This window comes from Corynebacterium sp. p3-SID1761 (genome assembly GCF_055862885.1).
Window position 1 is genome coordinate 1 of sequence record NZ_JBSQBJ010000010.1, and the last position, 57020, is coordinate 57020.

Below are 57020 nucleotides of genomic sequence, written 5' to 3' on the forward strand. Positions count from 1 at the left end.
CCTTACACGCAGCATCTTCCGCAAACGAAAAACACCCGGAGATTTTCCATCTCCGGGTGCTTTCATTCGGTAGCGGTGGAGGGACTCGATCCCTCGACCTCACGATTATGAGTCGTGCGCTCTAACCAGCTGAGCTACACCGCCATCATCGCCACTTTGATACGGACCGCCAACGGTCTGTGTCTAACGTCGCGTGACGGGGCGCATAAAATGACAGAGCCCCCTGACGGAATCGAACCGTCGACCTTTTCCTTACCATGGAAACGCTCTGCCGACTGAGCTAAGGGGGCATAACTTCGTTTGCATTGCAGTTTGTTTTAACCGCATCGCTTGAAGCCTGAGTTAGCTTAACCACCTAGCAGCGTTTTACACAAATCGGCAGCTCAGATAGAGATTTCAGACTCATTCACGACTACCTTTGCAAGCTTTCAGCCGATAGCTTGTTGTGCCCCGACGGCACATCACGCGCTAACTCCTCATTGCGTGCCGATAGTTTATTGCGCGCCAGTAGCTCGCGTCGCACGAACTTCTGTCACCCAACTCTTGCCCCAATTTCCGCCCTCGCCCCCAACTGTGGATATGCACCTCCATTTAGCGAGAAATGTCGCTAAATCGGGAATCTGTTACTGCATCTGGTTTTCATGTATGCATAACCCCAGCTCAGATGCTTCCATTTTTCGGTCACCAAAAATGTAGGTCTTCACTTTCCCGTTCTAGCGACATTCCCACTATCCCTGCCCCGTTGAGCCGGAAAAACCCACACTCACACAGCAAACCCCAGAACTCCAGATAGCAAAACCCGGTGGTCACTCCCCCGCACAGGGAAGCAACCACCGGGTAACTGTTGTGCCAGATGATGGATTCGAACCAACGAAGGCAGAGCCGGCGGATTTACAGTCCGCTCCCTTTGGCCGCTCGGGCAATCTGGCATGCACCATTCGGTGCGCTGGTAACTCTACTACGAACAGCCCCAACTTATGCAAATCGCCAGCTCAAGCAGTCCGCGCGGCCACCCCGCCAGCTACCCCAGGCGCTCCAAGGCAAAATCCATCAGCTGTCGCAGCGCATGGGTCACCTGGTTATCCGGCAGCTTGGCCAGCTCCTGCTCCCCGTACTGGCGGTAGCGCTGCACCACCTCAAACGACTTCTCGCGGCCTTCGGAGCCACGGATAAGCCCTAGCGCCTCGTCCACCAAGGCATCCTCTGTGACAGGTCCAGTGAGGATTTCGCGCAGCCGCGCCCCCGTGGTGTCTTCCTGCCTCATTGCGTAAAGGACCGGCAGGGTGAACACGCCCTCGCGCAAGTCTGTGCCGGGCACCTTTCCGGAGACTTCGGGATCAGCCCAGATGTCGATGATGTCATCGACGATCTGAAAGATCTGACCGACATTGCGGCCAAACTTAAACAGCGCCTCGCGGTGTTCGTCCGAAGCACCGCTGTGCAGCGCACCCAGCCAACCAGCAGAAGCAATGAGCACACCGGTCTTTTCCTGAATGACAGTCAGATAGTGCTCAATCTCATCCTCACCCTCGCTGGCGCCGATAGTCTCGCGCATCTGCCCGGTCACAAGCTCACGGAAGGTCTCCGCAAAGTGCTGCACTGTCTCGGTGCCCAGCTTCGCCATAATGTCGCTGGCAATAGCAAACAGGTAATCGCCCGCCAGGATGGCCACCGAGTTGTTCCACCGCTTGTTTGCGGACTCTGCACCACGCCGCTGATCAGACTCATCCATCACATCGTCGTGATACAGCGTCGCCAGGTGGGTCAGCTCCACTACCGCAGCCGCTTCGAGCACCTCTTGAGAGCTTGGATTCTTACCGTAATGGGCGGCAAGCAGCGCAAACATCACGCGGAAGCGCTTACCACCAGCGTCGAAAAGGTGGCTGATCTTGTCGGTAAGGAAGGACTCGCCAACCGACAGTCGATCCTTAAGCAGCTGCTCTACCTGCTGCATCGACTGGCCCAAGGCCTCGTTTAGTTGCGCGTCCCCGACGTCAGGGAGCACCGGTTTACGGGGTGTGGCACTTGGCATGTCCGTGGTCAGCCTCGACTTTTCCTCTTTAACGCCACATGCTGGTACAACCGTGTACTTCGCATGTGTTTTTTACATGTCTATCGACACTTTAGTCGATCGGCGGGACGGTGTTTAACCCACATGCATACTTCACGTCTCTTAATTCCGCTACCGTTTCCCCAGCACCGACGCGACCTCCGCCCCACCTCCGTGAAACAATGGTGGTCGATGAATTCCCCTTTCGTTGAAACCCCCACCAATGCGCCTGCCAAGGTCGACGCCGATCTCGTCGTCGTGGGCGCAGGACCAGCCGGTTCCGCAGCCGCATTCCACGCCGCCCGCGCAGGTCTGGATGTCGCATTGGTGGACATGGCTGATGTCCCCGGCACCGGCGCTTTATCCGCCGAGAATTCCCCCACCCAATCCACTGGGCGCGATAAGACCTGCGGCGATGGATTAACTCCCCGCGCCGTCGCCGCACTCGAATCAATGGGCGCAGCGGATCTCCTCGACGATGCGCCCCACATCCGCGGCCTTAAACTGCATGGTTTCGGCGGTTCCATTACTGCCCCGTGGCCCGTGGGCAGCTTTCCACTCCGCGGCTCGGCTATCCCCCGCTCACGCCTGGATGCCTCCCTAGCAAGGCTCGCCATCGCTGCGGGTGTGCGTTTTATCCAGGCCAAGGTGAGTGACGCCACCTGCGATCCAACCGCCCAGCAACTCATCGAGGTGACGGGCACCCGCACCGGTGCAGGCGTGCAGAGCAAGTCAAAAGCAAGCACACACCTGCGGCTGCGCGGGCGTTTCTTTGTGCTGTCCGAAGGCGTGCGAAGTGGCATCGCCCGGAAGCTCGGCGTGAAGTGGGATAAAGGTCTGGTCCATGGCATTGCCGCCCGCAGTTACGTCAACACGCCTTTCGGCGATGAGCCGTGGATTCACTCGCATCTGGAGCTCAACGATGCTGACGGCACCGCGCAGCCTGGCTACGGCTGGGTATTCCCGCTAGGCAATAGCGGTGATACCGGCCGGGCTAACCTCGGCTGTGGTGTGCTAGCCACCACTAAACGCCCGGCAAAGGTGAATACCAAGAAGCTGCTGCACGATTATGCCCAACAGGTTGGTGAGGATTGGGAAATCGACGGAGATCCGGAATCTATCACCTCTGCACTGCTGCCGATGGGCGGTGCCGTTAGCCGGGTGGCAGGGCCGAACTGGGCTGCAATTGGCGATACGGCGGCGCTGGTTAATCCGCTGAATGGTGAAGGCATCGACTATGCCTTGGAATCCGCGGAACTACTCGTCCGGTTGTTGGTGGAGGAATGGGGAAGGCCGGAGAAGTGGGCGTCCCGAATTAAGGGCAACAACGGCGCCGGCATCGAGCCAGAATGGACGGCCGAGCTCGAAAGACAGTATGGACAGGCATTCGGGTTGGCGCGGCGACTGGCGGTGGTTCTGACGATGCCGGGGCTAATGAGTGCACTCGGGCCGCTGGGTATGCGCGGGCCGCTGGCGAACCGCACGATGGGGGTGGCGACGCGCCTGATGGGGAATTTGGTCAGCCCGGAAGACCGCGATTTTGCTGCGCGGATCTGGAGAGGCGCGGGGCGCGTGGTGAACCTCGCGCCGATCGATAAGCCCTTCGCCGCGCGGGGCTAGTAGCGCAGGACTATCGGCGAATGGCGCTGTGGAGAGCGACAATTCCGCCTGTGAGGTTCTGCCAGCCGACTTCGTCCCAACCGCACACGCGGATCTCGGCGGCAAGTTCCTCCTGGCCGGGCCAGGCGCGGATCGACTCGGCAAGGTACTCGTAGGCATCAGCGTTAGAGCTGACGACCTTCGCGACCTTCGGAAGGGCGCGCATGAGGTATTCCTTGTAGACAGTTTTGAAGATGGGAATGACGGGGGTGGAGAACTCTGCCACGGCGAGCTTGCCGCCTGGCTTTGTCACGCGCGCCATTTCACGCAGGCCAGCGCGGAAGTCCACGATGTTTCGCAGACCGTAGTTAATCGTTACGGCATCGAAGGTCTCGTCTGCGAAAGGAAGGTTGGTGCCGTCGGCACACACCATTGGCACGTCGCGGTGGGAGCCCGCGGACAGCATGCCGAAGGAGAAGTCGCAGGCGATGCATGTCGCTCCCGTACGGGCGAACTCTTCGGTGGATACGCCCGTACCAGCAGCAAGGTCGAGCACCAGGTCGCCGGGCTTTAAGTCCAGGCGTTTGCGGGTGCGGCTACGCCAATAGCGATCCTGGCCGAAGCTCAACACCGTATTAGTGAGGTCGTATTTTTTACCCACTGCGTCGAACATCGACGCAACTTCCTGCGGTTTCTTTTCCAAACTTGCCCGAGACACGACACACATCTTAGCGTGCCTCGATGCATACTCCGATCGCACCCGGCTAAGGGGGGCGGGGCTATCCGCGGATTGGGGGTTGCGTTAGCGCACCACTGGTTCTGCGGAACCTTTCGCTTCGGCCACTAGGTCTGCTTCTACAGCCGCCTGCTCCGACTGGGATTCGACGGTGGTCTGACGTACCTCGCGTACACCGGTGAAGTCGCGCTGCGAATTGGTGCGGGGTGCGGCCTTGCCGCCCTGTGCAATGGCTTGACGATAGTAGCCGAGTAGCTGGTCACATAGGCTAGACCAGCTCTTGTTCTGCACACCTTCGAAGGCGTTGTCCCGGTAGGAATCCACTCCCCCAGCGAGGATGGTATCTACCGCGTCAACCAGCTCGGCCTCGAAGTTCTCCACGTTCAACAGGAAGCCGTTGTGGCCGGGCTTAATCAAATCGATCGGCCCCCCGGCTGCCGGGCCGATGGTTGCCACACGGGAAGCCTGCGCCTCCTGAATGGCCTGACAGAACGTCTCGAACTGGCCGGTATGTACGAAAATATCCAGGCTGGCAAATGCGTGGGCTAGATCCTCGCCGTAGAGTCCGCCGGTAAACACCGCGGTGGGCATCAGTGCTTTCAGGGAGTCCATCTCCGGGCCATCGCCAACAATGACGATCTGCACGTCGTCTCGCCCATTCAACGCTGCCATGCGCTCCACGGACTTCTCAGCAGCCAGGCGCCCCACGAAACCGACGATCTTCCGGCGGTTCTCCAGCTCCATCACGTCGGTTTCGCCCGCCTTTCCACCTCGCTTTTCTTCACCAGCCAGCAGCCACTCACGACGCAGCTCCGACGAGCGCTTCGAGGGGTGGAAGCGTTCCGTATCCACCCCGCGACCCCAATGAGCCACACCACGCACCTTGTTTTCTTCCAGCTCGCGCATCGTTACGGAGCTTGGCGCCAACGTCATTGCGCACATGTTGTGCATGACACGCACCCAGCGCCAAGCCATTTTGGACAGGAACTTCAATTTGTAGTTGTTGGCGAATCCCGCCACGTCAGTCTGGAAAATCGCCACGCAGGGAAGTTTGAGCGCCCGAGCCGCCACAGCACCCGCACCACCCAGTACGAAAGGGCTAGCCAGATGCACAACATCCGGCTGGAATTTCTTCAATTCGGTGTACACGCTCGGCATTGGCACGCCGATGGGCAGAGAGTTAATCCCCGGCACATCGACAGCAGGGACGCGCGCAATGCGGAACCCCTCATAAGTCGCAATTTCTTCTTGCCCGGCTTTCGCACCCGGTGCAATAACTAGCGCTTCGTGCCCATTGGCTCGCAGGTGCTCCAGCACGCGGAGTACGGAATTTACAACCCCATTAACATTGGGCAGAAAGCTCTCGGCAACAATCGCAACTCGCATACCCTTCAGCATCCCTTTTGTAGTTCACGCCCGCGTTTCGTCTGGGTAAAAACATTAACAAGTCTAGGGAAACAAAAGGTTACTTTCGCTACTCAAAGTTTATGTTTCTTTTCCCATCGCCGAATCAGCAGCATCAGAACAGCGCACACGGCAAGCCCCACAGTCATTGAAGACAACGCAGGAAGAAATGCCAACGTCCATCCTCGCCCCTGCACCTTGACGTTTTCTGGGTCACTGACCTGGTATTCCACGCGCACATTCTGGCCTTCAATAAGACCGGACGGGTATTTTAGCCCTTCCTCCGGCTGCCGAAAATTGCCCTCTGCATCACGGAAACGCACGGTCGTTCGCAGGGTTTGTACCGACACAACCTCCGCCGTCGCCTCCCCCTTATCCCGCGAGATCGCATAGTCATCAATCGCAGAGGTGACGATCATGCCACCGCAGACCAAAATCACTATTGCCGCAAGCCCGATCACCACCTGCTTGATTCGCCTTAAACGGCGCGCAATTCGAAATTGCTTCGGGGTGAGCTCGTGGTTTCTCAAGCGATTCATCAAGCGCCCGCAATTCTTTTTTCTATTTCTCGACGCCCACCTCTGCTCACCTTCACTTCCAGCACCGTGATCCCCTGTGCCCCGATCTCAGCATGCTCATCGATGGCCATTGCGAGTTCCTCTACGTTGGTCGCTAGCTTGTGCTCTACCCCAAAACCAGCGCAAAGCTCTGCAAAGTCCAAGTCCAACGGAGTACCGAAGACCCGTTCGAAAGCCGCGGTGCCATCAGCGAAGGTGCGCAAGTTCTCTGCCCCCGGCTCCAAGGTCTCGAATATCCCGCCGCCGCTATCGTTGGTCAACACGATCAGCAGGTTATCTGGGCGCGGTTCCAATGGTCCGATATTCAGCCCACCGAGATCATGGGCAAAAGTCAGATCCCCCATCACAGCGATCGTGCGCGGAGCGCGGATAGCCGTCGGGTCAGCATGAGCGTGAGCCATCGCGGCCCCCACTGCGGTGGAGATCGTCCCGTCGATCCCCGCTGCCCCACGATTAGCTATCGTCTGCACGCCATCAAAGGGCAGCCCGGCGCGGGAGGCATCTCGCACCGCTGTCGAAGCCCCTAGTACCAAGAGGTCACCGTCGCGCAGGGCGTCAGCAACAACGGCGACAGCGTGTACCGCAGTAAAGGGATCGTGCTCGGCGAGTGCGTCGCGCACCTGTCCAGCTCCCATGTCGCTAATGGCGCGCGCTACTTGAAGCCACGTTTCTGGTTGCTCGCCGTGCGGGCGGACAGAACTGCCGACTTCGTCCACATTGCCGAATACATCGGTCACGTTGCGGGTATCGCTGAGAGCAATAATGTGGATGTCTTTATTAGCTAGGAGCTTTGTGACGCCGCGGTGGAGAGTAGGCCGACCAATCACCACGATCTGTTCCGGGGTGGTGACCGCCGAATACTCGCCATCACCGACGACCTGGGTGCTAAACATGTCAACGGCCGCGCTATGAACAGGGAAGTCCGGGGCGGGGGCAATAGGCTCCGCAATGGTCGGCACGTCCGCCAATTCATCCATGATCGCTCGCGCCCAGGCGACATCGTTTACCGAACCGGCGATGACGAGAGTACGGCGTGAAAGATCAACCTCAACCTGCCCAAAGGGAAACGAGCGAACCCCCCAGGGTGCCGGTGTGTTACCGGTGACCGCGCTAGCCCATAGCGAAAGCTCGTCGAGAGTCGGTGGCACCAGCGGCTCCCGCAAAGGAACATCCAAATGCACGCCACCGCCGTCGATGGGGTCAACGGCGGCAGCGACTAACTGACAGGCCAGATCGCGTAGCTGCGTGGCAGCTCCGCCTGCTCGGGAAGTAGCGACATCGTCCGGTGCTTTGATGTCTTCCCCTTCCAGCGCCAGGTTTCCCGTATTCAGGGTGCACACGGAATGGGATCCGAAAATCTCCGCCTGATCGATGGTCTGATTTGCTCCAGACCCCAGCATCGAAAGCGGCCGATTCGCCGAGAGAACAATCAACGGTACGCCGGATAGCGTGGCCTCTACCATTGCCGGCAGGCAGTTAGCCACGGCTGTCCCGGAAGTCATGACAACCGGGACGGGTTGGCGGGAAACCTTCGCCAGCCCCAGAGCCAAGAAGGCTGCGGAACGCTCATCCGTACGCACGTGAAGGCGCACCCGTCCCACCCGTTCAGCCTCCATGAAAGCCAAGTTCAGTGGGGAATTGCGCGAGCCGGGGCACAGGACTGCCTCTTGCACGCCACAACGAATTATATGATCCACCAGCACTAAGGCAGCGTGGACGGCGACAGGGCTGGGAAGCGGCTCAGCAGCCGCAGGAGAAGAATCCTGGGAAGAACTATCGGTGTTAGTCACAGTTCCTCAATTTACCTTTCACCTCGGACACCCTCGCGGAAAGATCCGCTCACTCTAGGAAACGATAGGCCGCACTCAGGCGGTTGATCCACCAGTCGCGACGCTCGCCGGTGACGCGGAACTCGTTGAGGAGGTCCGGATCCGGAGCAACTGCGCCGGCGTGCATACGCCCATCCACGATCCGACGTTCAGCGAGGTCGCGGACGAAAAGAGTACCTGTGGCTAAGCCGGCTGCATTGGGTTCGGCAACCATGCCGTCGTCATCTATATGCGCCAGGCTGGCGGCTGCTCGCAGCCCCGCTCCCAGCCCCACTGCGGTATCCAATGCAGAACTCACCGTGATGGATACCCCACGCTTGGCTACCTCGCTGGCTACCCGGCGCAATTGGTCCACACCTCCCAGCGGTGGCACTTTGAGGACGGCAACGTCGCATGCGCCCGCGTTCGTTACCTCTTTGACTGCGGCGATCGGGTCGATGCTTTTGCGAATGGCCTCGTCTGCGGCCACGCGCACAAAAAGCCCCCGCCGCATGAGGTTCTGGCGTACCTCCGCCAGCTCGGCGATGGTGCGACAAGGCTGCTCCACATAATCCAACGGACCGTCCGCAGCGAGGGTTTCCACCGCTTCTAATGCCTGCTGTGCGGTCCAGCCGCCGTTAGCGTCCATGCGAATCTTCGGAGCCACAACCCCCTGGTCGGCGTACCATTCTCGAACCGCGCGGACGCGTTGAATATCCTGCTGCATGCTGATCCCAGGATCCTTCGTCAAAGCAGATTTTTCCGCAACCTTGACCTTCACCGTAGTGCAACCGGGGTAGCGCGCCATGAGGTCATCAATGATCTCGGGCTGTGCTGCCACATCAACTGCGGGGATGGTGGCATTTACGGGAACCCATTCCTCCTGCTCACCCTGCTCGCTGTATCCGAACTGAATCGCCGAGCGCAGCCACAAGGAGGCTTCCGCCGGCTCATATTCCGGGAAAGGAGCGAACTCTGTCCACTGGGACGGGGCGTCAATAAGCAAGGCCTCACGAACAGCCACACCGCGGAAAGGCACCCGCATCGGCAGGGCAACCACATGAGAGCGTTCAAGCAACTCGGCGAGCGGCGGTAGGGCAATGGCAGCGGATTTGGAAGTCTCAGTGTTCATTCTCCCTACCTTGCCAAAAATTGCTGCCCGATAGAATGGCGAACATGAGCGAAAACAGCAGCAATCCCTTCAAGCCCGAACTATGGCGACCCGTGGACGCCCCCGGTGTCAACGATTTCACCGACATCACCTACCATCGCCACGTCGGCGAGGGTCGGGCGAATGGTATCGTGCGTATCGCATTTAACCGCCCTGAAGTGCGCAATGCTTTCCGTCCTCATACCGTCGACGAGCTGTACCGGGCGCTAGATCACGCGCGTCGCACCCCGGATGTCGGCACGATCCTGCTGACCGGCAACGGGCCATCCCCGAAGGACGGCGGCTGGGCTTTCTGTTCCGGCGGCGATCAGCGTATCCGTGGTCGTTCTGGCTACCGCTATGCCACCGAGCACACTGGGGACGTGGCAGCGGCGGATGAGTCGAGTGTGGATACGGCACGCGAAAAGGTCGAGGGAGGCCGCCTGCACATCCTGGAAGTGCAGCGTCTGATCCGAACGATGCCGAAGGTTGTCATCGCCGTGGTTAACGGCTGGGCTGCAGGTGGTGGACACTCGCTGCACGTGGTGTGCGACATGACAATTGCTTCCCGGCAGGAGGCGCGGTTCAAACAAACCGATGCGGATGTCGGGTCTTTCGACGCAGGCTATGGCTCGGCGTATCTGGCGCAGATGGTGGGGCAGAAGTTCGCGCGTGAGATCTTCTTCCTGGGCCGGACATATAGCGCCGAGCGGATGCAGCAGATGGGCGCGGTGAATATCGTCGCTGACCACGGCAGCTTGGAGGACGAGGCTATTCAAGCTGCTCGCGAGATCAACACAAAGTCCCCCACTGCCCAGCGCATGCTGAAGTTCGCCTTCAACCTGGCCGATGACGGTCTGATGGGGCAGCAAGTCTTCGCGGGCGAGGCCACACGACTGGCCTACATGACCGACGAAGCGGTCGAGGGCAAGGAGGCCTTTTTGGAGAAGCGAGAGCCACGCTGGGAACCGTTCCCCTATTACTACTAGGGCTAACTAGGGTGCGCCCTTGCTTTTAGCCGCTCTTGCTTTTAGGCAGCCCGGAGCAGCGCTAACTTGGTAGCGTTAGCAGCATGAACATTTATAAAGATGTTTGCATCACCATTTCCCGCGTTCTGGTGGGCATCGTGCTGCTGGCGCATGGTTGGCAAAAATACAATTCCTGGACCATCGACGGTACCGCTAAATCCTTCGAGTCCATGAGCGTCCCATGGCCGAACGCTTCCGCACAGTTCGCAACATATTTCGAACTTGCTGCCGGTGTGCTGCTCATCCTGGGCCTGCTGGTTCGGATCGTCGGCCCAATCTTGTTTGTGCAAATGGTCTTCGCATTTGGTTTCGCACACTGGGGTAAGGGTGTCTTCGTTTCCGATGGCGGCTGGGAGCTTGTCGGGCTTCTGGGCGCCGCGGGTCTCGCCCTGGCAGCGCATGGCTCCGGCCGTTTTAGCTTGGACTACCTCTTTATGACGCCCGTACGTGCCCGTAAGGAACGTAAGGAAAAGACGGCCAAGGAGGCTGAAACGGCTAGGGGCAATGAAGCTTTCGGCCTGAACAATAGCAACTTTGCACCCGCAGGTGCGCCGGCTGGATCGGTCGGGAATCGGAGTATGGCTCCGAATTCGGGGCAGGCTCAGGGTCAGGCTCAGGGGCAGAATCCGGGGCAGAATCCTTTCGGCAATTACGGTTCCCCGGCTCAGCGCTCGAATAGCCAGGGCCTGAATAGCCAAGGCGCTAACAACCAGAGCCTGAATAACCAAGGTGCTAACAACCAGAGCAACAACATGTGGAATAACGCACGCCGCGACACCAGCGCCGCCGCGGGTGGTGCCGGTGTCATCGGCGGCAGCAATGCCACTCCGTTTGGTAGCTCCCAATATGGCGACAGCTCCAATGCCGATGCGCCTACCACCCAGTGGAACAGCAACCAGGGCAATGGACCGTCGAGCAACAGCTTCGGCGATTTCTCCAGCTCTGGTTCTGGTTCCAGCTCTGACGGTGGCTCCGATGCTGGCGGTGACGGCGGCGGAGATGGCGGCGGTGGCGACTAAAGGCCAAACGCCATCCGCGAGCCACTTTTAAGGCTCGCCCACCACTACCCCGCCGGAGGAGCTGATAGCTTCCCGGCGGGTTTTGTTGCTTTCAAGTACGAACTTAAGGTTGGAACAAAAAATACTTGACGTTCCCAACAGTTGTTAACTACCCTATGTTCTATCGTTAGAAACTCAACGTCGTCAAAGGAAGGAGGGTAGGCATCATGTTTAACCCATTCAACCAGCTCCGAGCTAAGCTCCGAACCGCTGTCACCACCAAGGGCCCTGATCCGGCTGCGCATTTTGCGTCGATTCACGCCGCCGGCACACGCGTCGCAAATGCACACCGCACACGCAACACACACGCACCAACCGAGACAGATTCCCTCCTCCTTCCCGCACAGTATCGCCACTACCTAAAGGCAAACAACGATCTCCCGACCCCTTCTTTGAACGCCTTGGATACACGCAGCCCCTCCTACCTCGACATCGTCGCTTACCTCATCGACACCGGGAAAACCCCGGCCACTCGCCAGGATGTACAGGCTAGTTTCTTGGCCATCCATAAGCGTCTACCCGGCCCGGAGGAGCTGGAAGCCACTGTAAAGCGCGTCCAGGAATTCGGTCTTCAGGCCGACTAACCCCTCGCCGGAGCAACATAGCCCTCGTGCGCACCTCTTGCGCACGGGGGTTTTGCTTCGCCCCCTCCCCCTCCTCCGAATGTCGCACCCCTTACAAGCCGTCACAGGGACAGGGCACACCTCTAGGTGTACTGACCGGAGATGTTGATCGAGTCAGGCAGTGGTGAGCCAGTCTTGAATGTCCTCTGGTTTGTGGATTAGGAGGTCGCGCCGTCCGGGGCGGCGTTCGATCCACCCTCGGTCGATGAGGGCGCGCATGAGCGCGGCTCCGAGTCCTCCAGCGAGGTGGTGGCGTTGCTCGGTCCAGTCCGTACACACCTTCAGCAGGGGACGACGCCCAGCCTGCACCACGGCGAGGTCAATACCGATCCGGGCGAAGTGCTGGGCAGCGTGGGGACCCAGCACGTAGCCGGTGGCCGTCGGGCCGGCGATGGCATCGAGCGGACCCCGAACGGTGCCCTGGATGCCGTCGGTGCGGCGCAGCGTCTCGACCTCGACCAGGCCCGCCAGGATGTCGGTGCCCAGACTGCCGGCCAGGTGGTCGTAGCAGCTGCGCGCCACCCGCAACCGGTCCCACTGGCTGGCCTGGCGTAGCCCCGTGACGCCAGGGGTGGACGCCAGAGGGATCAACGACTCCAGGACCACCGCGACGTGGGGGCCTGCGAGCCGGTAGCGACGCATCCGTCCCTCGGGTTCGACGACGAGCAGTCCTGCCCCCGCCAGGCGGGACAGGTGCTCGCTGGCGGTGGAGGTGCGCACCCCTGCCACCTGGGCCAGGCGCGTCACGGGGCGGGCGTTGCCGTCGAGCAGTTCGAGCATCATCGCGGCGCGTGACCGATCGGCGAAGTGCGCGGCCACCGAGGCGATGTCTGGCTGTGGGTCCATGTCACCCATTCTCACCCCGTCACACTTCGACCGCCACCGAAGCGTCCATACCTTATCGTGGTCGACATGAACCTCTCTCCTGATGCCCCCGCCTCACACCGGGGTGGTGCCCGCCGCAACGGCGGGACATTCCTGCTCGTAGTGTTGTGCATCCCCATGTTCCTGGTGCTGCTGGATGTGTTGGCCATGAACGTGGCGATGCCCACGGTCGGCCGCACCTTCCATGTGCCCGTGGCGCGCTGGGCCCAGGTCGTGGATGCCTACACCGTGCCCCTCGCCCTCGCGCTGCTGCCCGCCGGGTGGTTGGTCGACCGCATCGGGCCACGTCGCGCCCTGCTGGTCGGCATCACCGTGTTCACCGCCGCGTCGCTGCTCGGAGGGCTGGCCGGGACATGGCTCGTGGTCCTGACGGCCCGCTGGGGTCAGGGGTTGGCTGCTGCCGTGATGCTGCCGGCCGGGTTGGCCGCCCTGAGCCAGGCATGGCCCGAGCCCGGTGAGCGAGCCAAGGCCTTGGGGGCCTGGTCGAGCATCAGCGCCGTGGCGACCGCGCTGGGACCCGCCGTGGGCGGTCTACTCGTCGCCGCGCTGTCATGGCGGGCCGTGTTCTGGATCAATGTGCCCCTCGGCCTCTTCGCCGCGTGGGGGACCGGGCGCCAGCTGCATGCGGCTCGCCCTGCGGTCCTGCACGCCGGCCCGCCCGCCGCCGCTGGTCGAGGCGAGATGGCCAAGCGTGCGCTGGTCGGGTCCGTGATCGCGGCAGCGATGATGACCTCGGGCGCGAACGGCACTCTCCAGGCCGTCACGGTCCACTTGCAGTCCGGGCTCGGGATGGGTGCCGGGCCGACTGGACTGCTGCTGTTGCTCGCCACAGCGCCATTCGTCGTGCTCGGCCCCCTCTCGGGGAGGGCTGTCGTCCGCCTCGGCCGACGCCGCGTCGCTGCCCTGGGATTCGCCGTCGGCGCCGTGGGACTCGCGACGCTGGGCCGGCTGCCGGGAACCATGGGTCTCGCCCCAGGGCTGCTGGGCATCGGGGTCGGCCTCGGGTTGATGACCTCCGCCATCGTGGGCGAAAGCCTGTCCGCCTGGCCTGGCCGCCCAGGAGTGGCCAGCGGGCTCAACAACGCCCTCCGACAGGCAGGAACCAGCCTCGGCGTGGCCCTCGGAAGCTGGGCAGCCGGATGGTGGAGCGGAACGCCGCTGCTCGTGAGAACCGGAGCCGCAGCAGGACTTTGGTGGGTCGGAGCAGCCGTCCTGGTCTTGGTCACTTTCACCCGCTCCCGCAGGTCGAGGAAGAACCCGCGATGAGCCACCCCAACGCTGCCCCTCACACCCCGCCACCGACTGATCGTCGCCCGGCTCGTGGTCGACCAGGGCTGGCCGGTCAGCGAAGTCGCAGCCCGATTCCAGGTCTCCTGGCCCACCGTGAAGCGCTGGGCCGACCGCTACCGCACCGGCCAGTCCATGCAGGACCGCTCCTCACGGCCCCACCGGTCGCCGAACAAGACCAGCCAAGCCACGACCAGGCGTTGCATCCAGCTCAGCCTGCGCCTGCGCGAAGGACCGGTCCAGCTCGCGTGCCGGCTCGGGATCGCCCCGTCGACGGTCCATCGGATCCTGGTCGACGCGCACCTGAACCGGCTTTCCCATGTCGACCGCGCCACGGGAGAGCCCGTTCGCCGTTACGAGCACGACCATCCCGGGGCGATGCTGCACGTCGATGTGAAGAAGCTCGGCAACATCCCTGACGGCGGGGCTGGCGCTACGTCGGCCGACAACAAGGCGACCGCAACCGCGCTGCCACCCCGGACAAGCCTCGCAACAAGTGGCGGGACCCGTTGATGGGAAAGGCGTACGTCCACACCGTCATCGATGACCACTCCCGTGTCGCCTACGCCGAGATCCATGACGACGAAACCGCCCTCACCGCCACTGCCGTGCTGGTCCGGGCTGTCGAGTGGTTCAACCAGCGTGGCGTCACCGTCGAGAGGGTGTTGTCCGACAATGGAGGCGCCTACCGCTCACACCTGTGGCGAGACACCTGCCATGAGCTCGGGATCAAGCACAAGCGCACCAGGCCCTATCGTCCGCAGACCAACGGGAAGATCGAGAGATTCCACCGCACCCTGGCCGACGGCTGGGCCTACGCCCGCTGCTACACCTCTGAAGCCGAGCGCCGCGGTGAGCTCGAGGGCTGGCTGCACTACTACAACCACCACAGGCCCCACACCGCCTGCGGCAACCAGCCACCCTTCACGCGATTAACAAACGTCCCCGATCAGTACATCTAGGCAGGTTGTACATTGGTCAGCATGACCGGAAATCCCGCCTCCGTTCCCTTGCAGCCAACTGTCATCAGCGCTTCCTCGCCCGAACTCTTCGCCGACTCCCTGGAGGCACTCCAGCAACTCCTCGCAGAGGAACTCTCCCTCCTCCCACTCCCCGCAGACTGGCAACAAACCTGCCCCGACCTGCCGGAACAAATGCGCGCGGGAAGCACAGACAAAGCAGACAGCGTAGCGCCGGGCACACTCATCGCCTGTACCTCCGGCTCCACAGGCACCCCGAAAGGCGCAGTGCTCGGCCCCAGCCAACTCTCCACCAGTGCGGACGCCACCGTCTCCTTCATGGAGCACCACTTTCAAGCCCAACCAGGGGCATGGCTGCTCACACTTCCAGCGCATCACATCGCCGGGCTGCAAGTCCTACTCCGTAGCCTCCGAGCGGGCTATACTCCCCTCGCAGCCCAGCACTTACAGCAGGGATCGCACTTCAACACAGCTGGTTTCGTCGCGGACACGCTGCACCTCGCAGACACTTATCCAGGTGCAGATCTTTACACTTCCCTCGTCCCCGCTCAGCTGGAAAGGATCGCCGCAGACCCCGCCGCCGTGCAGGCACTGACACGCTACGCCTGTGTACTGGTGGGCGGGGCAGCAGCGCGTGAGGGCGTCATAAAGAAGATGGCGGAAGCAGGAGCGAAGATCGCACTGACCTACGGGTCGAGTGAAACGGCCGGGGGGATGGTATACAACGGGCATTGTCTACCGGGAGCACGGGTGCGGATTAGTGACGCCGACGAGCGCGGAGCCGGGCGGGTGCGGATCGCGGGACCGATGGTGGCCGACGGCTACCGCAACGTGGACTCAGCAGAGGCGTTCCCGACTGCGGGAGAGTTTCTAACCTCCGACATTGGAGTGCTGGACGGTGACGTACTGCGGATTCTGGGGCGCGCCGACGGGGCGATCAACACGGGCGGATACAAGGTACTTCCCGAGGAGGTTGAAAAGGCCCTTTGTCAAAGCGTTCCCGGCGCGGAAGCTGCCTTTGCCGCGGGCATAGAAGACCCACAGTATGCAGAGTTCGGCGAATCGATTGGGGTGCTGGTAGTTCTCAACGACGGCGTTGCCCGAGCCACCGTGCCCGACACCACTGCGTCCGGCATAACCGCGCCCGACATTACCGAGATGGTGCGTACAGCCATGCGCGGGCAGGTGAAGCCCGAACTACTCCCCCGGCGCGCCTGGGTAATCAACGAAATGCCAACCACCGGCCCGGGGAAAACCGACCGCCAACGGGCCGCGAAAATATTGCGCGCAATGTTGCAGGAGAGCACTAAGAAAGCCGCGCCTCTTGGGGGACTAGAATAAAGGTTTTTGTACAAGTGCCATTAAGAGTGTGAGCTCTAGAAAGGCGAACCATGACCTCCACCAGCAGGCAGCACCCCGGAGCAACCCCAGCTCAGTGGCTCGAAGGGGCACGCCCGCACACCTGGGCCAACGCCATTTCCCCTGTGCTTGCGGGCACAGCTGCCGCCACCCTGGAGGGTGCCGCCAACCCACTGCGGGCGGTTCTGGCCGGGGTTGTTGCCCTCGCGATGATCGTGGGCGTGAACTACGCCAACGACTACTCCGATGGCATCAAGGGAACGGACGACGACCGTTCCGGGCCGCTGCGTCTGACCGGCAGTGGCCTTGTGGAACCGCGGAAGGTGAAGTACGCCGCGTTTGCCGCCTTCGGAGTGGGTGCCGTTGCCGGCATTGTGCTGAGCGTGCTGAGCGCTTGGTGGCTAGTACTCGTAGGTGTGGCCTGCATTGCGGGCGCTTGGTTCTACACCGGTGGAAAAAACCCGTACGGTTATCGGGGACTAGGCGAAGTAGCTGTGTTCGTCTTCTTCGGCCTGGTGGCGGTGCTGGGCACGGAGTTCACCCAGACCGGCGCCGTGAGCTGGCGGGGCGGGCTGCTGGCCATTGCCGTCGGTAGCCTTTCCAGCGCAGTGAACCTAGCCAACAACTTGCGCGATATTCCCACTGATTCTGTCACCGGAAAGATCACGTTGGCTGTGCGTCTGGGGGATGCAAACACCCGCCGACTGTGGGTGGGGCTGGTCGCCCTGGCGGTAGTGGTGACTATCGGCATTAGTGTCGGCCACTGGTGGGGGCTGCTTGCGCTGCTGGCTGTGCCGCTGTTTGTGATTGCCGCCCGCCCTGTAACTCGTGGCGCCGAAGGAAAGGCGCTAATCCCCGTGCTGGGCATGCTGGGGCGTGGAATGCTGCTGTGGTCAATTCTGGAGTTTGTCGCCGCGCTGTTGGCCTAGCGAAACTCCACCCCGTGGAAACGAACCTTCGCTTCGATCTCGCGGGTAAGCCCTGCTCGCCACGTTATCGTAGCGCCGCCGATCTGCTTCTTGCGTTGATGACGGGAGTCTGCCCATACAACCACGTCCCGCGGTTTGCCGTTCATAGCAGCGAGTCTAATCCGCAGATGACCGCCACCAAGATCGGTGGACAAACTGTAGAGAAATTAATCGTCCAAGCGCTCGCGCAGCTGGTCGCGTAGCTCCTGCCGGTGAGCCTGGCGCTCGGCATCCCACCGCGCGATTTGTTCGGTGACGCGCAGGCGCAGCCCCTTGAACATAAACATCGACAGAGGCAGCGCCAGGATCAGCGCCAGCGTCATGCTCACCAGCAGTGGGAAGTAGTCTGCCATGCCCAGCAAAATCACGATCGAATGGATGATGAACGTCAGCACCAGGAACAGCAGCAGGCGCAGGAAGGCATATAGCGCTACGTCACGGACCGCCTTGCCCTTGTCGAGGTTCTTGCCGTCTTTCTTGTTGACGCCCTCATCGCCAGCGGCCGCAGTATCAGCCGAAGCCTTAGCCTGGTTCTTCGCATTCACATCTTCGTTAGCCACGCACACCACACTACGTTTAGCCCGTGAAGTTCCGTTAATCGTCAAGCCGCAGGTGCTCGTCTGAGGATCCTTTAGGATTGTATACATGGGTCGACTTCTTTTGCTCGCTTTGTTCATCGTCACTCTCGTACTGCTGTGGAAAGCATTCGGTCCACAGACCTGGGGAAATGCTCAGCAGCGTCGGCGTGGGGGCGTCAAAAGGAAAAACGAGGTGGCGAAGAACCACAAGGGGCCGGACGACGACCCGGATTTTCTATGGAACATCGAGAAAGAGCGCTTCAAGCAGCGGCGTGCACAAGAGGCCAAGGAAGCCGAAGAGGCTGAGCGTCAACGACGCGTGGAGCGACGGGAGGAACTCCGGCGACGCGAGCAGCAGGAACCAGAGCAGCACAACCCGAACCAGAGCAACAACGATCCTGAGCAGGAGTAGCGCTAGCGGACCTACAAAAGCTCCACGCGGGGTGAGCGCCCCGTCCGGTAGTGGTCGATCAGCAGGAAGATATTGTCCCAGTTCTTGTAGATCTCAGCACGGCGCAACACATCCGTATCCTCGGAGCTTTCCGAGGTTCGGCCCCCGTCGGCCGCACGATACAACGGTCCAGGCATCGGCGGCGGCACTCCTGGCACGGCAGGCGCCTGGCGACGCTGTTCATGTTGAATAATCGCCTGTTCGAACACCAGCTCCGGAAGATTCGGAGAAATGCCGGCGAAATGTGCATAGTCCAGCGCCGGGTCACCGACCGTCATGTCAGAGAAGTCGATGACGCCCACGCCTCCTTCAGCGTTCCACAGCATGTGTTCCTCGTGCAGTTCGCCATGTGTCAGCGCCCGCTGCTGGTTCGGCCGGGCGAGAAGGTCATCAATCTGGCCAAATATTTGCTCTACGAAGTCCAACTCCGCGGCCGTGAGGTGCGGAACCAGATTCGCTTCCACGCGAGACTTCATCAGTTCGTTTTTGCCCGGAAGAGTGCGCGAGGCATGGCTCAGAGTGGAGGTCGCAGCACCGTCAGTCCACCAGGAATCCACTCGGCTCATTGGCAGTACATCGGGGTCGAAGGCGTGCATCGTGGCCAGTAGACTTCCCAGCTGCTCGGCCACCCAGGCACGTTGACTGGCGGAAAGCGACTGCCACAATTCCGCGCTCAGTGGTTCGCCCAGCATTTCCGTCTGCATGGTCAGCATCACGGGTTCGGCGGTGTTGAAAGTCCCGCGCGCGTAGGCCTGCCGCACCGTCCCCGGCACACGTACCTTTGTGCGGCGGAACAGTTGCGCGATCAGCGAAGATTCCAGCATGGCTTGGGCTCGGTATTCCTTTTCGAAGGGCACGCGAACCACGACAGATTCCGGGAGCATGTCGTTAAGCTCGTATTCCTTGGATCGCAGCCCGTCCAGAATCACCACCGCATGGTCGATGCCCTGCTTCGGCACGCGCTGCCCCGACCACTCCAGATCGCGCCATGTGCGTGCCACCAGGCCGGGAATCGTCTCGATAGAGATAGCCACTTGTCTACCGCTCTTTTCCGCGTTTCATTAATGCGCTGAGGTACTGTCCATATGCGCTTTTGCCTAGTTTGTCTGCTGACGCCCGCAGTTGTGCATCATCGATGTACCCCAGGCGCCAAGCAACTTCCTCCGGGCAGCTGATCTTCAGGCCTTGCCGCTGTTCGACGGCACGGACGAAGTCGCCGGCAGCGGCGAGATCATCTACCGTTCCGGTGTCCAACCAGGCGGTTCCGCGCGGCAGTACCTCCACATGCAGGCGTCCTTCGGCTAAATAGCGACGGTTGATGTCGGTGATTTCCAGTTCCCCGCGCTCACTGGGCTCCAGTGATTTAGCGATCTGCACTACGTCGTTGGAGTAGAAGTACAGTCCCGGTACCGCGTAGTTGGACTTCGGCTCGGCGGGCTTTTCCTCCAAACTCAGCGCCGTGCCCTCGCGGTCAAACTCCACCACGCCATAAGCTTCTGGCTCGGCCACCCAGTAGGCAAAGATCGCTCCGCCTTCGGGGTTGTGGAAGCGCCGCAGCTGGGTTCCCAGGCCGGTGCCGTAGAAGATGTTGTCGCCCAGAACCAGAGCCACGGAGTCATCCCCGATGAAGTCTTCGCCAACGATAAAGGCCTCAGCCAGACCATTCGGCTGATCCTGAACCGCATAGCTGATTTGTACTCCGAACTGCGAGCCATCGCCGAGGAGGCTGCGGAACTGCTGCGCATCCGCACCCGTGGTGATCACCAGAATGTCGCGGATCCCTGCCAGCATCAGGGTGGTCAGTGGGTAGTAGATCATCGGCTTGTCGTACACGGGCACTAGCTGTTTGGAGACGCCCTGTGTAATCGGCCAAAGCCTCGAACCGGTTCCTCCGGCCAGGATGATGCCCTTCATTAGTTGGTATCTCCCTGCTCGGGAGCCCACTCATCAGCCGACTGCAGCGCCTCGGCCCAATCCGCGCGCAGTTGTGCTTCCCATGCGCGTACCTCCCGGTAGTTCGGCAAACGATCGCGTACCTCGCTGAGGCTCGGTGCCGCATGGTCTTTGTCCGAGAGCACGGCTTCTTCCTTCGTGACGCCCCACTCCACAGCCAGTTCCGTATCAAACGGGTCGATGCCGTATTCCCGCTCTGGGTTATACGCTTCGGTGACCAGGTAATTCACCGTCGTGTGGTCTGCATGTGCACGGAAACCATGTCCTACGCCCAAGGGTACGTAGACGCTGACATTATTCTCCGCCGACAGCTCCACGGTGATGTGCTGGCCAAATGTCGGCGACCCCACCCGCACATCCACGAGTACGTCGGTAATAGCGCCCGCCAGGCAGCTGACAAACTTCGCCTGTCCCGGAGGAACGTCTGCCAAGTGGATGCCACGCACCACGTCTCGCGACGAGCGCGAGAGATTCCCCTGTGCTACTTCGAAGGGGTAACCGAGCTTCTCACCAAAAGCCTCCGCTTTGAAACTCTCGTGGAAACTGCCCCGGCCGTCGCCATGCACGCGAGGCACATACACCCAGGCTCCGGGGATCGGTAAATCCACGATGCTGCCGGGTTCAGCTGCGGATAGTAGCTCATCGGTGCGCGAGGTCATATCACTCATAGCTTCTACTTTAGCGGCGCTATGCGGGATCTATTTCTTGCTCGTTATCCCGGTACTTTCTTTCGGACGCCGCCCTGGATTCAACCCACCACTTCTCATTGCGGCGATACCACTCCACTGTCTTGGCGAGCCCGGAAGCGAAATCCGTAAAGTGCGGCTGCCACCCCAGCTCGGCGATACTGCTGGGGTCGATGGCATAGCGCCGGTCATGGCCTGGGCGATCCGTAACATGCACAAAATCATCCGCCGGACGGTCGAAGATCTCCAGTAGATCGCGCACAACCTGTAGGTTGGATCGCTCCCCTTCCGCGCCGATCAGGTAGGTCTTCCCCACTTTCCCGGAGTCGAGGATCGCCCACACCGCGTCGTTGTGATCATCCACGTGAATCCAGTCGCGCACGTTCTCACCTGTCCCGTACAACCGGGGCTTGTGCCCTTCGATTAGGCCGGTGATCTGGCGAGGGATGAATTTCTCGGGGTGCTGGCGTGGCCCGTAGTTGTTTGAACAATTCGAAATCGTCGCTTGCAGTCCCCGCGAGCGGACGAACGCGCGTACGAAGTGATCCGCCGCAGCTTTCGAAGCCGAGTAAGGCGAGGACGGATTGTACGGGGTATCCACCGTGAAACGATTCGGGTCATCCAAAGTGAGGTCGCCGAAAACCTCATCGGTAGAAATATGGTGCAGGCGCACACCAAAATCAGCGGCAGCCTGAGCAACATTCAAGGTGCCCTCTACATTTGTACGGGCAAAGATCGCCGGGGTGGCCAGCGAATTATCGTTATGGCTTTCCGCCGCGAAGTGCACAATCGCTGCCCTCTCGGAGGAAGGTTGCTCGCTGGTGCCGCTCGCCGCGATCGTTCGTTCCAAGGCGGCCCGGAATGCCGGGGCGTCTGCCACGTCCCCTTCGATGAACTCCACCCGCCCCGGATAGGCATCCTCCAGCGGGATGCCCTCGTCCGTCCGTAGATTCATCGGATTAGCGGCATACGTGAGGGCGTCAAAAATAAAAACCTTGACGTCCGGCCTGGTTTCCAGCGTGCGGTGGACGAAATTAGCTCCGATGAAACCCGCCCCGCCGGTTACGAGGACAGTAGAGAAAGTGCTCACGCTGTTCCTTTGGTGACTAGTTCAGGCCGGCGTAGGAGTGCAGGCCGGAGACCACCATGTTGATGAAGAAGAGGTTGAATACCATCGTGGCGAAAGCAAAGACGTTGATCCACGCCGACTTCGGGCCACGCCAGCCCGGGGTGGCGCGGGCGTGCAGGTAAGCGGCGTAGAGAATCCAAGTGATGAAGGATACGGTCTCCTTCGGATCCCAGTTCCAAAAGCGTCCCCATGCAGCATCCGCCCAGATGGCGCCGAAGATAATACCCAGGCCGAAAATCGGTAGCGCCCACACGGCGGTGCGATAAGCCAGTGCGTCCAGCTTGCTGGCCTCTGGCAGCGGAGCGGCGAACGTCCGCAGCCAACCCTTTTCCTCGCCCTTCGGCTGTGCACGGCGTACTAGATACATAAGCGAAGCCAGGCCAGACATCATGCCGATGCCGGCACCAATAGCAACGGTGGAAACGTGAATGACCAGCCAGTAGGACTGCAGTGCCGGAACAACCGGGGCGGTCTCTGCGTATAGCTTGGTGCCTGCGTAGAACAGCAGACCCACGACCGGGGTCAGAATCCATGGCCACATCACACGCATGGCCTTACGGCGCACCATAGACGCAGCGATGACCATGGCAAACAACGTGACCACGCCGACGTATTCGAAGAGGTTGCCCCACGGGAAGCGGTTCGTAGCCATGCCACGCAGAACCACGAACACGGCATGCATCGCCACGGCCAGCCAGACCAGAGCCTGAGTAATACCACCCAGTTTGTCCGCGCGATTCAGAGACTTGGTTACCTGCTCAGAGCGCAGGCGCTCGGGCAGTTGTGCTTCGAAAACCGCATAGTCAGGCTCCTCGGCCCTACTTTCGTCAGCAACCGAATCCACCCCAGCGCCAACGCCCGCACCGACGGCGACCTTCGCAGTGGAGTTGACCTTCGCAGATTCCGTGGCACGTAGCTTCTCCAGCTCAGCGGCGCGCTGGTGGCGACGGTCATTGGCCATACGCACAATGCCGTAGAACACAAGCGACACGGCAAGAGCCAGCAGATACAAAGCCTCCGCGGTGCGGAAGGCTAAGTCGGAGAAATCGGATAGCTGTGGATCGATCTGCATCGAAAATCCTTCTAAAGAAAAGTCTTAAATCGCTACAAAGTGACAGCTTAGCCCCTGTTCACGCGCTTCCACAATCACCTATCTGGGTGAGAAGACAGGTGATCGTCCACGTGATCTTCCCAATCGGCAGTGTCCACGTCGTAGTCCTCGTCGAGGGCTTCTTCTTCCAACCCCAGTACGCGCTCGGCGCGACGGTTGAATTCCTTACCCCAACCGGCGGAATCTGTACGGGAAAGCCCGGCGATCTGGATACGCGTGCCGGCACCCTCCTGGGTCACGCGTACCCAGAAACGACGACGCTTCACAGCCAGGGAGCCGACCAAGGAAACCAGCATGAGCAGGGCGAACACCAGAACCCACGTGGTAGTTGGGTCCTTGGAGATCTGCAGGTTCACAAACTCCTTTGCCCCATCGAAGGTGATCTTCGTGCCGTCGTCCAGGGTGACGGACTCACCCTTCGTCAGGTTCACTCGGTCCAACATCTGCATCTGACCGGAATGCAACGCCTCACGATCCAGCGAGAAGATGTTCTGGCTACGGCCACCGTCCAGGCCAGTATCACCGCGGTAGACGTCGATGGCCACTGCCGGATCTCGCATCGCCGGGAAGTTGGAGGAAAGGATCTTACCCTTTGGACCGGTCCACTCTGCCGACGGTGCAAATAGTCCCTGCAGCGAAATCTGGTGCTTGCGCCGTTCCTGTAGGTCGGGGTACATACCTGCCGGTGGGTCCCAGCGCACCGCGCCGGAGGACAAGAAGTAGGTCATGTCGTCCGGGCGGAACTGGACGGTCTCGGTGCGCTTTTCTCCGTTCGGCCACGTAATGGTGAACGTTGGAGCATAACCGTGCCCCTGCAGGTACACGCGGTTGCCCTGGAAGCGCAGTGGGTGGTTCACCTTGAGCGTCTCGTGCTGCCACTGATCCGTGGACTTAAAGGCGGTCTCCTTGTCGGCAAAGTCAATGTTGGACTCAAAGCCCACTGCCTGGCCGTTTGGAAGATAGTCACCCTTGAAGTCCTTGACGTGAACACAGAAGGGGGTCAGCCCTGTGCCGTCGAAGAGCGGACCATTGCGGAAAGAATCGTAGTTAGACACCGCAGAGTTGCAGAACTGCGACTGTTCGCCCTCGGTGCCGGACACCACGACGACTTGTCCCTCGTAGTAGACCATCTTGCCCGCCGCCACGGCGATGAGAATGCCAACCAGCGACAAGTGGAACACCAGGTTCGCAGCTTCACGCAGATATCCCTTTTCCGCCGAGATGGACCATGCTCCGGCGCGGTCGTTATCTTTATCGACCTCGTTGAGGTTCCAGCCCTTGAATTCCTTCCGCAGGGATTTCTGTACCTCTTCCACTGATTCTTCGACGGTGCCGGAGTAGTGATACGGCATGCGGTCCAAGCGTTTCGGCGCCGGTGGTGGGGAGGAACGCAGTGCCTTGTAGTGGTCAATGCTGCGTGGCAGGATGCAGCCGACCAGGGAAATGAAGAGCAACACGTAGATTGCCACGAACCACGTAGAGCTAAAGACATCGAAAAGCTGCAACTTGTCGAAGACCTGGGCGGTCTTGCCGTTGGCGTCAATATATTCGGCAACCTTGCCCTCGTTGAGCGACCGCTGTGGTAGCAGCGCCCCCGGGATCGCAGCCAGCGCCAGGAGGAAAAGCAGCACCAGGGCAGTCTTCATCTTCGTGAGCCACAGCCAGCCCTTCTTCGGCAGGCTCAGGATCGTCTTCAGCATGGTTGCTCTCTCGTACTTTCGCTTTCTCGTTTTTATTGACGCCTACTTTTTCGACGCCCCGCTCGGGTCAGTAACCCGGGCGGATCAAATCGGCAAGGTCTTATCCGAGATAAAGACCTCTCGGATGTAATCCACAAACACCGACCATTGGCCGGTGACCAGCAGCAGACCGACGATGATAAGTAGTGCGCCACCGATCATTTGGATTGTGCGGGAGTGCTTACTTAGCCAGCCGATCCCCGTCAGTGCCTTGGAGGATCCCAATGCCACGACAATGAATGGTAGCCCGAGCCCCAGACAATAGGCGACGATGAGGATCACACCCCGGGCGGCTGTCATCCCCTGGGTACCGGCGGAAACCGAAATGATCGAAGCGAGTGTGGGGCCTAGGCAGGGGGTCCAGCCCAGGGCGAATACTCCGCCCAGCAGAGGCGCGCCGGCGATAGTCGTCCAGCGCTTGGGGCTCAGGCGCGTGTCGCGTTGCAGCGGGGAGATGAACCCCATGAACACCACACCCATGGCGATAGTCACCACGCCACCAATGCGCATTAAGAGTGCTTGGTTCAAAGTCAACGCGCTGATCACGCCGAAGACTGTGGCCGTGGCCAGCACAAATACGACGGTAAAGCCCAACACAAACAACAGTGCAGCAGTGGCCACCCGGCCCCGCTTGGCCTTAACCACCGTGCCTTCTTCGGTGAATTCAGTCTCCGCGCCAACGACGCCCGCTAGGTAGGAGATATAGCCCGGCACGAGTGGGATGACGCACGGCGAGGCGAAGGAAACCAGGCCCGCAGCCGCAGAGACCAGCAGTGCAAGCAACAACGGACCGGCGGCTGCCGTATCCGCGAAGGTCTCTCCGATCGACTCCGCGAGGATCATTTATTTGTCCTCATTCAACAGCGGTTCGACCTGCTCCCACAGTTCCTTATCCGTGATTTCCTTCAAGAAGATATGTGCCGGGCGATGCTTCTTGTCCAACACAATGGTGGTGGGGATGACGGAGGCCGGCACGCCGCCTAGTGCCAGAGCAGTCTTAAACGGCGGATCGTAAATCGACGGGTAGGTAATCCCGTTATCTTTCACGAAATCCTGTGGCTTCTCCTTAACACTGTCTCGCACGTTAATGCCCAGGACGGTACCGCCTCCGTGCTTCTCCAGCTTCTCCTGCACTCGTTGCAGGTCATCGGATTCACTACGGCAGGGGCCACACCACTGACCCCAGGCATTGAGCACCACGACTTGTCCCTCGAAGTCACTGAGGTTGATGTCCTTGTCGCCATTCAGGTTTGTGCCGGTGAAGTCAGCGACCTCTTTGCGCTCCTCGGGCTTGTAGTGGATGCTTGTCTGTCCGCCGGGAGACACGAATTCAAACTTGCCGCCACTAGCCACGGCATTAGTACCTGCGGTGTTGTCTTCGCCGCACGCAGAAAGTGCTGCGCCGCTGGCAAGGAGGCAGACCGCAAGCGCTGCGGTGGTCGTTTTACGCACGGTTAAATCTCCTGTGCTGGCTCGGAGTAAAAGATATCCGTCAGGTGTCCGCCGTCGTACACCAGCGAGGTCACAGATGCCAGCTCGCACTGTCGATCCGCTGGGTTGTGTGCCAAAGGCAGCCCCTGGACGTCGCGTTGGATCATCACGATGGGCAGCTGGTGGCTCACTAATACGGCTTCATGTCCTCGCGCCTTTTCACGCGCCGTGTCAATGGCCTGCCACATGCGCTCGGCGATCTCCTGGTAGGGCTCACCCCAACTGGGAATGGTGGGGTTCTTCAGCATCGGCCAACGCTTCGGATTCCAGAGAGCACTGCGCACACCCTTGATGTGCAGACCCTGGAGTTCGTTACCTGCCTCGATGATCCGCTCGTCCGTCGTTACTTCCAGCCCGAGCCTCTCTGCAAAGGGGCGGGCGGTTTCTTGCGCCCGCTCGAGTGGAGACGCGGCCAGGTAAACCACATCGTGATCAGCGAGGTCAGCGGCGGTGGCGTGTGCCATGTTCCGTCCTCGCTCGGAGAGATGATAACCGGGCAGACGGCCATAGAGAATGCGATCCGGATTGTGCACTTCTCCGTGCCGTACAAGGTGAACGATCGTTGCCATGGTCACCTAGCTTAGCGTGCCGACCACCTCAACCCAAGTAAGGCGATCCCTGGTTTAAGGGGTTCTTACTGGGGTTTTAGCTTTGTGGTATCAGGCTTCAGCGGGTCGGGTGGCTGCTGCAGCAGCCGCGGCGGCCGGAGTGGCAGCTGCCGCGATCTTCTCAAAGTCCGCATCACTGAGCGCCGTAGAGACGAACCAGGTCTCAAACACGCTCGGCGGAGCAAATACCCCAGCGTCCAAGAAGGCGTGGAAGAACGCCGGGTAGCGGAAGGTATCTGCTGCCTTCATATCGGCGAAGTTCGTGCCCTCCCCCTCGGCAAAGCGCACGCTCAGCATGCTTCCTGCCCGCTGGATGTTGTGGGCGACGGAGGCCTTGGTCAAAGCATCGGACAGGATGCCTGCCAAAGTATCGGCATTCGCATCGAGCTTCTGGTACGCGGCGGCGTCGGCGAGCTTCAAAGAGGCCAGACCCGACGCAACGGCGACGGGATTGCCCGACAACGTGCCTGCCTGATACACCGGGCCGACCGGCGCGAGGTGATCCATGATCTCCGCCTTACCGCCAAATGCGGCAGCAGGCAGGCCTCCGGAAACAACTTTGCCGAAGGTGGTGAGATCGCCGGCCACACCGTCCTTGCCAAACCAGCCGGACTCGGTGACGCGGAAGCCAGTCATGACCTCATCGACGATAAGCAGAGCGCCATTGGCGTGGGCGATACGCTGCAGCTCTGCATTGAAGCCCTGTGGGTTTACCGTGCCCATGTTGCCCGGCGCGCCTTCGACAATGATCGCGGCAATCTCGCCCTCGTGGGAGGCAAAAGCATTCTCGACGGCCTGCACGTCGCGGTAGGGAACCACGACAGTGTCGCCGGCGGCGGCCTTAGTGATGCCCGGGGAATCCGGCAGGCCAAAGGTAGCGACGCCTGAACCAGCCGCAACCAGTAGTGAATCCACGTGGCCGTGGTAGCAGCCCTCAAACTTCAGGATCTTGTCGCGTCCCGTATAGCCTCGCGCCAGACGAATAGCGGACATGGTGGCCTCAGTACCCGAGTTGACCAAGCGCACCTTTTCTACCGAGGTGCGGCGGACGATCTCCTCCACCAGATCCACCTCCACCGTGGTCGGGGCGCCGAAGGACAGGCCATGGCCTGCGGCCTCACGGACTGCCTCGACGATCTGCGGGTGAGCGTGACCGTGAATCATCGGTCCCCAGGAGCAGAACAAATCCACATAAGAGTTACCGTCGATATCGTTCAGCGTGGATCCCTGCGCGGAGGTGATAAACGGTGGGGTTCCGCCTACCGAGCCGAAGGCGCGAACTGGCGAGTTCACGCCGCCCGGGATCAGGGCACGCGCCCGATCCATGGCCTCGGCACTGGCCTGATGGTTGGAGTTTTCAGAGTGCTGCGCATCGACGTTGACAGACACGAAAGGAATCCTTTCCGCCACTTCGGGAAAAGTGGTTAGCTTGCAATCCCCACCAGCCTAGCGCGGCTAGGCCTGTGCCTGGTCAATCTCCTCGTCCAATGCCTCAGCACGGGCTAGAGAAATAGCCTCGGCGCGTTGCTTCTCCTGCTTGCGCAGTTCGCGGATCTCCCTACGACGGGCTACCCATCCCTGCCACGAGTGCGTCTGGCGCAATGTGCCCCGCGCGTAATTGCGGTGCAGGATACGCGCGCTGCGACTTTCGATCAGCGTAGAGCTGAGCAGCATAAACAAGGTTGCCAACAGTGGGTTAAGCACACCGGCGACGGCTAGCATCGCGCCGACGACGTTATAGGTCCAGGACAACCACACATTCCAGTCAGTGGTATTGCGCACGTGGCGAACCAAATTCACCAGCTCCGGCAGAGCCGATACGTCCTCGCGCTGCATCACCACGTCCGCCACCTCAGAAGCAGTCGGGTCAATGCGGTTCGAAGAGGCCATGAGGATGCCCACGTCCGCCACTCGCAGGGCACCCAGCACATCACTGTCACCCACCATCGCCACGCGCACACCCGCGGCGTGCACACCGCGCACCGTCGCCTCCTTGCGGTTCGGCGCAATACCTGCCAGCACCGTGGAGATGCCAATAGAGTTAGCTGTGCGGCGAGCCACCGGGTAGATGTCGCGGGAGAGCATATAGGTCTCCAACTGCATGTCTTCCAGCCGATCAATGGCAGCCGGGGCATCGTCCTTAAAGCTATCCGCCAGGCTAATTACCCCGCGGTCCTTGCCCTTCCAGCTCACGATGACGGGGGACCCGCCGCTCAGCACGGCAGTCGCCAGGTGTGGATCGCGCACCTCACCGAGGTCATGCGGACGCCACAGACGCGCCTTCACATTGCGCATCTCCCCTTCCACTGGCAGCTCTACCATGCCCTCGAACGTGCCGTCCTTGGTAATCTTCACTTCACCGACATCCAACCAGTGCGGGATCCCCTCCCCACCTGTACCCGCGTCGCGTGCTTCTCGATCGGCACGCACCAACGCGCGAGAAACGGCGTGGTTCGATTCCAGGGAAAGCGCTCCCGCCACGCGCAGGATCAGATCCGGATTCTCTCCCTTGGAAGGGGTTACGCCGATGACGTGCATCGGTCCTTCAGTGAGAGTGCCGACTCGGTTGAAGATAATGGCGTCAACCTCAGCGAGCTTGTGAATCGTACCCGTATCGCGCAGCAACGCGCCGGAAGTGGCGGCACGCCAAAGTCCCAAGCGCAGCGCCAGCGGAGCGGACAGAGCCAATGCGACCGGAGCCACGACGGCCAGCAACGAAAGCACCGTTGCCATTGCTGCGTCGACGGACTTGGTGATCGCCAACCAGGCAATGAAGTCTACAATGGCCAGGCCGAACGCCCACGGCACCAGCAGGCTGGCGGTGCGGTTTGTCAGCTGGGACAAGCGGGTTTCGTCCAAAGCTGAACCGCGCACCCACCGGTGCATCGCGGCCAGGCGGGTAGAGGAACCTGTCGCATGCACGCGCATCTTCAATGCGGCGCCGTGGTTTCGGGCGCCGGCGTAAATCCGATCGCCAACAGAGACCTCAAAGGTACGGTGCAAACCACCGACCGGCCCCATGTCCACGAGGGACTTACCGCTAATGATCTCGCCGTCACTTGGCACCATCATGCCGGTGGGGATGATGATGTCATCCCCCGTGCGGATCTCCGCAATCGGAATGTTCTTCTTTTCAGTTTTCGACTTGCGTGTCTTGCGCACCACCGTGACTTCCTTGGCTGCGGGCACCGTGAGCACGGACAAGATCGACTTGGAGCGCAGCGCGGTCCGGCGGGATAGCAACCTGCCGAACAGCAGCAGGATCGTTCCACCACAGGCCACGTCAAAGAACACTGCACCTTCGAGGTGCTGGGCAGACCACACGCCTGCGAACAGCACCTGGTGGCTCTGCCAGCTCACATTGCCAGCCGAGGAGAAGATCAACATGCACGCCGAGTACACATAGGCCAATAAAATCGCCACGGAACTGGCACCGTCGAGTGCCGATTGTCCGCGCCTAAGCCCACCGAGGAAAGCCCGGTGGAAAGGCCACGCGCACCATGTGACCACCGGGGTGGCTAGTGCGAGGCAGATCCACTGCCAGTAGTCGAACTGCCAGGCGGAAACCAGCTGCATTACCACCACCGGTAACCCAAGCAGCACAGCGACGATCAGCCGCATGCGGGTAATGAGCTGCCGGGCAGTGTGTAATCCTTCCGTCGGGTCGAAGGGGTTATTGCGCCGGAACCGCTCGAATTCCACCTTGCCCGCATCGCGTCGTTTGCGGCTTTCTGCTGCCGCCCACGCGCGTCGGTGGGCACTGGCGTGGCGCCGCATACGTCGACGGGTTTCCTCAATCTCCAGCCTGGCGGCGCGACGGCGGAGAGAGGAATCGGTCAGCCAGCTATCTAGGTTGTGTTTTTCCAGCACCTCTTGGATCTGCGTCAGGCTCACCTGATCTTCTGCGGAGATCCACACCATTCCCGTGGAGTACACCACGGCGGCCTGCACGCCCGAGATGTTGTTGAGTTCGGTTTCTACGGTGGTGGCATCCACCGCGCTTTCCAGCCCCTCCACTCGATAGGCGAAGCTGGTCAACCCCCAGTGCTCCCGGGTCGCGCGTTCGACTTCTTCCGGCGACTGGGGAGAGCGATCCATGTCGAAGCCAGCCTTCGCCGCAGCTTCGCGTGCCTGCAGGATGGCTTCGTCGACGTCGTCGACCTCCACGGAAGATTGGCTCGCGACGCGGCTACTGGTCGGTACGATCTGAGAATCGTTTTCTGACATTTCCCCTAGCCCCGCAGTGTGTCTCCCGGAAGGGTGCCATCGCCCTCGACGGGAGCTTCGGTCGACGGTTTCCCGGCGTCAAAATAAGGATTGGCAGCGGGCCTGTAGGCCAAAAGCAACGCTACGGCCAACAGCAACGCCAAAACAGCCTGCCCCGGTCCGGTGAACTGGAAAACCCACCCTGCCAGCATAAAGAAGATACCGATCGCACCAGCCCACAGCACCAGGCGTCGCTTGCTGCGATTACCATCACGTATGCCGCGGGAGAAGAACGCCAACACGGCGCCGACCACGATGCTGATTGCACCGAGAATGCGCACATTGTTGCGGACAAAGTCCATACGCTCTGCTTCCTCGGGATTCAGCGGTTCGCGATCCCACGAGGCTGTCAACGACAGGACCCCAAAGAAAATCATCAGTATCCCCAGGATCAGCAGCATCGCAAACGAGACAATAACAATGCGCGGTGTGGGGTCGCCCGGCTTCCAATAGTGGACCTTGCGGTTTTGGTCGTCACCGCTCGGCACCATCGAAGGGAACATTGCAGGCATGCTTAGCGCCCTCCCCAGGTGTGGTCGTTGTGGTTGGTGCGGTCGCTGTCCTCGCCCGTGCCTGCGTTTGTCTTGGCGTTCGCCTTTTCCTTTGCCCTGTCCCTGTTTTCTTTTTGACGGTTTTCTTTTTGACGCCGCGTCTCCGCCCGATACTCGTCGAGCTCCTTGGCGTACTTATCCATCTCCTTGTCGCTGGGGATGCCCAACCAATCACGGTTATCCGGGCGGGACATAAACCAGAGTCCCAGCGCGGCACCCACTCCAGAAAGAATGGTCAAGATGCCGATGATCAGCACGAACCCTACGGGCATGTACTCTGGCCCGCTGGCAAACGTGATGAGCACTGCATTGAAGATCATGAACACAGAGGCCACGTTGAGGAAGAGACGCGAGTACGGTGCGCCCCGTCCCGCACGCCAGGCCAGGTATGCACAGACGGCGGAAGCAATAATGCCCCACACCAGCGAGCTGATGTTCACCTGCGTGGCGATCTGCGAAGCATTCTGATCTGCCAAAACGCTGGCGAACAAGCCGCTTTGGCTGTCCAGCATCCCCTGGCTGCTCTGCGTCAGAGCACGCGGATCCACAATGTTTGCCACGAATTGCACCACACTGGCCAAGAGCTGTAAAACGGCGACGCTCAGCCATGCCCACACGCCGTAACGTACGTCCTCTGGCGCGTTCTTGGTATCCGGAGCTAGGCCGTCTTTGCGGCCCACCTTCGGCGGTTTCGGCGGTTTCGGGGTGCCCAGCGGCCCCTGCTGTCCTGGGGCTCCCTGGGGTATGCCATACCCCTGTGGCGACATCGGTGGCCGCTGCTGGGAGCCGGTGTGCGGCCCACCCATCTGGCGTGGATCTTGTTGTTGGGTATTCATTCGTGCGCTGCTGTCGGTGCTGTTCATACAGCCACCTAGCCTACTGTGATTACTGTCGTTTAAGCATCTTTGCCATTGAGCATCTGGGCTACGCGGGTGGCCCAGTAGGTCAGGATGATATCTGCTCCGGCGCGACGGATGCCGTACATGGATTCCATAATCGAAGCGTCCAGGTCAATCCACCCCTTGTGGGCGGCTGCGGAGATCATCGCGTACTCCCCGGAGACCTGGTAAGCCGCGACCGGCACCGGAGAAATATCAGCTATTTCACGCAGCACGTCCAGGTATGGCATTGCGGGCTTGACCATAACCATGTCCGCACCCTCGTCGATATCCAGTTGGGTTTCCAGGATGGATTCCCGTAGGTTGCGCGGATCCTGTTGATAGGTGCGTCGATCGCCCTGCAGCGAGGAACCAACGGCCTCGCGGAAAGGTCCAAAGAACGCGGAGGCGTATTTCGCGGAATACGCCATGATTGACACGTCCTGGAAGCCGGCATTATCCAGTGCTTCACGGATGTAGCGAATCTGTCCATCCATCATTCCGGAGGGGCTCACAATGTGGGCGCCGGCCTCCGCCTGGGCTACTGCCATTTTGGCGTACTGCGGCAGGGTGGCGTCATTGTCAACGATCTGGTGGCCAAAGCGATCCGTGGAGAGTACACCGCAGTGGCCGTGGTCTGTGAACTCGTCGAGACAGGTGTCGGCCATGACCAAAATATCGTCGCCGAAACGCTCTCGAACGGCGCGCACCGCGCGGTTGAGAATGCCATCTGCGGCCACCGCCTGGCTACCGGTTGCATCCTTGTCTTCGTCCCGGGGCACACCGAACAGGTCGATGGAGCCCACGCCCGCCTCCGCAGCTTCTTCCACTGCGCGCAACAGCGAATCCTCGGTGTGCTGCTGCACCCCCGGCAGGCTCGTAATATCGCGTGGCGCATCCAGCCCATCAGCGATAAACATCGGCAGCACCAGCCTGTTGGGGTTCAGATCCGTCTCCGCAGTGAAATTACGCATCTGCGGGGACGTGCGAAGTCGGCGGGGACGGCGAAACGGAGTGTAGTTCGAAGTCATGTCCACGATGCTACTCCCGCGCTCGGACGGGAGTTCATCGCCCCGTCACGCGGTCGCCGAGGTGCTTGTCCGCCGCTCAGTGCTTTACTTTTCGGTGGTCTTTTTCCGACGCCGCCTCCGCTTTCGCGGCGGCGGAAGTTGTCCCTTGGCGCGCAGGTCAGCGACGTGGGCAGCGAGGGCGTCAACCAGCTCCGGTACCCCGGCTGCTTCGGGCATCACGTCGACGCGCAGGCCATGCTCACGGGCGGTCTGCGCAGCCATCGGCCCGATGCAGGCAATGATCGTGCGGTTATGCGGTTTGCCGGCGATTCCCACCAGATTCTTCACGGTCGAGGAACTGGTGAAGCAGACCGCGTCAAAACCACCGGTTTTGATCATGTCGCGGATCTCCGGGCTCGGCGGGGCGGCGCGGACAGTACGATAAGCCACCACGTCCTCGACGTCCCAGCCCAACTCAATCAGGCCATCGACCAGCACGTCTGTGGCGATATCTGCGCGTGGCAGCAACACACGGTCCACCAGATCCAGGTCTGGATCGTGCGGTGGGAAGACATCCACCAGACCAGCGGCATTACGTGCGTCATCCTTGGGCAACAGCTCAGGCGTGATACCCAGATCTTTCACTGCCTGAGAGGTCTTCGGCCCTACAGCGGCCACGCGCACACCTGCAAGAGCGCGGGCGTCCAGGCCAAACTCACGAAGTTTGTCCCAGACGGCCTTCACGGCATTAACGCTGGTGAAGACGATCCAGTGGTAACGACCGTCCACGAGCCCCTTGATTGCGCGTTCCATCTGTACGGGACTGCGCGGCGGCTCGACGGAGATCGTGGGAACCTCCACCGGGATTGCGCCGTGCGAGGCTAGACGGGCGCTCATTGGGCCGGCCTGGTTCTTCGCACGCGGCACCAGGACGGTCCAGCCATAGAGTGCGCGGTTTTCCCACCAGGAGTATTTGGAGCGGTTGCCGACCTGGGAACCGATAGTCACGATCAGCTCATCAGGCAGCTCGCCGTCCTTGGCAGCTGGGCCGGACTGCGTGGTGATGGACTTCATCGTATCCAGCGTGGCGTCGTAACTGCGCTGGCGGCGGGTGGTGCCGTGCAGTGTCACTGTCGCGGGGGTGTTTCCCGCAATGCCACGGGACTTCAGTTCCTGTGCAATTGTGGCCAAGTCGTCCGGGGCGGCGGTGATAATCAGCGGCAAGCCAGCGGCGGCCAGCTGATCCCAATCAGTTCCGCCGCGTACGTCCGCCTCGGTAACGTCAGGTCCCACGCCGATGCCGGTAAAAGCGGGCACGGCCACGGAACCTGTCATGCCCGGGATCACCTGGAAGTCCACGGAGCTGGCCGCGACGTGCTGCAGCTCATCCATGACGGCCGGGTTGCTCAGCGGATTACCGGCGACGAGTCGCACAACGTCGTTGCCTGCCTTTGCACAGGCGATCATCTGCTCGGCCAGCACGTCTGGGGCTACGGCCAGGGAAACTCCAGCGGAGTCGAGTTCTTCCGCGGACTCGCCGGAGGTCTGTTCTTCCGTAGCCTGCGGAGTATTTTCCGTTGCCGCCGGGGCAGCCAGCACGATCTCGGCAGCGGTCGGCGGGGCGGGGCGCGGCGGACGACGGCGAGCGCCAGCTTCCTTAGCTGCCTTTACCTGTGCCTCCCACTCAGCTTCGGCGGCATCCAGCTTGGCCTGCGGCACCGGGAGCCGGGTGGCAATGATGTTCCGTACGGATCCCAATACAGCCGGGTCGACCCAAGCGTGAGCGGTGGTCTCCAGAATGTCGCGCGCACGGATGGTCAACAGCTCCGGGTTTCCGGGGCCCGCGCCCACGAAGAGGATCCGGCCGTGTCCAGTGGGAGCCAGGTCGGCTACTGACGCCACGGTAGCGGAATCAGTGCCTCCTACCTGGGCAAATCCGGAATCGGTCATGGTGGAACTTTCTATTTTGTCGGGGTTATTAAGATTTTTTGAAAGCAGTGCTCAACAGGAAATGTGAATGTCTCCAGGACTTTTGGCACTTCGCTGCCGAGTTGAAAGGGCTGTGATTCATCCTCTGAGGGCGTCACAAAGAAAGTGAGTTAATCGGCTTCAGCCACTATCTCGGCGGCACCATCCTTGAGAAGTTTTTTGCCTATGTCAGTGCCTATGGCTCTGGCGGCATCTATGTACTCCTGCCAACGGGGTTCCTCAGCTGCCGGGAATCCCTTATCAGAGGTGGGAGATGGTATGTCGAAGGTAGCTTCGCCAACCTGCACTAATTTGCGGGATCCATCCATAGCGAATACGCCACCGAATACGCGCAGAACGTGCTGTTCCGGCGCACTGTCTGCGGTGTCCTCCGGCTCTGTCCACAGGGAATACGCCGCTACGGGGGCGGTGCAGCCGGCTTCCAGGGTGGAAAGGACGGCACGTTCCGCGACGGCAGCCATGTGGCTGGGCAGGTGATCCAGGTGGCTAACCGCCTGCCAGGCAGCGTCATCGTCAGCGCGTACCTCCACGCTCAACGCACCCTGAGCTGGCGCGGGCATGATCGTGCTCGGGTCGATCGACTCGGCAGCGCGGTCCAGCTGGCCGACGCGCTCCAACCCGGCGCGGGCTAGAACCACCGCATCCAGATCTTTTTCCGTGCGACCCATGCGGGTATCGATATTGCCGCGCAGTGGCATTAGTTCCAGGTCGGGGCGGACTGCCCGAATCTGGGAGACACGGCGGGGAGCAGACGTACCTACCTTGGCGCCTTGTGGCAGCTCCAGCAATGCTTCGCCATTGCGGCTCACCAACACCTCACGCGGATCCACTCGCCGCGGGACTACGGTGCGAAAACGTGGGTCGGGTGCGGTGGGCAGATCCTTGAAGGAGTGCACGGCGACATCACATTCGCCAGCTTCGAGAGCCTTACGCAAGGTCTCAGTGAAGACGCCCACGCCGATCTGCGCGACCGGTGTCTGTGCGGCCTGCGAGGCATCACCCGGGGTATGGACGAGGTGCAGTTCTGCCTGGTAGCCCGCAGCGAGTATGGCTGCGCGGACATGACTGGTCTGAGTGGTTGCCAGGGCGGATCTACGGGTGCCAATCAGGAAAGTGCGGCTGTGTTCAGCGGTCGGGTTAGGCGTGGTATTGGACATGAAAAGTCTTAAGCCTCCTTCGCTACCTGGCTAATACGGGCAGCGCTTGGGATTTGATCGGCGCGGGCAACGGTTCCTGTAGTAGATCTCACAGTCTGGGGTGTGCCTGCTTTAACCTGCCCCGGCTGCGTAACAGAATCCACCATGCCGTTCGGCAAGTTGAACAACGCCGCGAGCGCATCCGGGTAACTAACCTGCTGGCCTCCGGCGGAAAGCTTCTTTGCCTGCACCGTCGGCGTGTGCAACAACTTATCCACCACACGCTTCATCGACTTAGCTACTGCTGCGCGATCCGCTTCGGACATGTCGGGGGTCAGGCGCTCCAATGCCATGAGCTCCTCGGCCATCACTTCACCGGCCTTTTTGCGCAGAGCCTTAACAGTGGGCACCACGGACTGCGCACGCTGCTGTTCCAAGAAGCTCTGCAACTCGTTAGCGACGATCTCTCGGGCGGGATCCTCGTCCTTCACACGTTCGCCCGCCATCGTGGTGAGTTCCTCGATGTTCAGCAGCTTGACGCCCTCAACGTCGGCCACGGAACGCTCAATGTCCGCCGGCATAGATAGATCGATCAGCACCTTTGTCCCGGCGCTGGAGGCAGAACCGAAGCCAGCCCCGGCATCTACTGCGGCCCGTACGGCCTGTTCGGTCACAACATTTCCGACAGCACCGGTCGCGGATACCACAATATCCACCGCATTCAGGCAATCCGCCACTCCATCAAGTGGCACAGCAGAGGCATCCACCCCGGCTTCGCGAGCATGGTTTACCAAGTTCTCCGCCCGCGACAGCGTGCGATTGGCCACAGTCACGTGGTCGATACCCAGCTTCCCCAGGTAGGTCGATGCCAGGGAGGCCATCGCTCCCGCACCAATAATCAGCGCGCGGTGGCCTGCCAGGGGATGGGACGTAGGGGCGTCATCCACAACAGAGGAAAGAGCGTGCGCAGGCTCGACATAGCGCAGAGCCTGATCCACCGCGAAGGAGACCATGGAAGCACCTGCCGAATCGATGCTGGTCTCGGTGTGTACGCGCTTACCCGTGCGCAGGGCGCGCTGCGTCAGATCGTGCAGGGTGCGCCCGACTGTGCCCGTTTCGTTGGCGGACTGATAAGCGCTGCGCAGCTGGCCGATGATCTGTTGCTCCCCCACAACCATAGAATCCAGCCCAGAGGCGACCTTCAGCATATGTTCCGCCGCGGAGTCGGCGTAGTGCACATACAAATGCGGCTCCAAGTCCGCGGCCTGCAAGCCAGAGAACTGCGCAACCGTCTCCACCACATGATCCAACCCGGAGTGGAAGGCGTTGGCGACGGTGTAAAACTCCATGCGGTTACACGTGGACAGCACAAGAGATTCGGAAATCACATCGTTATCCACCAACGAAAGCTGCAGCTTAGGAAGATCCGCATCAGCCACCGAGGCCTGTTCCAGCATCGTCACCGGCGCCGAACGGAAAGACAGCCCGACCAGCAACACCGACGCGGAACCAGTCCGGGTGTTACTACTCATTTGTCTTCAGGCCTCCTGCGGGGATCACTTAGGGCGGCAGCACGTGGCTCACCCCCAAGTTGTTACGAGTGTCTACGGTAGCCCTTAACCCACCCCGTTGCCAAAACGAGTTCCCACGGCTGATATATGGGGCTCGCTGGGCTCCCCTTGCGCCCGATCGATTCAGTTAGTGGTTCTGTTTCAGCGCTGCGATCAGGTCATCGTCGTCGATTTCCCAGCAGGCGACTTCCTCGTCGTCGACGAGCACGACCGGTACACGATCGCCGAATTCTTGTGCCAATTCTTCTTTTTCCTTGGTGACGCCACCACGGTCCAGTTCAATCACTTCCACCGTCGTGCCATAGCGATGTGCGATGGGGAGGATTTGCTGGTGTACGCGGGCACAGGATCCGCAAGTCGAACGGGTAATCAGCTGCACGCGTGCCTGCGGCTGCCCAGCTGTGGCGAAAGCATTATCTGCTGCGATGTTGTCGGAACTCACGGGTGATCATGCTACCCGTCAGCCTGGACGGAACAAGCGCTCTTGCAGAGGGACGCTTATGCGGTGCTTTCAGGGTAACTTTGTCTATGTGAATGAAGCGCCTGATCTGGAACCGTCGGACCGCCCCAAGCCAGCCCCTCGCTGGCGCGTGGGTTGGCGCTATACCAGTAGCGAATGGCGTGGTTACCTACGCGCCCTGTCGCTGAGCGCCAGGGCATATTTCCGCGAGCTCCGCGACGAGCGCGCTACAAAGGTTCGCCACGCAGATCATGAGGCCGCTACTGAGCATGAAATAAAGGAGAAGGTGGCGTCGTCTCCAAACCTACAGGTCGGGTACGGCACCGGGGCACCCCAAGCACTGTGGGAACTCAGCGAAGCGCAGCTGGATCAGCTCGCGCACAACTACGCGATTGACGGCAATCAGCTACGCACCGGCCTAGCGAACCTGGAAGGTGCGGGCATCGCAACGATGCCACCGCGCCACCTGGAACATCCGGATCCATCGATTCCGCAGGACACGGGCGTAGGTGCATTTTTCGACGTGGACAACACGCTCATCAAAGGAGCTTCAATTTTGCTTTTCGCGCGTGGCCTGGCGAAGCGTCGCTTCTTCACCGCGCGGCAGCTACTTGGCTTCATTTGGGTGCAACTGAAGTTTCGCACATTGGGTAAGGAAAGCGCCGACGATATCTCCAGTGGCCGCGAACAAGCCCTGGCACTCGTGAAGGGACGTAAAGAGTCCGAGGTTATCGAGATGGCACAGGAGATCTGGGACGCGACCATCGCGGAGCGAATCTTCCCGGACACCAAGGAACTGGCCGATATGCATATCCAGGCAGGGCAACAGGTGTGGTTGGTGACGGCCTCGCCAGTGCAGCTGGCTCAGATTATCGCTAAGGAGCTTGGCTTCACCGGCGCATTGGGCACGGTGGCCGAGGTAAAGAATGGTCGTTTTACCGGCCGCATGGTCGGCGACTTGCTGCATGGGGAGGAAAAGAAGCATGCGGTGATCGCCCTGGCGAACTACGAAGGGCTGGATCTGAGCCGTTGTACCGCATACTCCGATTCCGTAAATGACCTGCCAATGTTGTCGACCGTGGGCACGGCGGTGGCTATTAACCCGGATTCGAAGCTGCGAAAGGCTGCGACCGAGCGGGGCTGGGAGGTACGTGACTATCGGCGACTACGCCGCATGCTCCGACGAGTAGGTGGCCTGCGCCTTGCCCTAGGAGCCGGTGCACTGGGGCTGGCTAGCGGTTGGGCGTGGGTTTGGCGGAAGCAGTCCCGCTAGCGCCCAGTGTCACCCCGCAAGCACGCAAGAACCCACCGAGGCTGCGCCTTATATCGGGGCGTCCGCGGTGGGTTTATTTATATGCAGCAGCGGAGGTTACTTACCGAGCTTCCTACGCTGAACGCGAGTCCGGCGCAGCATCTTGCGGTGCTTCTTCTTGGACATGCGTTTGCGGCGCTTCTTGATGACAGAACCCATGGGGTAAGCCTCGTTTCTCTCGGTTAGTTATCTCTTCAATGCAAAGGTCTGCTCCCCCACCGCCGGACCTTTTACGGCGGTGGGGAAGATGTGTCCTCGAATGTGCGCGAGCCGCCACGATGGGCGACCGCATAAAAGTTTTCTCACATTCGCAGACACGAATGTTCCACAGTTTAGCCTCCCCCACCGCGGAGAAACAAAAATCCCCCATCACCGGGTCAGCGGTCGAAGCCACTGAGTACCGATAATGGAGGACTGTTGTTTCTGCTAAAACAGACCGTATCTGAGAAGTGCAGGTACGGTTCTTTAGCCGGTCTGGCCGGGGTTGTACTCGGAAGCTCCGAGGTACGCATCAACGGCAGATCCGCGAACACGGAAGTTGCGGCCAACCTGAACGGCAGGCAGCTCCTCCGAGTGGATCAAGCGGTAAACAGTCATCTTCGACACGCGCATCAGATCAGCGACCTCTGCGACGGTCAGAAATGTTCCATTATCGGTGTTAGCCATAGATCATTCTCTTTCTTTTGCGCTCTCATGCGCTGCAGGCTTCCCCTCCTGCAGGACGTCACACGTGATCGCTCGCGAACCATCATAACGTGAAACCTGTGAACAATGTGCAACAAGGGGAACCATTGAGGGCAGTTTGCCCCGAGTGACTCACGCAACTCGGGGTAATAAAGCTCACGCCAGTGATCGCTCGTGACTGGATTGAACAGGCGTGATTTGTGTTAAATAAATGTGTCTAAAAAGATCACTGGGGTCGACTGTGTAGCGGTGAAACTAACCCCAAATGGGCGTGACGCTACCGCTATGCGCCGAACTAGTCGTCGTTGTTCGCAGACTGTGCACTCGGCTTCGGCGCACCCAGCTCTTCAGAACGATCCTTACATGCCTCCATCGCACGGTAGAAGGCTCCGCGGAGGCCGGACTCTTCCAGCTCGCGCAGAGCCGCCGCCGTGGTACCGCCCGGGCTTGTGACCTTGGTGCGCAGAACAGACGGTGTATCCCCGCCCTCGGCGAAGTTCTGGGACATCATGGTGGCCGCGCCCTGCACGTTAGCGATAGCCAGCTGCTCCGCCAGCGGGCGTGCCAGCCCCAGCTGCACTGCCGATTCGATCATGGCTTCCACAACCAGGAAGATATAGGCCGGACCCGATCCGGACACAGCCGTCACCGCATCCAGATCCTTTTCCTTGACGATGACAGCCTCGCCGACCTTGGACATGATGTCCTGCACCGTCTTCAGCTGACCCTCTTCGGCAAAGCGACCGCCCGCGATACCGATGGCGCCCTGACCGACCAGCATTGGGGTATTCGGCATTGTGCGCACCACGGTGGTACCGGCCGGCAAAGTGGATTCCATAGTGCCGATGGTGACGCCCGCAGCCAGGGAAACCACGATCGTGTCCTGCGAGTTGCTATCCAGCACCTCCGCTACCTCGTCCAAAACAATGGGGACGATGTTGGGCTTCACACAGATGAAGAGGATATCGGTACCTTCAGCAGCCTCGCGCCCCTCGTGGGCGGTGACCATGCCGTACTTATCCTTCAGCTCGTCGAGTCGCTCCTGCGACGGATCCGCAACGATGATTTTCTTAGCGTCTGCGGCATCCTTCGTATCCGCAACGATTCCGGCCAGCAGGGCCTCGCCGATATTTCCTCCGCCAATAATTCCAATTTGAGTCATATAACCCAGCGTGCCAGGATTGGCGGCTTCCTGCTACCTCCCCGCTGGCTCCCCCATGCCAGCGAACATATTGGGCTTCTATAGCCCCTGAACCAAACGCGGCCCGATCGTGAGCACGAGTCCAACGACGGCTGCGAGGATCATCAGCAGCTTGTCGCGGTGGCGTAGCAGTGCGTGTACCAAGCCGACGAGCAGCAGCGTCACGGCGATTGCCAGTACCAGTGCCAAGATCGTCGGCGCCTTGGCCCATACCAGGCTGAATCCGAAGAACACGCCCACGCCCACAGCGATAGCAAGGATCGCCTGCAAGATCATCATTGGCCAGGAAATCGTGTCGTCTTCGTATTCGACGACTTCGCCATCCTCGAGAGTGCGCTCGAGCTCCGCGAACTGCGCCCGCTCGTCACTCGACACGCCAGGCGCGGCTGCAGCTGTAACGGCCTTCTTCTCAGCGCTGTCTTTATCGCGCTTTGTGACGCCACCCTTTTCAGGGGTCTTAGCGTCAGTACCCGAAGCCACCTCAGCCGCAGCGGTGCCTGCAGCCGCGGTTCCTGCGGCCGTGCCGGCTGCTGCAGACTTGGATGGCTTGATCGGCTTGGTGACCTTGGTGGCCTTAGTAGTCTTAGCGGGCTCAGCGGGCTGAGTGGACTGAGTGGGCTCAGCGGGCTTTTCCGCTATGCGACCACGCGCAACATCTCCAAAGGTAGGCTCCGTTGCTTTACGCTCCTTTGGCGCCTCGGCAGCCTTCTTTGGGGAAGACTCAACGTTGGAAAGCTGACCAGTCTTTTCCTCCGGGCGCTCCGAAGTGCGGCTCACGGAACGCTGATCCTGCTGGAACTCTTGCTTCGGTGCTGGCTCTTGCTTCGGCGCTGGCTCTTGTTTCGGTGCTGTGGGCTTCTCAGTTACCTTCGCAGCCGTGTCTTCCGGCTTAGCTGCCTTAGCTACGTCGTCCTCAGTCTGGACTACTGGAATGGAACCCGTCAGCTCGGCAACGGACACGCCGCCCTGTTCCAAGTTGCGGTGACGACGTCGACGCCGGCCAGTGTCAGCGGAACTGCTTTCTCGCCCATTGCGGGCGAGGAGTTCGGCGACTGTCAGCTTCTCACTCATCCATTGATCCCATCACTTGACCACCTGAATAACAGAGGCACGAGGCATTCGCCTACGTTCTGCCCTCAAGTGTCACTTTAAACATATGTCTTCAAACAGAGTACTGTACTCCCCTGCACCTGGCTTGGAGCAACTGGCGCTTGTCGCCCCACTTATAAGAAATCCAGTTCTGGGCCGACCACACCACACGATAACTAACCGGCAGGTTACTGTCATAGGGCATTCTTTCGGTGGACTGTTAGTGCACCCAGCTTTCCTAAGGTTAGAGGAACCCGACTGGTGCGGTGCCTTACTCATTGAGCCATCGCACCTATATGAAGCTGCAAGAAGTTCAAAACGGTGTTGTTGCAAAGTTGGGCGGAGAGCAGCGAAGACTCAGTTTCTCATTCCCTGATGGCCGCTGCGTGTGGGCGTTGTTAGGCCGTCTCGAAGACCCGGTTGACGATCACCGCGTCCGGGTTCGGTTGCCCGTAGGCAAACATCGCGCCTTGCCCTTTCCGCAATGAGTGCATCACCTCCACAGCGCTACATGGAGACGAGAACGCCGTTGGGATGCGAAAGTAGCTACGTCTGTTTGATGGTCCAGGAGATCGACGGGCCTGCCGATTGGAGATGTGATCTGATCAGATCAGCAGATCAGACACAATCTACTGTTTCAGTTGCATGGGGCGGTCGAAGAGGTTGTCTTCTGCCTCGTGCTTGTGTTGCGAGGGTGAGTGTGGCGAGAACGGCGAAGGCTGCTCCGATCCACATGGCTGCGGAGGGATCGTCACCGGCTCGGCCGATGGCGAGCGCGCCGATTGCTGATCCCAGGGCGACGCCCATGGTAATGAGGGAGGTGTGCACCGTGCTGACCATGTTCCCGGTTCCTCCGATTTCGGCGACGCGGGCGACCATGGCGGGGTTCATCGGCACTCCGGCGACGCCCACGATGAGCACCATGGCCAGCACGAGCGGCTGTGCGTTGCTGAAGGCTCCAAGGAGCGCGAGTGAGATGAATAGCAGTGTGTGCCCGATGCGCAGGATGCCGATGGCGTGCTGGTCGGCGAACTTGCCGACGATGAGGTTGCCGATGAAGGACACGATCCCGTAGGCGAGCAGGATCAGAGTCGTCGTATTCGTCGCGAAGCCGGCGTTCTGTTCCAGCAGCGGGGTGAAGTAGGAGAAGCCGGCAAAGGCTGCGCCGATGGTCAGCAGGCTGACCAGGTATCTGGACCAGAGTTTCGGCGAGCGCAGCTTGCGCAGGTCCTGTGCGGCGGCTTCCTGGGTGGCGGCTTCACGGGCGGGCAGGGTGAGCAGGCTGATGAGGAACACGGCGAAGGCCGCGATGCCTAGGATGTAGAAGCTGGACTGCCAGCCCCAGCGGGCCGCGAGGAAGTGCGACAGCGGCAGGCCGATGACGGTTCCGACCATGATGCCGCCGAGCACGATGGACACTGCTTCGCCGATCTTCTCCGGACTCGGGGCCAGTCGGGCGCTGTAGGACACGGCGATGCCATAGGCGGCGCCGGAGAGGCATCCGGTCAGGACGCGAAGCAGTGCCAGCCACCAGAACTCGTGGATCAGCGGGACCAGGACCTCCAGCGCGGCATAGGTTCCGATGACGATCAACAGCGAGGCTTTGGGTGGGCGATGCCGCAGGAGGTACACCAGCAGCGGGCCTCCGAGCGCCATGCCGAGCGCGTACAAAGTGACCACCGTCCCGACCTGGCCGGTCGAGACGCCCAGGTCTGCGACGATCTGCGGCATCATCCCCGCGGTCTGGAACTCGCTCATGACCACCACCATGATCGTGAGCATCAGTACGTACAGGTATTTCTTCATTGCCCGGTCTCCAATGTGGATTCTCTAGTACAAAATAAAGGTGCAGGTGAGCCCGACAGCTCACGGATTTCTCAGTAGTGGCGTATCAAGGTGTCAGGGCACTGAGGCCGAGTGCGACGATCCGCCGCAGTTCCTCGGGTGCGGAGCCGGCCTGTGCCATGACGCGAATCCCTGAGATCAGGGTGACGACCAGCAGTGCGGTGTCCCGAGCGTCCAGGTCCGGCCGGAGGCTGCCGTCGAACCTGCCGGCCCTGACGGCGTGCTCCAGCATCGCGAGCTGGCGTCCCAGTGCACGGTCGAGGATGCGGGCGACGCGCGGGTCCTGACTGCCGCGGTCCGGCGTCATGCGTGTCGTCACGACCATGCACCCGGCCGCGTGCCCTTCAGTGGACGCCTCGTACTCCTCGGCGATCATGAGATTCAGAACGCCGCTCACGCGTGCGAAGCCATCCAGTTCGGCATCGGCGAGCACCGCCTCCTGACTCTCACCAGTGACCTCGACATAGCGCTCCAGTGCTCGAACGAACAGCTCATCCTTGGAGTCGAAGGCGTTGTACAGGCTGCTCCGCCGCACCCCGGCCGCCGCGCACAACTGCTCAGTCGACGTGTCCGCGAATCCACGCACCCTGAACTGCGCGGCCGCGGCATCCAGCACCGTCGCCTCGTCAAACGTTCGTGGTCTACCCATGTCCGCGATGCTAGCAGATAATGGACTATGGAGTACAAAACAAACACAGGCCGCGACCGACGCAGCGTCGACTGGTGCAGCCGTTGTTGAATGGGCTGCCCGCATGACGCGCACCTGGCTCGTATAGGTGCTGTGGCAAAGTTGGGGGGAGAGCAGCGAAGACTCAGTTTCTCATTCCCTGATGGCCGCTGCGTGTGGGCGTTGTTAGGCCGTCTCGAAGACCCGGTTGACGATCACCGCGTCCGGGTTCGGTTGCCCGTAGGCAAACATCGCGCCTTGCCCTTTCCGCAATGAGTGCATCACCTCCATCCCTTTCAACGTCCGATATGCAGATGTCCGGTTCTTAAACGCGCCTTTCGGCCCGAGGATCCGCTTCAGCCGACCATGGTCGCCTTCCAGGATGTTGTTGAGGTATTTCACCTGCCGGTGTTGCACTGTTGGCGGGCAGATTCCCTCTGACTTCAACTCGGCGATTGCCCTGGCTAGGGAGGGTGCTTTATCGGTGTTGATCACTCTGGGATACCCGGCTGACGCATTGGATTTGAGGGCCTTGGTCAGGAAACGCTTCGCTGCGGCCACGTTTCGCTTCGGGGAGAGGTAAAAGTCCAGGGTCTGGCCACCGGCGGTGATCGCCCGATAGAGGTAGCACCACCTGCCGCCGACCCGGATATAGGTCTCATCCACCCGCCAGGAACTAGCCTGCCAGTCAGGTACCTGCCGATACCACCGTGTTTGCTTGTCCAGCTCAGGCGCGCATTTCTGAACCCAGCGGTAGATCCTGGTGTGATCGACCGGCACGCCCCGCTGAAGTCATCAATTCCTCCAGATCGCGGTAGCTCACCCCGTAGCGGCAGTACCACCGCACTCCCCATAGAATGATGTCACGGGGGAAATAACGACCGGAGAATACACCCATTGCTGTGATTAGTTCACGTCGCTCTTCCTACTGCCCCAACTTTGCAACAACACCGCAATCACTCACTCCTAGGGGAGAATGCCCCTTCAGCCAACACGAAGGTAGATTCACTGAGGTATCGTATACAGGCACAAGTGAGGTTCGGGCTACGTTACAATTTTCTCAGTTTATTAAAGATGAGCGAGGCTCCCTCGTCCATCGACCAACGTGGATACTTTAGAAAGTCATCTCCGAATTACCGAACCATTTTTGGAAAGTATATAGATGTTAGACTTTTTCAGATATAATAAAATTGGAGAACCCACTTGGGATTTCCTGTCAGATGTTAATATTTTATATCCAGAATACTTTCCATACGACATCGAAAATGCCGAATTTTTGGCGACTCTAGCACGCGACTACCAATACTGTATTGAAGTGCGCGGGGAATTGACCCATCCTTCTTTCATTAAAAATGATGCCCCGCTTCCAACTTGGACACAACTAGGAAGACGTTTGGGAAGACCCCTTCTTCCCTTTCGTGATTTCAGGCAGGCTTTCGGAAAAATGAGTGATGAGACATTTCAGTCTCAAATATTAACAAATGTAGATTTCCCCTTTAATACCAGCCTACAGCTATTTTGGTATTCACTACGTGCAGAATTAGGACCACCCCAGTATTGCTATTACCTCTGGGAGGGACTCGATATGCCCCCATACGAAGAACATACACTAAATGGACACTCTATTTTAACAGGATCATTTACTGGTGAAGTTAAAGACGCGGGCTTCGACGGCACAATATTTGCTACAGCGGCTTGGCACTCCAACAAATGGCTGATATTTCTCGCACAATGCGGGACCCGCGTGATTACCCTAGTTAACAATGATGACATTTGTGATAAAATAATGCTCAACCAAGATATAGAGACCACTCTTGTCTGGGGTGAATAGCATTCTTATAGAGCGCTTCATACCTACCAAGTGTGTTTCACATTCCTTTATTAAGTAGGCTAGATTTCCTAAACGTTGAGAGCAGGCGCCTTAGATATTCTAAACAGAAAGACGTTATAGAAGGAACTAATCAGCTAATCCATAGCTGCTTTAAAATATGCATACAGCGTTGTTCTCCCCACTTTTAGACGCCGCGCAATTTCTGCTTTCGGCACGCTATCATCCACCCATTCGCGTGCCTGAGCCCACTTGCTCATTAGTGAGCGCTCGTACGCGACCTTTGTACACCCCACGCTCTTTCGCCCGGGCGATCCCTTCGGCCTGACGTCCTCGAATGATGGAGCTGTACTGACCGGAGACGTTGATCGATGCGGACCCCACTCGAAGGTGCTCCCAAGCATCTCTTTCTCTCGTATGATCAGAGCCCCCGACAGGCCTTGAGAGATCCATTCAACAAGCTGTCCTAACACCTACGGGACAGTCAGATAGAATCGACCCATGTCGAGCAACACGCGCCTTCTTGAGTTGCTGACCTTGTTGCACTCGGGACGATTGTGGCCCGCGGCTGAACTGGCTGAACGCTTGGAGATTAGCCCACGCACACTACGCCGTGACGTGTCCACTCTGCAGGAGCTCGGCTATCCGATTAGCGCGAGCCGAGGAACCGGTGGGGGCTACGCCTTAACGGGTAAGTCCGCGTTGCCTCCGTTAATGCTTTCTGAGGACGAGGCGGTGGTCGTTGTGCTCGGACTGACCTACGCAACCGCCAAGGCAGCCGACTCCGACATCGATGCGACGGTGAGTGCGCTGGTGAAGCTCATGGAGGTCCTTCCACCAAAGGTACGTCGTCAGGTTGAGGCCCTACGGAGCATTACTATCTCCTCGCCGCCCGGCAAACGACGTCCCATCAGTGAGGTGCGAGTCATCACTACCGTCGCCACTGCTTCCCGCCGCAGCGAAAGAATATTGATTGCTTACAGCACAGCAGGTGGAGCGAAGTCTACCCGCGAAGTCGAACCGCACGACCTCGTCTCGCGGGAGGGTCTTCTATACCTTGTCGCCTTTGACCTACTGAGGCAGGACTGGCGACTATTCCGCGTGGATCGCATCACCGAGGCACAACCGACTGGGGATGCCTTCGCCCAACGGCAACTCCCGAGCGGCGATGCTTCGACGTTCTTGTCCGAGGGCCTGACCGCCGCGCGGTCGCTCCACCTGGTGCGCGCCACCGTCCAAGCGAATGCTGCGCGAGCGGAAGAGGTTCTTGGTGAGTATGCCAGTATCGAGCCGACCGGCCCGGGGTCCTGCAACGTCACGATCGCCGCAGATCAGCTTGATTGGGTCGCCTTCGGCCTCACCAGCATCGGTGCACCATTCAAGGTTCACGAGCCCAAAGAGGCCAGGCATCATTTACAGGCCTGGGGCAAGCGACTAATTGAGGCGACTATGCCCTAAACTGACTGATCGTTGGACTTGTGGCCAACCTGTGTCCACAAGGGCTGATTAAGTTGTAGACATGAACACAACGACACAGATTTCACCGTTCACTCTCCACATTGACGAAACCGAACTCACCGACTTGCAGCAGCGACTTGAGTCCGTGCGCTGGCCCGACCGAGGCCCCACCGATGACTGGGCTGACGGACTTCCTCTTGACTACGCCAAGGAGCTCACCGCCTACTGGAAGGACGGTTTCGACTGGCGCGCCCAGGAGGCCCGCATCAATGCCGTGCCGCAATTCACGACTCCAATCGACGGACACGACATTCACTTCTTCCACCAACTCTCGCAACAACCTGAAGCCAAGCCCTTACTCCTCGTGCATGGCTGGCCTAGCACACCAGTAGACTTCCTCGACATGCTGCCTCAGCTCACGGATCCCGGAGAAGATCAACAGGCCTTTCACGTCGTGATCCCCACCATTCCAGGGTTCGGGATCTCCGGCCCCGCGAACGGTTGGACCGTAAGCCGCGTCGCTGACGCCTTCGCCACCCTGATGCACCGGCTCGGATACGACCGGTTCCTCGCGCACGGCTACGACACGGGATCCGGAATCGTTCGCAATTTGGGAATCCAACATCCTGAAGCGGTCGCAGGCATTCACACCACAGGGATGCTGGGTGGCGAGGGCCTTACCCGCGACACCGCTGACATGTCTAATCCGGCCGAAGCGGAGGCTGTCGCGCGCGGCATCCGATATCAGTACGACCTGAGCGCCTACGCCATACTTCAGTCCACCCGCCCACAATCACTGGCCTACGCACTGACCGACTCGCCCATCGGACAGATGTCCTGGATGGTCGAGCGCTTCCACGACTGGACCAGCACCGAGGAGAACCCTGACGCACTTCTCGGACGCGACCAGATGCTCACCGCAGTGTCGATCTACTGGTTCTTCCGCACGGCGGGATCGGCCGCTCGCTACTACAAGTACGGACGCCCCGACTGGACCGCTCCTCTTTCCAAGTCCGACGTCCCTACAGCCATCTTGGTCATGCCCAACGACATCAGTCGACCAGTGCGCCGCATCGCGGAGAATACTGACGAGATCGTGCACTGGACCGAAGCCGCTAAGGGTGGGCACTTCGCTGCCTGGGAGCAGCCAGACCTCGTCGCAACTGACATTCGCTGCGCTATCGGGCACCTGTCCTGACCCACATTCCTGTCGTGCCTTCTTTGCCGTGTTGTGTTGGTCGATCGGCTGGTTCGGCCTCTTAGTGTTCGGCTACCTGTTCGGCATCGTCGCTGAACAGTTCGCCGACGATGTAGACGACCCGCCAGCCGTAACAGATAGCCCACACGCCCCGCAGCCAACCACACCACCGCAAACACCCCCGGCTGCATACTGAATAAACAGCTACAGCTCCCCTGTGAGGTCGAACAGACTGAAACTGGGATCACCCATGTAACTAGAGAAACAACACGCCCCATCGCTACCGGCTCTAGAGGAATACAAACCATGACTACCGACAACCGCACCGAAGATCAGAAGGTCGCTGCCGTCCGCGCCTCCATGACGATGGCCGGACACACGATCAGCCTCGAGCAGGAAGCGCGCCTACGCCGCGTTCTCCGAGGGGAGATCACTGGCGACGAGGCAGCGCTGGAAGTGATTGAATCCTACGGTTACGGCGACAGCGAACGCGCCGAAGTCCTCCGCCAACGCATCGCCAAAGCGAAAGACGCACAGTAATGACATGCGAGCCCCATAGCCTCTGAGAGGAATCAGTTTTCACTTTGCGCAGGTCAGACTGCGCAGATTTACCCTCGGTCAAGGCCGCCCACAAAGCTAAGCGTGTGACATCACAAAATCACCACGGCTGGAGCAGTGTCGTAAAAGCATACCCTTTATGAAAGCCATTCAACAATCGCGCCGATTAGAGATTCACATTCATAGTCTTTGCTTTCTCTACCTCCCCGAACAGGCAAGGTACTGACCGCAGGACTCCACACGGACTAGCGGTCATGCGACGTTACGTGCACCATTCAATAAATGACTAGACCTCCATACCTTCGGGTATGGCCGCCTTGCGGAAAGTTCTTTCATGGAACACCAAGCACTCCAAGGAAGCGTTGGACTGTACCACCCCACAAGACATAGACACCGAGCACTATCTCATCGACCCCATCAGCACAGCTGACACAACCGGATCGAAACTAGACCCAGGATCCTTCACTTGCGTTCGTGATTGGACCTAGCACTAGGACAACAAATTCTATTGAAAGTACTGATCACGCCAAGATCCCCGAGCTTTGGGAAACCGCAATGACGGACCAAGACTTAGCAGCGGTACCTACTCGGGCAGACGACTGTTTCTATGCGGTGTTATGGAAGTACGAATCGGATGAAACTGGAGCATATAACCAAGTCGTTGGCGTAAGCGTAAACAAACCTGAACCATACCAAGAGAACGAGAAGTGGCAAGTGGTTCCGATCCCTTCTGAGCAAAGGAAGGTTTTTGACGCCAGTGGCCAGCAACCAGAATCGTTAATTGCGACATGGGAGAAAATATGGGAGCTATCTGCATCAGGTGATTTGCCTCGGGCGTTTTCTACTGATGTAGTAGTTCACCGTGGAGCCACAATTGAGATATGGATCAGTGTTACCGGTTAACTGAAGTACCCCAAGTTTTGTTCCGTTAGAGCAGACGGGAAAATCTGGGGCAGCTCAGACAGGTCCCACATAGGTTATGTTTGTACTCACAGCACTCACAGCCCCTGTAAGCCTTAGCAACCGTTCACCTCTCACGACTGAAACAAGCTGTATATAGCTAAAGTGCAACGTACTAATTGAAGTTTCTCGCACAGGTTTCCACATAGTTCGCCGTTGTCATTACGTTGGCAAACTCGCCATGAAGATTTGCAGCAGTGGCACGCATGATCTCATCTGCGGATACAGTTTTTCCTTCATGATCAGTGCGCGGGAAACAAGCAGTGGCATCTAGAATGAATGACACGTCGAATCCCAGATTTCCGGCCATGCGTGCGGTAGTTTCACAGCAGTGGTTGGTAGTGATGCCGCAAATTACGAGCTTGTTGATCCCCCGTTTGTGCAACCACTCTTCCAAGGACGGGGTACCGTAAAACGCCGAATTTACGTTCTTGGTGACTAACAAGTCGAAGTTTTGCGGCACGCAATCTTTGAATGAATGTTTTGCGGAACTTGGATGTAGTGGCGACCCTGGGTGATCGGAATCATGGCGCACAACCACGATCGGCCAACCCCTATCCTGCCAAGTACTCACCAGACGGGAAATATTGCTTTCACAGCCCGGATTGTTACGCTTTCCCCAATATGTTTGATCATCAAAGGCATATTGAACATCGATCACGATCAGTGCAGCAGGGTTCATAGACTTCCTTTTTAACAACAACTAGCTTGATTACTTCGAGGTTCGAGCACTATCGGTAGTCAACCTCAGACATTCTTCCTAGGGGTAGGCCATATCTAGTAATAGCCTTTGTTATCGTTTCGTCAGATTCATTGAGACGACTGTGGCACTGAGTGCTGTCATACCTAAGCAATTAACCCAAAATTCTCGCCCGAGGAAGTTTGCTCTGATGTGAGCAATGATGGCGAAGATGAAGTAGCCCAAAACCCCTACCGACACGGTTGCCGTCATCGAGTTGTTCTTGCTCACTGTTCCTGTAACTAAACCTGTCGCTGCGAGCGACTTGATTCCAATGAGCGCCCACCACCAGTCTTTGGGAAAGTTCACACCGTTGAGGCATCGGCTGATGAATTTCGGAGGCTTAATCGACATTAACGCATCCCCGGCAAGAACCGAGGCCAGCAGATAATTTCCACGGGTTGCTAAAGAGTTCATTGAAGCACCTTCTTAGACAATAGATAACGCGCGGTATCGCTCCTTCAACAATTTTAGTGCGCTGTCCCGAATTTTACCTCTCAGCGTTTACCCTGTTGTCATCTTTCCTGTGGTGTGCGCCCCTAAATGCAGCCTCACGTTCTATCGGAATCCTGTAGATCAAGAACAGATCATGCCAAACACGAAGAACCCATCCGTGCTCCATGAGTCTTCCTAAGGAAGTCGAGCTAGCACTGAAATATGAGGTCGCCTACCTTCGGAATCACGAGTATCGACGGAGATCACTTGAAAACCCGCAGACTCCAAATAGGTAACCAATCCCGCTTCCGACCAGTAGAAGGCCTCTGTGATCGCATGGCTAAACGAAACGCCCTGCTGCCCTAGGAACGCCCCGATAAGGAGAGTTCCTTTCGGTTTGAGGACCCTAGAAAACTCTCTTAAAGCTGCGCGGCGTTCTTTTGGTGTCATATGGATGAGTGAATACCAAGCAAGGATCCCGTCGAATCTAGAAGATTCGAACGGCATATCCAAAAGGTTACCTGTCTCGAAGGTGGCTAGAGGAAATCGCTGGCGTGCCGAGTCAACAAATTCTGGAACTATATCGAGACCCGTGACGTCACAGCCCAAACTACGCAGGAGTTCAGTCCAATGACCTGGCCCTGAACCAGCATCAAGCAAAGGACCATGAATATTCATCCCCCAATCAGTTATAAGGTTAACGTCTAGTGGATCCATGCTGTCGACATCACCTAGCGCCGCAACGTATTCGAAAGCACGCTCTGCATATGACTGCCGCACCCGCACTTTATCTCCCATCATTTCTTGTTGGCTGGTATTCAACGGAGACCTAGTAGACAACGCTGCGACTGGGTAAATCAGCGACAACAAAGAGCTCCAATGGTAAAAATCTATCGTGACCCATAGCGATCAAGCAGAAAGAATAGTCAGTCAACAACGCATGACCATAAAAATAGGTCTCATAGATCCAGGGTTGCCAGCGAGCTGCTAATTACTCCAACATACAAACTGTCACATGCCGTAAGAAGGTTTTCTGCATATGTGCCATGAACTGGACTGCTTGCGCTCAACTTCATGGTGGTCGGAGAGAAAGTAATCCATATTTCGATGACTCTGGTTGTGTCAGGCACCGCGTGGGGTACCGGCCTCACGGGATGTTTACTGCACACGATAGTCATCTAGAGGCTGCGAAACGCACACAGACGACAGGATGCAACAGACAAACTAGGAATTAAACCTAGAACGCTTCAAGCTTCATGAGGCGTATATTTGCCGAGTCCGCGCGGGTGTCGGCGTAGACGGGGTCTATCAACCAGGTTAAGGATTGTTAGTTCGTCTGCGAACTATGGTCGAGCTGCCGGAAGATCACTCCTTCGCGCAGCGCCCACGGACACATGTGCAGCACATCGATATCTAGCTTGCGCATCGTCGCTTCCGCCACAAGTGCACCGGCAACCACCTGGTGAGAGCGCTCGGCGCTTACTCCCTCCAGCTCCGCGCGATCGGCGGCAGTCATGCGGGAAATAAAGGCAATCAACTGACGCAGACCAGCCTGAGTCAGCGTGCGCTTGACCCGCGGGCCTGCAGAAGAAGGCGCTGCACCTGTGAGTCGCGCCAACATTCTGAAGGTCTTAGACGTACCCACCGCCAAGTCAATATCACCGGAATCCAACAGCTTCTCCACCGGATCATTCAGCTCTTCATCGATGAATTCCTTCAGCGCAGCGATCTTCTTTTTCGACGGCGGATCAGTATCGAACCACTCACGAGTCAACCGCCCAGCGCCCAGGTTCACGCTGCAGGCGACATCCGGATCCTCGTTCATTCCGATAGACATTTCCAGCGATCCACCGCCAATATCCAGATCGCAAATCCGTCCCGCCGACCAGCCGTACCAACGTCGCACCGCCAGGAACGTCAGCCTCGCTTCATCATCCCCCGAAAGAATCCGCAGGCGCACCCCGGTTTCCTTCTCCACTTTGTCCAACACCTTGTCGGAGTTTTCCGCTGAACGGATTGCGGAGGTGGCAAAAGGCAGCATTTCCTCACAGCGGAACTGCTCGGACATCTCCTTCGCCAATGCCACACCGTTGAGGAGCTTTTCCTGCCCTTTGTGGTTAATGGCTCCCTTGTCATCCAGGTACTCCACCAAGCGCATGGGTGTTTTCCAATTGCTCATGGGGGTCGGCGGTCCGCCGCGCTGTGCATCGACGACCACCAGATGAACTGTATTGCTACCTACGTCAAGCACACCTAATCGCACGCCTCCCAGCCTAATGCGTCTACGGTGGAACTCGTGAATGAAACGTCTATGGAAAGCGAATCTGCAACCCCCTCGACGGTCCAGCCAGAAGGCCTCAACAACGATCTGGCTACCGGCTACCCGGAGGGAACCCCTGCCGATCTTTCCATCCGAGCCGGCCGCGAAATGCCCGCTGACCACGCACGCGAATGGCTGGAATTCATCGACCCCGCCGATTCAGAACACATTATTCAGGTAGATCTCACCTGGTTGCTGTCCACGTACCGTTGCCGGTTTGGCACCGAAGCGTGTTTAGGTATTGACGCCGAGAATCCGGACGTCGGCTGCTGCACTCACGGAGCATTTCTCACGGATGAAGACGACCGTGCGACCCTGCGAAATGTCGCGGAAAAGCTCACCGCGGAAGATTGGCAGAACCGTCCCGCTGAAATGGAAGAATGGGAGGCGACTGGGCGTCATAAAAAACACAGCGACTACAGCAGCGACGACGAGAACACAGACGAAATCGAGCCATGGCTCGAATGGGACGAGCTTGAAAACGACGAGGGCGAGATGGAACCCGCCCTCAAGACGGTAACCACGAACGGTGCGTGCATTTTCGCTAACCGCGAGGGCTTCCCGGCAGGTCAAGGGTGCGCATTGCATGCCTGGGCGCTGCGCAACGACGTGGAACTGACTGCGGCAAAGCCCGAGGTGTGCTGGCAGGTGCCACTGCGGCGACTCGAGGACTGGGAAACGCGGCCCGACGGGGTGGAGATGCTGCGTACGACCGTCACTGAATACAACCGGCGCGGGTGGGGCGACGGCGGCGAGGACTTCGATTGGTACTGCTCCTCGGATCCGAACTGCCACGCGGGCAGCGAGGCTCTATGGCGCACCGGACGCGAGGAGCTGACAGAGCTCATCGGTGCAGAAGCCTATGAAGTCGTCGCGGCTCACTGCGCGGAACGTGAGAAGCTGGCGCGGATCTCACCGAGCGGGTTCCCACTGCTATCGATCCACCCAGCGACGGCGGAGGCACGGCGGCGCGGGCTCTAGGCCTCGAACTTGTAGCCCAAGCCGCGGACGGTCACCAGAATCTCTGGGCGCGAGGGGTTGCGCTCGATCTTGGAACGCAACCGCTTGATGTGGACATCCAAGGTCTTGGTGTCGCCGACATAATCGGCGCCCCAGACACGATCGATCAGCTGGCCACGGGTGAGCACGCGCCCGCTGTTGCGCATGAGGTATTCGAGCAGGTCGAATTCCTTGAGCGGCATCGGAACCTTCTGGCCGTCAACGGTGACGATGTGGCGCTCAACGTCCATCATCACGCGATCTTCCTGCAGTACTAGACCATCCTCAGCTGGAGTCTCAACCTCGATTTCGCCACCGCGGCGCAGCACCGCGCGGATGCGGGCGATCAGCTCGCGGGCGAAATAAGGTTTGGTCACATAGTCATCGGCGCCGAGTTCCAAGCCAACGACCTTGTCGATTTCGCTGTCGCGAGCGGTGACCATAATTACCGGAACACTGGAGGTCTGGCGCAGCTGTCGGCAGACTTCCGTGCCGGACATGCCGGGCAGCATTAAATCCAAAAGGATGATGTCGATGTCCTCAGCTGCGAAGGTGTCTAACGCAGTCGGGCCATCCGGGGCCATGAAGACTTCGAAACCTTCTTTCT

Annotated in this window: 54 protein-coding genes, 3 tRNA genes and 3 pseudogenes (1 of these 60 running past the window's edge); 16 read left to right on the top strand and 44 right to left on the bottom strand. The window is 59.6% G+C overall.

Annotated elements, in window-relative coordinates; all coding sequences use genetic code 11:
- Nucleotides 1-70: 70 nt before the first annotated feature.
- From ACWXWJ_RS06295 to ACWXWJ_RS06310, 4 genes are all read right to left on the bottom strand, one after another.
- Nucleotides 71-144: transfer RNA gene (locus ACWXWJ_RS06295), tRNA-Met, on the bottom strand.
- 73 nt (nt 145-217) lie between these two features.
- A tRNA-Thr gene (locus ACWXWJ_RS06300) sits at nt 218-290 on the bottom strand.
- Between the two features lie 557 nt (nt 291-847).
- Nucleotides 848-929 (bottom strand) — tRNA-Tyr (locus tag ACWXWJ_RS06305).
- A 92-nt stretch (nt 930-1021) separates the two neighbouring features.
- Nucleotides 1022-2032: a polyprenyl synthetase family protein gene (locus tag ACWXWJ_RS06310; protein ID WP_473963871.1), complete on the bottom strand. Its 1011-nt coding sequence runs from the start codon at nt 2030-2032 to the stop codon at nt 1022-1024.
- 210 nt (nt 2033-2242) lie between these two features.
- Here ACWXWJ_RS06310 and ACWXWJ_RS06315 point away from each other — a divergent pair, with 210 nt between their 5' ends.
- Entirely contained in the window at nt 2243-3670 is a 1428-nt protein-coding gene (locus tag ACWXWJ_RS06315) for a geranylgeranyl reductase family protein (RefSeq protein WP_473963872.1), read from the top strand.
- 10 nt (nt 3671-3680) lie between these two features.
- On the opposite strand, the gene ACWXWJ_RS06320 is transcribed toward ACWXWJ_RS06315, so the two are convergent.
- From ACWXWJ_RS06320 to ACWXWJ_RS06340, 5 genes are all read right to left on the bottom strand, one after another.
- Nucleotides 3681-4367 carry a demethylmenaquinone methyltransferase gene (locus ACWXWJ_RS06320; protein WP_473963873.1) on the bottom strand — a complete coding sequence of 229 codons (687 nt, stop codon included), beginning with the start codon at nt 4365-4367 and terminating at the stop codon, nt 3681-3683.
- 84 nt (nt 4368-4451) lie between these two features.
- The gene (locus tag ACWXWJ_RS06325; RefSeq protein ID WP_473963874.1) at nt 4452-5771 is read right to left on the bottom strand and encodes a glycosyltransferase family 4 protein; all 1320 of its coding nucleotides are present in this window, start codon (nt 5769-5771) and stop codon (nt 4452-4454) included.
- Nucleotides 5772-5863: 92 nt separating this feature from the next.
- Nucleotides 5864-6328, bottom strand: a complete 465-nt coding sequence (locus tag ACWXWJ_RS06330) for a DUF3592 domain-containing protein (protein WP_293792174.1) — start codon at nt 6326-6328, stop codon at nt 5864-5866.
- Nucleotides 6328-8157: a 2-succinyl-5-enolpyruvyl-6-hydroxy-3-cyclohexene-1-carboxylic-acid synthase gene (menD, locus tag ACWXWJ_RS06335; protein WP_473963875.1), complete on the bottom strand. Its 1830-nt coding sequence runs from the start codon at nt 8155-8157 to the stop codon at nt 6328-6330. Before menD ends, ACWXWJ_RS06330 begins: the two co-directional genes overlap by 1 nt.
- Before the next feature lie 49 nt (nt 8158-8206).
- Entirely contained in the window at nt 8207-9307 is a 1101-nt protein-coding gene (locus tag ACWXWJ_RS06340) for an o-succinylbenzoate synthase (protein ID WP_473963876.1), read from the bottom strand.
- A gap of 44 nt (nt 9308-9351) precedes the next feature.
- On the opposite strand from ACWXWJ_RS06340, the gene ACWXWJ_RS06345 reads away from it, so the two are divergent.
- From ACWXWJ_RS06345 to ACWXWJ_RS06355, 3 genes are all read left to right on the top strand, one after another.
- Nucleotides 9352-10314, top strand: a complete 963-nt coding sequence (locus ACWXWJ_RS06345) for a 1,4-dihydroxy-2-naphthoyl-CoA synthase (protein WP_473963877.1) — start codon at nt 9352-9354, stop codon at nt 10312-10314.
- A gap of 83 nt (nt 10315-10397) precedes the next feature.
- Complete coding sequence (locus tag ACWXWJ_RS06350) at nt 10398-11372, top strand: DoxX family protein (RefSeq protein WP_473963878.1); 975 nt, start codon at nt 10398-10400, stop codon at nt 11370-11372.
- Between the two features lie 206 nt (nt 11373-11578).
- Nucleotides 11579-11995 carry a hypothetical protein gene (locus ACWXWJ_RS06355; RefSeq protein WP_448307824.1) on the top strand — a complete coding sequence of 139 codons (417 nt, stop codon included), beginning with the start codon at nt 11579-11581 and terminating at the stop codon, nt 11993-11995.
- Nucleotides 11996-12148: 153 nt separating this feature from the next.
- Here ACWXWJ_RS06355 and ACWXWJ_RS06360 read toward each other — a convergent pair whose 3' ends face one another.
- A complete protein-coding gene (locus ACWXWJ_RS06360; RefSeq protein WP_473963879.1) occupies nt 12149-12640 on the bottom strand; it encodes a hypothetical protein in 492 nt (163 codons plus the stop codon).
- 306 nt (nt 12641-12946) lie between these two features.
- Here ACWXWJ_RS06360 and ACWXWJ_RS06365 point away from each other — a divergent pair, with 306 nt between their 5' ends.
- From ACWXWJ_RS06365 to ACWXWJ_RS06380, 4 genes and pseudogenes are all read left to right on the top strand, one after another.
- The gene (locus ACWXWJ_RS06365; protein WP_473963880.1) at nt 12947-14185 is read left to right on the top strand and encodes an MFS transporter; all 1239 of its coding nucleotides are present in this window, start codon (nt 12947-12949) and stop codon (nt 14183-14185) included.
- Nucleotides 14182-15168, top strand: a pseudogene (locus tag ACWXWJ_RS06370) (IS481 family transposase). The gene ACWXWJ_RS06365 and the pseudogene ACWXWJ_RS06370 overlap by 4 nt, the downstream one beginning before the upstream one ends.
- Nucleotides 15169-15189: 21 nt before the next feature.
- Nucleotides 15190-16527 carry an AMP-binding protein gene (locus ACWXWJ_RS06375; RefSeq protein ID WP_473963881.1) on the top strand — a complete coding sequence of 446 codons (1338 nt, stop codon included), beginning with the start codon at nt 15190-15192 and terminating at the stop codon, nt 16525-16527.
- Between the two features lie 50 nt (nt 16528-16577).
- Nucleotides 16578-17474, top strand: a complete 897-nt coding sequence (locus ACWXWJ_RS06380; RefSeq protein ID WP_473963882.1) for a 1,4-dihydroxy-2-naphthoate polyprenyltransferase — start codon at nt 16578-16580, stop codon at nt 17472-17474.
- Here the strand turns inward: ACWXWJ_RS06380 and ACWXWJ_RS06385 are convergent.
- Together ACWXWJ_RS06385 and ACWXWJ_RS06390 are read right to left on the bottom strand one after the other, a co-directional pair.
- Nucleotides 17471-17620, bottom strand: coding sequence for a hypothetical protein (locus tag ACWXWJ_RS06385; protein WP_293792184.1), 150 nt, complete (start codon nt 17618-17620; stop codon nt 17471-17473). The two genes, ACWXWJ_RS06380 and ACWXWJ_RS06385, sit on opposite strands and share 4 nt — an antisense overlap.
- Nucleotides 17621-17680: 60 nt before the next feature.
- Nucleotides 17681-18073 carry a DUF4229 domain-containing protein gene (locus tag ACWXWJ_RS06390; RefSeq protein WP_293792185.1) on the bottom strand — a complete coding sequence of 131 codons (393 nt, stop codon included), beginning with the start codon at nt 18071-18073 and terminating at the stop codon, nt 17681-17683.
- An 85-nt stretch (nt 18074-18158) separates the two neighbouring features.
- On the opposite strand from ACWXWJ_RS06390, the gene ACWXWJ_RS06395 reads away from it, so the two are divergent.
- The gene (locus ACWXWJ_RS06395; protein ID WP_473963883.1) at nt 18159-18503 is read left to right on the top strand and encodes a hypothetical protein; all 345 of its coding nucleotides are present in this window, start codon (nt 18159-18161) and stop codon (nt 18501-18503) included.
- Between the two features lie 11 nt (nt 18504-18514).
- Here the strand turns inward: ACWXWJ_RS06395 and ACWXWJ_RS06400 are convergent, their stop codons facing one another.
- The 18 genes from ACWXWJ_RS06400 to ACWXWJ_RS06485 form a co-directional block, all read right to left on the bottom strand.
- Nucleotides 18515-19576: a phosphotransferase family protein gene (locus tag ACWXWJ_RS06400; RefSeq protein WP_473963884.1), complete on the bottom strand. Its 1062-nt coding sequence runs from the start codon at nt 19574-19576 to the stop codon at nt 18515-18517.
- Between the two features lie 4 nt (nt 19577-19580).
- A complete protein-coding gene (gene rfbA, locus ACWXWJ_RS06405) occupies nt 19581-20456 on the bottom strand; it encodes a glucose-1-phosphate thymidylyltransferase RfbA (RefSeq protein WP_293792191.1) in 876 nt (291 codons plus the stop codon).
- Nucleotides 20456-21163 carry a dTDP-4-dehydrorhamnose 3,5-epimerase gene (rfbC, locus tag ACWXWJ_RS06410; protein WP_473963885.1) on the bottom strand — a complete coding sequence of 236 codons (708 nt, stop codon included), beginning with the start codon at nt 21161-21163 and terminating at the stop codon, nt 20456-20458. The genes rfbA and rfbC overlap by 1 nt, the downstream gene beginning before the upstream one ends.
- Nucleotides 21164-21182: 19 nt before the next feature.
- On the bottom strand, nt 21183-22271 hold the full coding sequence (gene rfbB / locus ACWXWJ_RS06415) for a dTDP-glucose 4,6-dehydratase (RefSeq protein ID WP_473963886.1): 1089 nt from the start codon (nt 22269-22271) through the stop codon (nt 21183-21185).
- A 16-nt stretch (nt 22272-22287) separates the two neighbouring features.
- On the bottom strand, nt 22288-23382 hold the full coding sequence (gene ccsB, locus ACWXWJ_RS06420) for a c-type cytochrome biogenesis protein CcsB (RefSeq protein ID WP_473963887.1): 1095 nt from the start codon (nt 23380-23382) through the stop codon (nt 22288-22290).
- A gap of 74 nt (nt 23383-23456) precedes the next feature.
- Nucleotides 23457-25121 (bottom strand): cytochrome c biogenesis protein ResB, encoded by a 1665-nt coding sequence (locus tag ACWXWJ_RS06425; protein WP_473963888.1) that lies wholly within the window; start codon nt 25119-25121, stop codon nt 23457-23459.
- An 84-nt stretch (nt 25122-25205) separates the two neighbouring features.
- Complete coding sequence (locus ACWXWJ_RS06430; RefSeq protein ID WP_473963889.1) at nt 25206-26003, bottom strand: cytochrome c biogenesis CcdA family protein; 798 nt, start codon at nt 26001-26003, stop codon at nt 25206-25208.
- A complete protein-coding gene (locus ACWXWJ_RS06435) occupies nt 26004-26612 on the bottom strand; it encodes a TlpA disulfide reductase family protein (protein ID WP_293792203.1) in 609 nt (202 codons plus the stop codon).
- Between the two features lie 2 nt (nt 26613-26614).
- A complete protein-coding gene (locus ACWXWJ_RS06440) occupies nt 26615-27220 on the bottom strand; it encodes a histidine phosphatase family protein (RefSeq protein ID WP_473963890.1) in 606 nt (201 codons plus the stop codon).
- Between the two features lie 90 nt (nt 27221-27310).
- On the bottom strand, nt 27311-28648 hold the full coding sequence (gene hemL / locus ACWXWJ_RS06445; RefSeq protein ID WP_473963891.1) for a glutamate-1-semialdehyde 2,1-aminomutase: 1338 nt from the start codon (nt 28646-28648) through the stop codon (nt 27311-27313).
- A 66-nt stretch (nt 28649-28714) separates the two neighbouring features.
- Nucleotides 28715-31486, bottom strand: a complete 2772-nt coding sequence (locus tag ACWXWJ_RS06450; RefSeq protein ID WP_473963892.1) for a heavy metal translocating P-type ATPase — start codon at nt 31484-31486, stop codon at nt 28715-28717.
- Between the two features lie 5 nt (nt 31487-31491).
- The gene (locus tag ACWXWJ_RS06455; protein WP_473963893.1) at nt 31492-32037 is read right to left on the bottom strand and encodes a hypothetical protein; all 546 of its coding nucleotides are present in this window, start codon (nt 32035-32037) and stop codon (nt 31492-31494) included.
- 2 nt (nt 32038-32039) lie between these two features.
- Nucleotides 32040-32939: a hypothetical protein gene (locus tag ACWXWJ_RS06460; protein ID WP_473963894.1), complete on the bottom strand. Its 900-nt coding sequence runs from the start codon at nt 32937-32939 to the stop codon at nt 32040-32042.
- A gap of 32 nt (nt 32940-32971) precedes the next feature.
- Nucleotides 32972-33985, bottom strand: a complete 1014-nt coding sequence (gene hemB, locus ACWXWJ_RS06465) for a porphobilinogen synthase (protein ID WP_434828318.1) — start codon at nt 33983-33985, stop codon at nt 32972-32974.
- Nucleotides 33986-34069: 84 nt separating this feature from the next.
- Nucleotides 34070-35914 (bottom strand): uroporphyrinogen-III synthase, encoded by a 1845-nt coding sequence (locus ACWXWJ_RS06470; protein ID WP_473963895.1) that lies wholly within the window; start codon nt 35912-35914, stop codon nt 34070-34072.
- Nucleotides 35915-36063: 149 nt separating this feature from the next.
- On the bottom strand, nt 36064-37110 hold the full coding sequence (gene hemC, locus ACWXWJ_RS06475; RefSeq protein ID WP_473963896.1) for a hydroxymethylbilane synthase: 1047 nt from the start codon (nt 37108-37110) through the stop codon (nt 36064-36066).
- Between the two features lie 8 nt (nt 37111-37118).
- The gene (locus ACWXWJ_RS06480; protein WP_473963897.1) at nt 37119-38621 is read right to left on the bottom strand and encodes a glutamyl-tRNA reductase; all 1503 of its coding nucleotides are present in this window, start codon (nt 38619-38621) and stop codon (nt 37119-37121) included.
- Between the two features lie 166 nt (nt 38622-38787).
- Nucleotides 38788-39102, bottom strand: a complete 315-nt coding sequence (locus ACWXWJ_RS06485; protein WP_473963898.1) for a glutaredoxin family protein — start codon at nt 39100-39102, stop codon at nt 38788-38790.
- An 88-nt stretch (nt 39103-39190) separates the two neighbouring features.
- On the opposite strand from ACWXWJ_RS06485, the gene ACWXWJ_RS06490 reads away from it, so the two are divergent.
- Nucleotides 39191-40393: an HAD family hydrolase gene (locus tag ACWXWJ_RS06490; RefSeq protein WP_473963899.1), complete on the top strand. Its 1203-nt coding sequence runs from the start codon at nt 39191-39193 to the stop codon at nt 40391-40393.
- Between the two features lie 96 nt (nt 40394-40489).
- Here the strand turns inward: ACWXWJ_RS06490 and ACWXWJ_RS06495 are convergent, their stop codons facing one another.
- The 8 genes and pseudogenes from ACWXWJ_RS06495 to ACWXWJ_RS06530 form a co-directional block, all read right to left on the bottom strand.
- Nucleotides 40490-40591 (bottom strand): 30S ribosomal protein bS22, encoded by a 102-nt coding sequence (locus tag ACWXWJ_RS06495; protein ID WP_003855542.1) that lies wholly within the window; start codon nt 40589-40591, stop codon nt 40490-40492.
- Nucleotides 40592-40897: 306 nt separating this feature from the next.
- Entirely contained in the window at nt 40898-41098 is a 201-nt protein-coding gene (locus tag ACWXWJ_RS06500; RefSeq protein ID WP_293792386.1) for a helix-turn-helix domain-containing protein, read from the bottom strand.
- Nucleotides 41099-41411: 313 nt separating this feature from the next.
- Nucleotides 41412-42278, bottom strand: a complete 867-nt coding sequence (gene proC / locus ACWXWJ_RS06505; RefSeq protein ID WP_448307801.1) for a pyrroline-5-carboxylate reductase — start codon at nt 42276-42278, stop codon at nt 41412-41414.
- A gap of 78 nt (nt 42279-42356) precedes the next feature.
- Nucleotides 42357-43388: a DUF2157 domain-containing protein gene (locus tag ACWXWJ_RS06510; RefSeq protein ID WP_473963900.1), complete on the bottom strand. Its 1032-nt coding sequence runs from the start codon at nt 43386-43388 to the stop codon at nt 42357-42359.
- A gap of 416 nt (nt 43389-43804) precedes the next feature.
- A pseudogene (locus ACWXWJ_RS06515) lies at nt 43805-43906 on the bottom strand (IS6 family transposase); the annotation flags it as partial.
- A gap of 118 nt (nt 43907-44024) precedes the next feature.
- Nucleotides 44025-45212, bottom strand: a complete 1188-nt coding sequence (locus tag ACWXWJ_RS06520) for an MFS transporter (protein WP_473963901.1) — start codon at nt 45210-45212, stop codon at nt 44025-44027.
- A gap of 85 nt (nt 45213-45297) precedes the next feature.
- On the bottom strand, nt 45298-45900 hold the full coding sequence (locus ACWXWJ_RS06525; RefSeq protein WP_042529878.1) for a TetR/AcrR family transcriptional regulator: 603 nt from the start codon (nt 45898-45900) through the stop codon (nt 45298-45300).
- A gap of 204 nt (nt 45901-46104) precedes the next feature.
- Nucleotides 46105-46816, bottom strand: a pseudogene (locus tag ACWXWJ_RS06530) (IS6 family transposase).
- A gap of 264 nt (nt 46817-47080) precedes the next feature.
- Between ACWXWJ_RS06530 and ACWXWJ_RS06535 the strand changes: the two are divergent.
- On the top strand, nt 47081-47749 hold the full coding sequence (locus ACWXWJ_RS06535) for a hypothetical protein (protein WP_473963902.1): 669 nt from the start codon (nt 47081-47083) through the stop codon (nt 47747-47749).
- 134 nt (nt 47750-47883) lie between these two features.
- On the opposite strand, the gene ACWXWJ_RS06540 is transcribed toward ACWXWJ_RS06535, so the two are convergent.
- Nucleotides 47884-48150 carry a helix-turn-helix domain-containing protein gene (locus tag ACWXWJ_RS06540; protein WP_473963919.1) on the bottom strand — a complete coding sequence of 89 codons (267 nt, stop codon included), beginning with the start codon at nt 48148-48150 and terminating at the stop codon, nt 47884-47886.
- A gap of 97 nt (nt 48151-48247) precedes the next feature.
- Here ACWXWJ_RS06540 and ACWXWJ_RS06545 point away from each other — a divergent pair, with 97 nt between their 5' ends.
- From ACWXWJ_RS06545 to ACWXWJ_RS06560, 4 genes are all read left to right on the top strand, one after another.
- A complete protein-coding gene (locus ACWXWJ_RS06545) occupies nt 48248-49204 on the top strand; it encodes a helix-turn-helix transcriptional regulator (RefSeq protein WP_473963903.1) in 957 nt (318 codons plus the stop codon).
- Between the two features lie 61 nt (nt 49205-49265).
- Nucleotides 49266-50402 carry an epoxide hydrolase family protein gene (locus ACWXWJ_RS06550; RefSeq protein WP_293792369.1) on the top strand — a complete coding sequence of 379 codons (1137 nt, stop codon included), beginning with the start codon at nt 49266-49268 and terminating at the stop codon, nt 50400-50402.
- Nucleotides 50403-50708: 306 nt separating this feature from the next.
- Entirely contained in the window at nt 50709-50942 is a 234-nt protein-coding gene (locus ACWXWJ_RS06555) for an antitoxin VbhA family protein (RefSeq protein ID WP_473963904.1), read from the top strand.
- A gap of 492 nt (nt 50943-51434) precedes the next feature.
- Nucleotides 51435-51863 (top strand): GyrI-like domain-containing protein, encoded by a 429-nt coding sequence (locus ACWXWJ_RS06560; RefSeq protein ID WP_473963905.1) that lies wholly within the window; start codon nt 51435-51437, stop codon nt 51861-51863.
- A gap of 172 nt (nt 51864-52035) precedes the next feature.
- Here the strand turns inward: ACWXWJ_RS06560 and ACWXWJ_RS06565 are convergent, their stop codons facing one another.
- From ACWXWJ_RS06565 to ACWXWJ_RS06580, 4 genes are all read right to left on the bottom strand, one after another.
- Nucleotides 52036-52602: a cysteine hydrolase family protein gene (locus tag ACWXWJ_RS06565; RefSeq protein WP_473963906.1), complete on the bottom strand. Its 567-nt coding sequence runs from the start codon at nt 52600-52602 to the stop codon at nt 52036-52038.
- 111 nt (nt 52603-52713) lie between these two features.
- Entirely contained in the window at nt 52714-53076 is a 363-nt protein-coding gene (locus ACWXWJ_RS06570) for a DoxX family protein (RefSeq protein WP_034972524.1), read from the bottom strand.
- Nucleotides 53077-53289: 213 nt separating this feature from the next.
- Entirely contained in the window at nt 53290-53916 is a 627-nt protein-coding gene (locus tag ACWXWJ_RS06575; RefSeq protein WP_284804022.1) for a class I SAM-dependent methyltransferase, read from the bottom strand.
- A 505-nt stretch (nt 53917-54421) separates the two neighbouring features.
- Complete coding sequence (locus ACWXWJ_RS06580) at nt 54422-55357, bottom strand: Ppx/GppA family phosphatase (protein WP_035002620.1); 936 nt, start codon at nt 55355-55357, stop codon at nt 54422-54424.
- Nucleotides 55358-55522: 165 nt separating this feature from the next.
- Here ACWXWJ_RS06580 and ACWXWJ_RS06585 point away from each other — a divergent pair, with 165 nt between their 5' ends.
- The gene (locus ACWXWJ_RS06585; RefSeq protein ID WP_473963920.1) at nt 55523-56395 is read left to right on the top strand and encodes a DUF3109 family protein; all 873 of its coding nucleotides are present in this window, start codon (nt 55523-55525) and stop codon (nt 56393-56395) included.
- Here ACWXWJ_RS06585 and ACWXWJ_RS06590 read toward each other — a convergent pair.
- Nucleotides 56392-57020: the 3' portion of a response regulator transcription factor gene (locus tag ACWXWJ_RS06590; protein ID WP_293790818.1), read on the bottom strand. It continues 64 nt past the right edge of the window; 629 of the gene's 693 nt are visible here — the last part of the coding sequence; the start codon falls outside the window, past its right edge — the gene reads right to left on this strand; the stop codon is at nt 56392-56394. The genes ACWXWJ_RS06585 and ACWXWJ_RS06590 overlap by 4 nt on opposite strands.

Coding starts and splice junctions, on each gene's coding strand:
- ACWXWJ_RS06310 (WP_473963871.1), bottom strand. CDS start 2,032: ATGCCAAGTGCCACACCCCGTAAACCGGTGCTCCCTGACGTCGGGGAC.
- ACWXWJ_RS06315 (WP_473963872.1), top strand. CDS start 2,243: ATGAATTCCCCTTTCGTTGAAACCCCCACCAATGCGCCTGCCAAGGTC.
- ACWXWJ_RS06325 (WP_473963874.1), bottom strand. CDS start 5,771: ATGCGAGTTGCGATTGTTGCCGAGAGCTTTCTGCCCAATGTTAATGGG.
- ACWXWJ_RS06330 (WP_293792174.1), bottom strand. CDS start 6,328: ATGAATCGCTTGAGAAACCACGAGCTCACCCCGAAGCAATTTCGAATT.
- ACWXWJ_RS06340 (WP_473963876.1), bottom strand. CDS start 9,307: ATGAACACTGAGACTTCCAAATCCGCTGCCATTGCCCTACCGCCGCTC.
- ACWXWJ_RS06345 (WP_473963877.1), top strand. CDS start 9,352: ATGAGCGAAAACAGCAGCAATCCCTTCAAGCCCGAACTATGGCGACCC.
- ACWXWJ_RS06350 (WP_473963878.1), top strand. CDS start 10,398: ATGAACATTTATAAAGATGTTTGCATCACCATTTCCCGCGTTCTGGTG.
- ACWXWJ_RS06355 (WP_448307824.1), top strand. CDS start 11,579: ATGTTTAACCCATTCAACCAGCTCCGAGCTAAGCTCCGAACCGCTGTC.
- ACWXWJ_RS06365 (WP_473963880.1), top strand. CDS start 12,947: ATGAACCTCTCTCCTGATGCCCCCGCCTCACACCGGGGTGGTGCCCGC.
- ACWXWJ_RS06375 (WP_473963881.1), top strand. CDS start 15,190: ATGACCGGAAATCCCGCCTCCGTTCCCTTGCAGCCAACTGTCATCAGC.
- ACWXWJ_RS06380 (WP_473963882.1), top strand. CDS start 16,578: ATGACCTCCACCAGCAGGCAGCACCCCGGAGCAACCCCAGCTCAGTGG.
- ACWXWJ_RS06385 (WP_293792184.1), bottom strand. CDS start 17,620: ATGAACGGCAAACCGCGGGACGTGGTTGTATGGGCAGACTCCCGTCAT.
- ACWXWJ_RS06395 (WP_473963883.1), top strand. CDS start 18,159: ATGGGTCGACTTCTTTTGCTCGCTTTGTTCATCGTCACTCTCGTACTG.
- rfbA (WP_293792191.1), bottom strand. CDS start 20,456: ATGAAGGGCATCATCCTGGCCGGAGGAACCGGTTCGAGGCTTTGGCCG.
- rfbC (WP_473963885.1), bottom strand. CDS start 21,163: ATGAGTGATATGACCTCGCGCACCGATGAGCTACTATCCGCAGCTGAA.
- ccsB (WP_473963887.1), bottom strand. CDS start 23,382: ATGCAGATCGATCCACAGCTATCCGATTTCTCCGACTTAGCCTTCCGC.
- ACWXWJ_RS06425 (WP_473963888.1), bottom strand. CDS start 25,121: ATGCTGAAGACGATCCTGAGCCTGCCGAAGAAGGGCTGGCTGTGGCTC.
- ACWXWJ_RS06430 (WP_473963889.1), bottom strand. CDS start 26,003: ATGATCCTCGCGGAGTCGATCGGAGAGACCTTCGCGGATACGGCAGCC.
- ACWXWJ_RS06440 (WP_473963890.1), bottom strand. CDS start 27,220: ATGGCAACGATCGTTCACCTTGTACGGCACGGAGAAGTGCACAATCCG.
- ACWXWJ_RS06450 (WP_473963892.1), bottom strand. CDS start 31,486: ATGTCAGAAAACGATTCTCAGATCGTACCGACCAGTAGCCGCGTCGCG.
- ACWXWJ_RS06455 (WP_473963893.1), bottom strand. CDS start 32,037: ATGCCTGCAATGTTCCCTTCGATGGTGCCGAGCGGTGACGACCAAAAC.
- ACWXWJ_RS06460 (WP_473963894.1), bottom strand. CDS start 32,939: ATGAACAGCACCGACAGCAGCGCACGAATGAATACCCAACAACAAGAT.
- hemB (WP_434828318.1), bottom strand. CDS start 33,985: ATGACTTCGAACTACACTCCGTTTCGCCGTCCCCGCCGACTTCGCACG.
- ACWXWJ_RS06470 (WP_473963895.1), bottom strand. CDS start 35,914: ATGACCGATTCCGGATTTGCCCAGGTAGGAGGCACTGATTCCGCTACC.
- hemC (WP_473963896.1), bottom strand. CDS start 37,110: ATGTCCAATACCACGCCTAACCCGACCGCTGAACACAGCCGCACTTTC.
- ACWXWJ_RS06480 (WP_473963897.1), bottom strand. CDS start 38,621: ATGAGTAGTAACACCCGGACTGGTTCCGCGTCGGTGTTGCTGGTCGGG.
- ACWXWJ_RS06495 (WP_003855542.1), bottom strand. CDS start 40,591: ATGGGTTCTGTCATCAAGAAGCGCCGCAAACGCATGTCCAAGAAGAAG.
- ACWXWJ_RS06500 (WP_293792386.1), bottom strand. CDS start 41,098: ATGGCTAACACCGATAATGGAACATTTCTGACCGTCGCAGAGGTCGCT.
- proC (WP_448307801.1), bottom strand. CDS start 42,278: ATGACTCAAATTGGAATTATTGGCGGAGGAAATATCGGCGAGGCCCTG.
- ACWXWJ_RS06510 (WP_473963900.1), bottom strand. CDS start 43,388: ATGAGTGAGAAGCTGACAGTCGCCGAACTCCTCGCCCGCAATGGGCGA.
- ACWXWJ_RS06520 (WP_473963901.1), bottom strand. CDS start 45,212: ATGAAGAAATACCTGTACGTACTGATGCTCACGATCATGGTGGTGGTC.
- ACWXWJ_RS06525 (WP_042529878.1), bottom strand. CDS start 45,900: ATGGGTAGACCACGAACGTTTGACGAGGCGACGGTGCTGGATGCCGCG.
- ACWXWJ_RS06535 (WP_473963902.1), top strand. CDS start 47,081: ATGTTAGACTTTTTCAGATATAATAAAATTGGAGAACCCACTTGGGAT.
- ACWXWJ_RS06540 (WP_473963919.1), bottom strand. CDS start 48,150: ATGCTTGGGAGCACCTTCGAGTGGGGTCCGCATCGATCAACGTCTCCG.
- ACWXWJ_RS06545 (WP_473963903.1), top strand. CDS start 48,248: ATGTCGAGCAACACGCGCCTTCTTGAGTTGCTGACCTTGTTGCACTCG.
- ACWXWJ_RS06550 (WP_293792369.1), top strand. CDS start 49,266: ATGAACACAACGACACAGATTTCACCGTTCACTCTCCACATTGACGAA.
- ACWXWJ_RS06555 (WP_473963904.1), top strand. CDS start 50,709: ATGACTACCGACAACCGCACCGAAGATCAGAAGGTCGCTGCCGTCCGC.
- ACWXWJ_RS06565 (WP_473963906.1), bottom strand. CDS start 52,602: ATGAACCCTGCTGCACTGATCGTGATCGATGTTCAATATGCCTTTGAT.
- ACWXWJ_RS06570 (WP_034972524.1), bottom strand. CDS start 53,076: ATGAACTCTTTAGCAACCCGTGGAAATTATCTGCTGGCCTCGGTTCTT.
- ACWXWJ_RS06585 (WP_473963920.1), top strand. CDS start 55,523: ATGCCCGCTGACCACGCACGCGAATGGCTGGAATTCATCGACCCCGCC.